Annotated in this window: 61 protein-coding genes and 1 tRNA gene (1 of these 62 only partly in view); 56 read left to right on the forward strand and 6 right to left on the reverse strand. The window is 62.8% G+C overall.

Annotated features, from left to right (window positions below):
- A partial coding sequence (locus DID98_RS23670; protein ID WP_124571529.1) for a condensation domain-containing protein occupies window positions 1-7,617 on the reverse strand: 7,617 nt, incomplete at its 3' end.
- 666 nt (window positions 7,618-8,283) lie between these two features.
- On the opposite strand from DID98_RS23670, the gene cysC reads away from it, so the two are divergent.
- Window positions 8,284-8,940: an adenylyl-sulfate kinase gene (gene cysC / locus DID98_RS23675; protein WP_230949207.1), complete on the forward strand. Its 657-nt coding sequence runs from the start codon at window positions 8,284-8,286 to the stop codon at window positions 8,938-8,940.
- A gap of 36 nt (window positions 8,941-8,976) precedes the next feature.
- On the opposite strand, the gene DID98_RS23680 is transcribed toward cysC, so the two are convergent.
- Window positions 8,977-9,705, reverse strand: a complete 729-nt coding sequence (locus tag DID98_RS23680) for a LuxR family transcriptional regulator (protein ID WP_185640888.1) — start codon at window positions 9,703-9,705, stop codon at window positions 8,977-8,979.
- Window positions 9,706-10,922: 1,217 nt separating this feature from the next.
- Window positions 10,923-11,366 (reverse strand): DNA-binding protein, encoded by a 444-nt coding sequence (locus DID98_RS23685; protein ID WP_057928387.1) that lies wholly within the window; start codon window positions 11,364-11,366, stop codon window positions 10,923-10,925.
- Between the two features lie 263 nt (window positions 11,367-11,629).
- On the opposite strand from DID98_RS23685, the gene DID98_RS23690 reads away from it, so the two are divergent.
- From DID98_RS23690 to DID98_RS23930, 49 genes are all read left to right on the forward strand, one after another.
- A complete protein-coding gene (locus DID98_RS23690; protein WP_208458957.1) occupies window positions 11,630-11,926 on the forward strand; it encodes a helix-turn-helix domain-containing protein in 297 nt (98 codons plus the stop codon).
- 64 nt (window positions 11,927-11,990) lie between these two features.
- Window positions 11,991-12,530 (forward strand): hypothetical protein, encoded by a 540-nt coding sequence (locus DID98_RS23695; protein ID WP_124571531.1) that lies wholly within the window; start codon window positions 11,991-11,993, stop codon window positions 12,528-12,530.
- Window positions 12,527-14,680, forward strand: a complete 2,154-nt coding sequence (locus DID98_RS23700; RefSeq protein ID WP_208458958.1) for a Mu transposase C-terminal domain-containing protein — start codon at window positions 12,527-12,529, stop codon at window positions 14,678-14,680. Before DID98_RS23695 ends, DID98_RS23700 begins: the two co-directional genes overlap by 4 nt.
- The gene (locus DID98_RS23705; RefSeq protein ID WP_260428109.1) at window positions 14,656-15,444 is read left to right on the forward strand and encodes an AAA family ATPase; all 789 of its coding nucleotides are present in this window, start codon (window positions 14,656-14,658) and stop codon (window positions 15,442-15,444) included. The genes DID98_RS23700 and DID98_RS23705 overlap by 25 nt, the downstream gene beginning before the upstream one ends.
- Before the next feature lie 10 nt (window positions 15,445-15,454).
- Window positions 15,455-15,688, forward strand: coding sequence for a hypothetical protein (locus DID98_RS23710; protein ID WP_124571532.1), 234 nt, complete (start codon window positions 15,455-15,457; stop codon window positions 15,686-15,688).
- Window positions 15,681-16,307: a helix-turn-helix domain-containing protein gene (locus DID98_RS23715; RefSeq protein WP_124571533.1), complete on the forward strand. Its 627-nt coding sequence runs from the start codon at window positions 15,681-15,683 to the stop codon at window positions 16,305-16,307. The genes DID98_RS23710 and DID98_RS23715 overlap by 8 nt, the downstream gene beginning before the upstream one ends.
- Window positions 16,294-16,626, forward strand: coding sequence for a LacI family DNA-binding transcriptional regulator (locus DID98_RS23720; protein WP_124571534.1), 333 nt, complete (start codon window positions 16,294-16,296; stop codon window positions 16,624-16,626). Before DID98_RS23715 ends, DID98_RS23720 begins: the two co-directional genes overlap by 14 nt.
- A complete protein-coding gene (locus DID98_RS23725; RefSeq protein ID WP_244143138.1) occupies window positions 16,623-16,937 on the forward strand; it encodes a hypothetical protein in 315 nt (104 codons plus the stop codon). The genes DID98_RS23720 and DID98_RS23725 overlap by 4 nt, the downstream gene beginning before the upstream one ends.
- A gap of 80 nt (window positions 16,938-17,017) precedes the next feature.
- Window positions 17,018-17,446 (forward strand): hypothetical protein, encoded by a 429-nt coding sequence (locus DID98_RS23730; RefSeq protein ID WP_124571535.1) that lies wholly within the window; start codon window positions 17,018-17,020, stop codon window positions 17,444-17,446.
- Window positions 17,443-18,060 carry a hypothetical protein gene (locus DID98_RS23735; RefSeq protein WP_124571536.1) on the forward strand — a complete coding sequence of 206 codons (618 nt, stop codon included), beginning with the start codon at window positions 17,443-17,445 and terminating at the stop codon, window positions 18,058-18,060. The genes DID98_RS23730 and DID98_RS23735 overlap by 4 nt, the downstream gene beginning before the upstream one ends.
- Window positions 18,061-18,101: 41 nt before the next feature.
- The gene (locus DID98_RS23740; RefSeq protein ID WP_124571537.1) at window positions 18,102-18,686 is read left to right on the forward strand and encodes a hypothetical protein; all 585 of its coding nucleotides are present in this window, start codon (window positions 18,102-18,104) and stop codon (window positions 18,684-18,686) included.
- The gene (locus DID98_RS23745) at window positions 18,679-19,296 is read left to right on the forward strand and encodes a DUF3164 family protein (protein WP_124571538.1); all 618 of its coding nucleotides are present in this window, start codon (window positions 18,679-18,681) and stop codon (window positions 19,294-19,296) included. The genes DID98_RS23740 and DID98_RS23745 overlap by 8 nt, the downstream gene beginning before the upstream one ends.
- Window positions 19,297-19,305: 9 nt before the next feature.
- Complete coding sequence (locus DID98_RS23750; RefSeq protein ID WP_124571539.1) at window positions 19,306-19,764, forward strand: hypothetical protein; 459 nt, start codon at window positions 19,306-19,308, stop codon at window positions 19,762-19,764.
- Window positions 19,765-19,842: 78 nt separating this feature from the next.
- Window positions 19,843-20,244 carry a gp16 family protein gene (locus DID98_RS23755; RefSeq protein ID WP_176158688.1) on the forward strand — a complete coding sequence of 134 codons (402 nt, stop codon included), beginning with the start codon at window positions 19,843-19,845 and terminating at the stop codon, window positions 20,242-20,244.
- Entirely contained in the window at window positions 20,241-20,684 is a 444-nt protein-coding gene (locus DID98_RS23760) for a Mor transcription activator family protein (protein ID WP_111311860.1), read from the forward strand. The genes DID98_RS23755 and DID98_RS23760 overlap by 4 nt, the downstream gene beginning before the upstream one ends.
- 111 nt (window positions 20,685-20,795) lie before the next feature.
- Complete coding sequence (locus DID98_RS23765; RefSeq protein WP_124571540.1) at window positions 20,796-21,332, forward strand: glycoside hydrolase family 104 protein; 537 nt, start codon at window positions 20,796-20,798, stop codon at window positions 21,330-21,332.
- A gap of 16 nt (window positions 21,333-21,348) precedes the next feature.
- Window positions 21,349-21,591 carry a hypothetical protein gene (locus DID98_RS23770; protein WP_124571541.1) on the forward strand — a complete coding sequence of 81 codons (243 nt, stop codon included), beginning with the start codon at window positions 21,349-21,351 and terminating at the stop codon, window positions 21,589-21,591.
- Window positions 21,581-22,198, forward strand: coding sequence for a hypothetical protein (locus tag DID98_RS23775; RefSeq protein WP_124571597.1), 618 nt, complete (start codon window positions 21,581-21,583; stop codon window positions 22,196-22,198). Before DID98_RS23770 ends, DID98_RS23775 begins: the two co-directional genes overlap by 11 nt.
- On the forward strand, window positions 22,199-22,432 hold the full coding sequence (locus DID98_RS23780; RefSeq protein WP_124571542.1) for a TraR/DksA C4-type zinc finger protein: 234 nt from the start codon (window positions 22,199-22,201) through the stop codon (window positions 22,430-22,432).
- Window positions 22,423-22,725 carry a hypothetical protein gene (locus DID98_RS23785; RefSeq protein ID WP_176158689.1) on the forward strand — a complete coding sequence of 101 codons (303 nt, stop codon included), beginning with the start codon at window positions 22,423-22,425 and terminating at the stop codon, window positions 22,723-22,725. Before DID98_RS23780 ends, DID98_RS23785 begins: the two co-directional genes overlap by 10 nt.
- A complete protein-coding gene (locus DID98_RS23790; RefSeq protein WP_111311865.1) occupies window positions 22,722-22,928 on the forward strand; it encodes a hypothetical protein in 207 nt (68 codons plus the stop codon). Before DID98_RS23785 ends, DID98_RS23790 begins: the two co-directional genes overlap by 4 nt.
- Window positions 22,929-22,933: 5 nt before the next feature.
- The gene (locus DID98_RS23795) at window positions 22,934-23,431 is read left to right on the forward strand and encodes a DUF1804 family protein (RefSeq protein ID WP_124571543.1); all 498 of its coding nucleotides are present in this window, start codon (window positions 22,934-22,936) and stop codon (window positions 23,429-23,431) included.
- A gap of 9 nt (window positions 23,432-23,440) precedes the next feature.
- Window positions 23,441-23,638 (forward strand): hypothetical protein, encoded by a 198-nt coding sequence (locus DID98_RS23800; protein WP_124571544.1) that lies wholly within the window; start codon window positions 23,441-23,443, stop codon window positions 23,636-23,638.
- 1 nt (window position 23,639) lies between these two features.
- Window positions 23,640-25,415, forward strand: coding sequence for a hypothetical protein (locus tag DID98_RS23805; RefSeq protein ID WP_124571545.1), 1,776 nt, complete (start codon window positions 23,640-23,642; stop codon window positions 25,413-25,415).
- Between the two features lie 8 nt (window positions 25,416-25,423).
- Complete coding sequence (locus DID98_RS23810) at window positions 25,424-27,043, forward strand: DUF935 domain-containing protein (RefSeq protein WP_124571546.1); 1,620 nt, start codon at window positions 25,424-25,426, stop codon at window positions 27,041-27,043.
- The gene (locus tag DID98_RS23815; protein ID WP_124571547.1) at window positions 27,033-28,343 is read left to right on the forward strand and encodes a phage minor head protein; all 1,311 of its coding nucleotides are present in this window, start codon (window positions 27,033-27,035) and stop codon (window positions 28,341-28,343) included. Before DID98_RS23810 ends, DID98_RS23815 begins: the two co-directional genes overlap by 11 nt.
- Before the next feature lie 3 nt (window positions 28,344-28,346).
- Window positions 28,347-28,943 (forward strand): phage virion morphogenesis protein, encoded by a 597-nt coding sequence (locus DID98_RS23820; protein ID WP_260428110.1) that lies wholly within the window; start codon window positions 28,347-28,349, stop codon window positions 28,941-28,943.
- A gap of 199 nt (window positions 28,944-29,142) precedes the next feature.
- Entirely contained in the window at window positions 29,143-30,243 is a 1,101-nt protein-coding gene (locus DID98_RS23825) for a phage protease (RefSeq protein ID WP_124571548.1), read from the forward strand.
- Window positions 30,240-30,644 carry a hypothetical protein gene (locus tag DID98_RS23830; protein ID WP_124571549.1) on the forward strand — a complete coding sequence of 135 codons (405 nt, stop codon included), beginning with the start codon at window positions 30,240-30,242 and terminating at the stop codon, window positions 30,642-30,644. The genes DID98_RS23825 and DID98_RS23830 overlap by 4 nt, the downstream gene beginning before the upstream one ends.
- 11 nt (window positions 30,645-30,655) lie before the next feature.
- Window positions 30,656-31,576 (forward strand): Mu-like prophage major head subunit gpT family protein, encoded by a 921-nt coding sequence (locus tag DID98_RS23835; RefSeq protein WP_124571550.1) that lies wholly within the window; start codon window positions 30,656-30,658, stop codon window positions 31,574-31,576.
- A gap of 115 nt (window positions 31,577-31,691) precedes the next feature.
- Entirely contained in the window at window positions 31,692-32,222 is a 531-nt protein-coding gene (locus tag DID98_RS23840) for a hypothetical protein (RefSeq protein ID WP_124571551.1), read from the forward strand.
- Window positions 32,223-32,225: 3 nt separating this feature from the next.
- Window positions 32,226-32,651, forward strand: coding sequence for a gp436 family protein (locus tag DID98_RS23845; RefSeq protein WP_124571552.1), 426 nt, complete (start codon window positions 32,226-32,228; stop codon window positions 32,649-32,651).
- Complete coding sequence (locus DID98_RS23850; protein ID WP_124571553.1) at window positions 32,651-33,343, forward strand: DUF1834 family protein; 693 nt, start codon at window positions 32,651-32,653, stop codon at window positions 33,341-33,343. The genes DID98_RS23845 and DID98_RS23850 overlap by 1 nt, the downstream gene beginning before the upstream one ends.
- Before the next feature lie 2 nt (window positions 33,344-33,345).
- Window positions 33,346-33,591: a hypothetical protein gene (locus tag DID98_RS23855; protein WP_124571600.1), complete on the forward strand. Its 246-nt coding sequence runs from the start codon at window positions 33,346-33,348 to the stop codon at window positions 33,589-33,591.
- Window positions 33,592-33,593: 2 nt separating this feature from the next.
- Complete coding sequence (locus tag DID98_RS23860) at window positions 33,594-35,015, forward strand: phage tail sheath subtilisin-like domain-containing protein (protein WP_124571554.1); 1,422 nt, start codon at window positions 33,594-33,596, stop codon at window positions 35,013-35,015.
- 32 nt (window positions 35,016-35,047) lie between these two features.
- Window positions 35,048-35,425 carry a phage tail protein gene (locus tag DID98_RS23865; protein WP_124571555.1) on the forward strand — a complete coding sequence of 126 codons (378 nt, stop codon included), beginning with the start codon at window positions 35,048-35,050 and terminating at the stop codon, window positions 35,423-35,425.
- Window positions 35,422-35,817, forward strand: a complete 396-nt coding sequence (locus tag DID98_RS23870; RefSeq protein ID WP_124571556.1) for a hypothetical protein — start codon at window positions 35,422-35,424, stop codon at window positions 35,815-35,817. Before DID98_RS23865 ends, DID98_RS23870 begins: the two co-directional genes overlap by 4 nt.
- Window positions 35,818-35,954: 137 nt before the next feature.
- Entirely contained in the window at window positions 35,955-38,201 is a 2,247-nt protein-coding gene (locus DID98_RS23875; RefSeq protein ID WP_124571557.1) for a phage tail tape measure protein, read from the forward strand.
- Window position 38,202: 1 nt separating this feature from the next.
- Window positions 38,203-39,489 (forward strand): DNA circularization protein, encoded by a 1,287-nt coding sequence (locus DID98_RS23880; protein WP_124571558.1) that lies wholly within the window; start codon window positions 38,203-38,205, stop codon window positions 39,487-39,489.
- On the forward strand, window positions 39,473-40,600 hold the full coding sequence (locus DID98_RS23885; RefSeq protein ID WP_124571559.1) for a phage baseplate assembly protein: 1,128 nt from the start codon (window positions 39,473-39,475) through the stop codon (window positions 40,598-40,600). Before DID98_RS23880 ends, DID98_RS23885 begins: the two co-directional genes overlap by 17 nt.
- Entirely contained in the window at window positions 40,597-41,202 is a 606-nt protein-coding gene (locus tag DID98_RS23890; RefSeq protein WP_124571560.1) for a phage baseplate assembly protein V, read from the forward strand. Before DID98_RS23885 ends, DID98_RS23890 begins: the two co-directional genes overlap by 4 nt.
- A gap of 58 nt (window positions 41,203-41,260) precedes the next feature.
- Window positions 41,261-41,611 carry a phage GP46 family protein gene (locus tag DID98_RS23895; RefSeq protein ID WP_124571561.1) on the forward strand — a complete coding sequence of 117 codons (351 nt, stop codon included), beginning with the start codon at window positions 41,261-41,263 and terminating at the stop codon, window positions 41,609-41,611.
- A complete protein-coding gene (locus tag DID98_RS23900) occupies window positions 41,611-42,672 on the forward strand; it encodes a baseplate J/gp47 family protein (protein WP_124571562.1) in 1,062 nt (353 codons plus the stop codon). Before DID98_RS23895 ends, DID98_RS23900 begins: the two co-directional genes overlap by 1 nt.
- Window positions 42,672-43,268, forward strand: coding sequence for a putative phage tail protein (locus DID98_RS23905; protein ID WP_124571563.1), 597 nt, complete (start codon window positions 42,672-42,674; stop codon window positions 43,266-43,268). Before DID98_RS23900 ends, DID98_RS23905 begins: the two co-directional genes overlap by 1 nt.
- 1 nt (window position 43,269) lies before the next feature.
- Complete coding sequence (locus DID98_RS23910) at window positions 43,270-45,606, forward strand: tail fiber domain-containing protein (RefSeq protein WP_124571564.1); 2,337 nt, start codon at window positions 43,270-43,272, stop codon at window positions 45,604-45,606.
- A 45-nt stretch (window positions 45,607-45,651) separates the two neighbouring features.
- Window positions 45,652-46,617 (forward strand): phage tail protein, encoded by a 966-nt coding sequence (locus DID98_RS23915; RefSeq protein ID WP_124571565.1) that lies wholly within the window; start codon window positions 45,652-45,654, stop codon window positions 46,615-46,617.
- Between the two features lie 6 nt (window positions 46,618-46,623).
- Complete coding sequence (locus DID98_RS23920) at window positions 46,624-47,355, forward strand: DUF4376 domain-containing protein (protein WP_124571566.1); 732 nt, start codon at window positions 46,624-46,626, stop codon at window positions 47,353-47,355.
- Between the two features lie 142 nt (window positions 47,356-47,497).
- Complete coding sequence (locus tag DID98_RS23925; protein ID WP_124571567.1) at window positions 47,498-48,292, forward strand: DNA adenine methylase; 795 nt, start codon at window positions 47,498-47,500, stop codon at window positions 48,290-48,292.
- 69 nt (window positions 48,293-48,361) lie between these two features.
- Entirely contained in the window at window positions 48,362-48,682 is a 321-nt protein-coding gene (locus DID98_RS23930; protein WP_124571568.1) for a phage minor head protein, read from the forward strand.
- A gap of 220 nt (window positions 48,683-48,902) precedes the next feature.
- On the opposite strand, the gene DID98_RS23935 is transcribed toward DID98_RS23930, so the two are convergent.
- Window positions 48,903-48,979, reverse strand: a tRNA-Arg gene (locus DID98_RS23935).
- Between the two features lie 186 nt (window positions 48,980-49,165).
- Window positions 49,166-49,996, reverse strand: coding sequence for an undecaprenyl-diphosphate phosphatase (locus DID98_RS23940; protein ID WP_124487597.1), 831 nt, complete (start codon window positions 49,994-49,996; stop codon window positions 49,166-49,168).
- Window positions 49,997-50,483: 487 nt separating this feature from the next.
- On the opposite strand from DID98_RS23940, the gene DID98_RS23945 reads away from it, so the two are divergent.
- The 5 genes from DID98_RS23945 to DID98_RS23965 all read left to right on the forward strand — a co-directional run bounded on the left by DID98_RS23945 (window position 50,484) and on the right by DID98_RS23965 (window position 56,016).
- Window positions 50,484-51,395: an aldose epimerase gene (locus DID98_RS23945; protein ID WP_124571569.1), complete on the forward strand. Its 912-nt coding sequence runs from the start codon at window positions 50,484-50,486 to the stop codon at window positions 51,393-51,395.
- Window positions 51,396-51,528: 133 nt separating this feature from the next.
- Window positions 51,529-52,221, forward strand: a complete 693-nt coding sequence (locus DID98_RS23950) for a peptidoglycan DD-metalloendopeptidase family protein (protein WP_124487595.1) — start codon at window positions 51,529-51,531, stop codon at window positions 52,219-52,221.
- 384 nt (window positions 52,222-52,605) lie between these two features.
- Window positions 52,606-54,225: an acyl-CoA synthetase gene (locus tag DID98_RS23955; RefSeq protein ID WP_124571570.1), complete on the forward strand. Its 1,620-nt coding sequence runs from the start codon at window positions 52,606-52,608 to the stop codon at window positions 54,223-54,225.
- 83 nt (window positions 54,226-54,308) lie between these two features.
- A complete protein-coding gene (locus DID98_RS23960) occupies window positions 54,309-54,635 on the forward strand; it encodes a DUF2288 domain-containing protein (protein WP_012363583.1) in 327 nt (108 codons plus the stop codon).
- Window positions 54,636-54,645: 10 nt separating this feature from the next.
- Window positions 54,646-56,016, forward strand: a complete 1,371-nt coding sequence (locus DID98_RS23965) for an MATE family efflux transporter (RefSeq protein WP_124571571.1) — start codon at window positions 54,646-54,648, stop codon at window positions 56,014-56,016.
- A 25-nt stretch (window positions 56,017-56,041) separates the two neighbouring features.
- Here the strand turns inward: DID98_RS23965 and DID98_RS23970 are convergent, their stop codons facing one another.
- A complete protein-coding gene (locus tag DID98_RS23970; RefSeq protein WP_124487592.1) occupies window positions 56,042-56,227 on the reverse strand; it encodes a hypothetical protein in 186 nt (61 codons plus the stop codon).
- 135 nt (window positions 56,228-56,362) lie between these two features.
- On the opposite strand from DID98_RS23970, the gene DID98_RS35925 reads away from it, so the two are divergent.
- Window positions 56,363-56,406, forward strand: partial view of a hypothetical protein gene (locus DID98_RS35925; RefSeq protein WP_014897413.1) — the 5' end (the start) only. It continues 127 nt past the right edge of the window; the window shows 44 of its 171 coding nt (coding positions 1-44); the start codon lies at window positions 56,363-56,365; its stop codon lies off the right edge, out of view.

Here is a 56,406-nt window from a genome sequence, read left to right on the forward strand (position 1 = left end):
CTCCGGCCGCTCCGCAGCCTGACGCTCGATCCGACGATGCACGCATTCCACCTCCACCGCTCGTGCCGTATCGTTCCAGGACCGAAGCAATTCCACGTCGTCGTCCGAAATCGTGCGCATCGCACCAAGGGATGCGCCAGGGTCGGCGGCGAATCCGCGAAGCTGGCGCACGAAGGCGCCGGCAAGCCGCGCCACCGTCTCGCTTCGAAAAGCGTCGGCACGATATTCGACGTAACCGGACAGCCGCCCCCCCTCCTGCGTCAGGTTGAAGAACAGGTCAAACTTCGCGGTCTGCAACGGCAGTTCCTGCAACGACACGCTCAAGCCGTCGAACTCGAGCTCGGGTGCCGGTGCATTCTGCAGCGCGAACATCACCTGGAAGATCGGTGAGCTCGTCGTGCCGCCCGCCGCGCCGAAAGCCTCGACGATCTTTTCGAACGGCATCTCCTGATACGAATACGCGTCGACAACCGTCTTTCGCATCCGGTCGACGAACGCGGCGAACGACAATTGCGGATCGACGTGCTCCCGAATCGCGACCGTATTGACGAAGAACCCGATCATCTTCTCGAGATCGCGCGCGTCGCGGCCGGCGACTGGCGTGCCGACACACAGATCGTCCTGTCGCGTGTAGTGCGCGAGCACGGCCAGGAATGCCGACATCAGGATGACGAATGGTGTCGTGCCGAACTGGGCCGCGAGCTCCGTGACACGACGGGTATCACCTGCGTCGATCGAAATCGGTACGCGTGCGCCCGGCCCGAGCATCTGCCCCGTGCGCGGATGATCGTAAGGCAGCGACAGCTGGCCGGCATAGCCGCTCAGCGCTTCGTTCCAATACTGACGCAACGCGGCAAGGCGCTCGCCGTCGAGACGCTGGCGCTGCCAGACCGCATAGTCGGCATACTGGATCGGCAGCGGCTGCAATTGATGTGGTTGGCCGCTCGCGAAGCTCGCATACAACGCCATCAGCTCGGTCTGCAAAACGCCCATCGACCAGCCGTCCGACACGATGTGATGCAGCGTCAACTGCAGTACGTGAGCGTCGGCCGCGAGCCGGTACAGCCTGAAGCGGATCAGCGGACCATCGCGGAGCGTAAACGGCATCGCTGCTTCGTCGGCCAGCTGCTTGTCGAGCGTTGCCTGTCGTTCGTCGACCGAGAGGTGATCGAGGGTTTCGACCGGCAGCGCAACACGTTGAGCCGAAACGATACGCTGCAACGGCACGCCGTCCACGACGTCGAAGACCGTCCGCAACGCCTCGTGACGCTCGATGAGAGTCGACAGCGCGTCGCGCAGTGCCTGGATGTCGAGTGCACCGGAAAACCGCAGCGCGACCGGCACGTTGTATGCGTTGCCCTGCGGATAGAGTTGGTCGAGCAACCACAGCCTCTGTTGCGCGAACGACGCCGGTGCCCGTTCATGGGAGCCGATTCGCCGCGGCTCCAGTGGCGCATCGGCACCGTCAGCTCGCGTCGACATCCCATCTCCCGTCAACCGATCGACGCACGCGGCCAGATCGGCCAGCGTCTTTTCCTCGAACATTGCCCGCAACGGAATATCGATGCCGAACGCCTGGCGCAACCTTGATACCACCTGGGTCGCCATCAGCGAGTGTCCGCCCATTTCGAAGAAGTTGTCGCCGCGGCCGATCAACGTGATCCCCAGCACGTCGCTCCAGATCTTCGCAATGGTTTTTTCGGTGCCCGTCGCGGGCGGTACCCGATCTCGCGTTGCTTGCAAGTCGCGCCCAAGGGCGCGCAACGCACGGCGATCAAGCTTTCCGCTCGGCGTGAGCGGAATCGCGTCGACTGCGACGAACCGCGCCGGGATCATGTAGTCCGGCAGGGAGATTGCGAGGAAATCGCGCATCGATTGCGCTTCGACTGCCGACGCACCCACCGGCTCGGCGACGACGTAGGCTACCAACTCGACCGGCGAACCTTCCCCGGACTCGACGGCGACCACGGCATCGCGTACGTGCGGGAAGCGCTGGATCGCGACTTCGATCTCCGCCGGCTCCACGCGAAAGCCTCGTACCTTCACCTGCGCGTCGAAACGTCCGAGGAACTCGATCTCCCCGGCCTGGTTCCAGCGTACCTTGTCCCCGGTGCGATACAAGCGTTCCGTCGGCCCGCCATCCAGCGGCCGGCACATCGCAAAACGCTCCGCAGTCAGCGCGTCGCGCCCGATGTATTCGAGCGCGAGCCCCGCGCCGCCAACCCGAAGTTCCCCCGGTACGCCGACGGGTACCGGCCGCCCCCGCTCGTCCAGCACGTATGCCGTCGTTCCGTTGATTGGCCGCCCGATCGGAATCGTGCCGCGGCGCGCGATCTCGTGAAGACGATCGGCACGTACTTCGTGCCAGGTCGAGAACGTCGTGTTCTCGGTCGGACCGTACACATTCAGCAGCCGTCGCGGCCCGCCCGCATCGAACGCTTTCGCCACGAGCGCCGGGTTCATCGGCTCGCCGCCGACGAGCAACGACGACACCCCCGCGAAGCCCTTCGGATCGACATGGATCGCCTGATGGAACAGCGGTGTGGTAACGAAGGCAACGCTGACACCGGAATCGTTCAGCTTCCGGAGGAATGCGTACAGATCCAGCACCTCGTAACGATCGAAGACATGCAACGACGCGCCGTTCAGCAGCGCGCCCCACACCTCGAACGTGGCGGCGTCGAACGCAAGATTGGATAGATGTGCGACATGATCTTCGGGCGCAATGCCGACATAGTCGCTGTCGCACACCAGTCGAACAACTCCGCGATGCCGCACAACGATGCCTTTCGGCGTGCCGGTGGTACCGGACGTGTAACAGATATAGGCCGGCGCGTCGGTGCGTTGCGAATGTGTCGAGAACGTCTCCGCACCACGCTCGACATCGTCGCGCCAGAAGCGTGCGCCCCGGTGACGCGCGAAAGCGGTGTTCGACCTCGTCGCGGGTACGATCTGCAGGGCGATGTCGAAACGGTAGCGCTTCAGCTCGTTGTCGATCAGGCCGAGCTTCGCGCTTTCGTTTGCCACCACGTCGAAACCGAGCTCCTCCAGCGCCCCCACGAATACGTCGGGCGACAGGAACAGTTCCCGGTCCCAGTTCAGCTTCGTCCGGAACTGCGTGTCCGGATGGGTCTGCCTGAACTCGATAAGCGATTCAAGCAGGCTGTCCTTGGTGCGCGAATCCATCACGTCGCCGATGAAAATCGTCCCGCCGTCCGCCAGCAGGCGGGCGCACGACGCCAACACCGATCTCAGGTACTGGTGCGACGAGAAGAGTTGCACGACGCTGTTCAGGACGATCACGTCGAAGGGTCCTGCTTCGATCCCGCCCACTTCGTGCGCCGGCATCGCCGCCAGCGTGATGTTGTGAAGGCCGCGCTCTCGTGCGATGCATCGATCCTTCTCGATGATGTCCGGCGACAGGTCGGTGCCGAAATAAAAGGCCACCGACGGCGCAACCGCGAACATGGTCAGCCCGGAGCCGCATCCGATTTCGAGTACGCGACTGGACGACGACAGGTACGGACGCAGTTTCGCGAGTGTGTTTTCGACATACTCGCCCATTTCTTCCCGCGAGAAATACTCGCCGGTATAGCTGTTCATCCACCCGGACGCCTGGATGTCGTCGGATGCTTCCTGCGCCACGTAATCCCACAGATCGCGGTCCGCGGCCGCCTCGTAAGAAACCTCGAACGGCCGCGTGCTGTCGCGATCGAGGCACAGCATCGAGGTGACGCTCTTGCACGACCACATCAACGCTTCGGTACGGTCGAGATGCGCTTCGGTACAGAGCAGCATATGAACCGATGCGTCGCGCGCGATCGCGAGATGCCGCTCGAACGGGTGATGGACATCGAACAGCAGATACGGACATCCGGCCTTCAGCACGGCAAGCATCGCGACCACACTGTCGATCGAACGCTCCATCACGATGCCGATCGGCCGCCCATCGGCCGCGCCGCGTCCGGCCAGGAAGGCCGCCAGTCGCTCCGACCGGTGTTTCAGTTCGGCGTAACGCAATGATTCGCCATGGTGCCTGATGGCAAGCCTGTCCGGATACCGCGAGGACGCGCGGTCGAACAGTTCGGTGATCGTCACGTCCTCGATGCGCCGCGACATGGCCGGATGCCCCAGCCCGATGACTTCCGCCGCTTGCGCCTCATCGAGCAGCGGCACGTCGGCAATCGCTTGATTCCGGTCGATCGAAACCGCATCGAGCACATGCTCGAAGGACGCGATCAACCGCTCGATCGAAGCACGATCGAACAAACCGGTGTTGTACTGGACCGAGCCGATCAGGGTATCGCCGCATTGCGCCATCGATACGTGGAAATCGAAAGCCGACATGCGCTGCCGGATAGGATAGGACTCGAACCTCAGATACTGGCCATGAAACTCCACGCCCGCCTCGCCCAGCACGAGCGCCGCGATGTCCCGGTCGTCATTCAAATGCGACTGCTGGAACACGAACATCACCTGGTAAAGCGGGTGAATGCTCGGGTCACGACGGCCGATCACGTCGGATACGATTTCCGCGAACGGATAATCCGCATGCGCCAGATCGCGCAGAAAGGCGCGCTTCGACCGCGCAAGGTGCTCCGCAAAGCTTGCGTCCGGTTCGATCGTGCTGCGCACGGGAATCGGGTTGACGAAATAGCCGATCAAATTGTGCAGCTCGGTCTTCGGGCGACCGGCATAGGGCACCCCGATCGTCAGATCGGTTTGCCCGGTGTAGCGGTGCAGCAGCAGTTGAAAGGCCGACAGCAACAGCACATGCAACGTCACGCCCTCACTGTCCGCGAGCGCCTTCAGGCGAGCCGACAGCGCCGCCGGGAATCGGAACGGCAGCGCTTCGCCAACGTAGTTCTGGACGCGCGGGCGTGGGCCGTCCGTCGGGAAGTCCAGTTGCGGCGGCAGATCCGAGAAGCGCTCGCGCCAGTACGCGCGGCTTGCCGCCGCACCTTCGCGAAGCGCATGCGCACGCACCGACGCATAGTCGGCATAGCTCGTTTCCAATGCCGGCAAGCGGATCTCGCTCTCGTTCGAAAGCGCGTCGTACAGATGCGACAGTTCCTTCACCAGGACGACCAGCGACCAGAAATCGACTGCGATGTGATGCACGGCGATTTGCAATACGGTGCTGGCGCCGGAAGAGACGTCGCCCGCGGGCAGTGCGCCGGTATAGTTGACGTAAGCAGTCAATCGGAACAACGGACCATCGCGCAGATTGAACGGCCCTGCCGCTTCCGCCGACGCGGCCCCCTCGAGTTCGTCCGCGTGCCAGCCGCTCGCGTCCACCACGCGCATCTCGGCCGGCGCCTCGTCGAGCACCGTCTGGCAGACCTGCTCGTCCTCGACACGGTAGACGGTGCGCAGCGTCGTGTGACGCGCAACGATCCGATCTAGCGCCATCTGCAGACGAGGCATCGACAATGCACCCGACAACAGGAAGGCAAGCGACACGTTATAAGCCGAACTATCGGGCGACAGCGTGTGCAGGAACCACAGGCTCTGCTGCGCGGGCGACAACGGGAACGCTGACGACGACCCGCGCGACGCATGCGGAAGGGGCGATTGGACGTGCGGCCGGCCCTGATGCGAAGCCCGTTCGACCATCCCAAGCAGGTCGCCGACCGTGCAGTCGTCGAGCAGCTCCGACATGCCCGGACTGACGCCATAGCGCTCCTCCAGCCAGCTGGACAACTGCAGCACTTTGAGCGAATCGAAGCCGAGCGACGTGATCGAGCTGTCCGCATGGATCGGCGTACCGTGCAGGTCGCCAATCTCGGTGATCAATGCGATCAGCTCGCTCGAGGCTGCGTCGTGACCCGCCACTTCCGGCTGCGGCGCAGCCGTTCCCTCGGCGCGTGGCACCGCCTCACCCCGAACCCGCTCGACCAACGCGATCAGTTCGTCGGCCTCGTAAAGCTTCCGGCATGCCCAGCGCTGCACTTTCCCGCTGGAGGTAAGCGGCAGCGTCCCTTGACGCACGAAAACCAGGGCGTCCGGTTGCACGCCATGCTCGCGGCCCAGCGCGTCCATCAGCAACGGGCGCAATTGAGCCGGATCGGCCTTGTATCTTCCGTCGAGTTCGACGACGATCACCAGGCGCTCGTCCTCATCCCCTGCAAGAAATGCAGCACTGGGTTGCACGCGCAACGCGTCGGCACTCGATGCAACCGTCGCCTCCAGATCTTCCGGAAAGACGTTTCGTCCACGGATGACGATCAGGTCCTTCTTGCGCCCGGTGATGAAGAGTTCCCCGTTTGCGAAAAAGCCAAGATCGCCCGTCGCCAGGAAATGCTGCCCCGGCCAGGTTGCGAAAGTGCGACGGAACGGCCGCTGAAGATCTTCGCGCCCCTCTCCGTGCCAGTATCCCGACGCGATGCTTGCGCCCGCGACATGGATCTCGCCCACCTCGAACTCGCCGCGTTCGATACCATCGTCGTCGGCGATAACGACCGTTGCGCCCGGCAGCAGCCGGCCCGAGCCAACCAGACGGCGCATCGCGCGCTGAGCCGTGCCTCCCTCCAACTCAGGGGAAACGAGATCGACACGCCCCGTCGTCGAAAGATGCTCGCCGTCCACACACATCACGGCGGGCTCCCGCTCCGCAGGCCCGCCGGTGACGATCAGCGTCGCTTCCGCCAGCCCGTAGCAAGGCAGGAACGACGACGTACGGAAGCCGGCTCGCGCGAATTTCGCGGCAAAACGTTCGAGCGTCCCCGGGCGAACCGTTTCCGCGCCATTGAACGCGACCCGCCACGCACCGAGATCCAGTTCCCTTATCTCGTCGTCCGTTACCCGTTCCGTGCACAATTCGTAAGCGAAGTTCGGGCCGCCGCTATGCGTCGCTCCGAACATGGAAATTGCCCTAAGCCACGTCGCCGGTCGACGCAGAAACGTTTCCGGTGACAGAAGCGTGCATTCGAACCCCGTATATAGCGGCTGCATCAGCCCGCCGACGAGCCCCATGTCGTGATAGGGCGGCAGCCAGATCACGCCGCGGCTGTTCCGGTCGCAGCCGAACGCTTGGGCGATGAGCGCTGAATTGGCGACGAGGTTGGCATGACTGAGCATTACGCCCTTCGGGTTGCCCGTCGAACCAGACGTGTATTGCAAGAGCGCGAGATCGTCGGGCCCGGCCGCAGCGGAAACCGCGCTGTCGTCGTCCGCTCCGCCCACGCCGTCCGCGCCGTCGATGACGATCCACCGAAATGCCTGATCCTCATGCTGGCTCTGGATTTGTGTCCTGATGCGATCGACGTTTGTCTTGTCGCTGACAATCACTGACGCGCCCGCGTCGATGATGATGTCGGACAGCCGTCCGATCCGGCGGCGACTCGTCGCCGCATAAAGCGGCACGGCGACCACGCCCGCGATGAAGCATCCGAACAGCGCAACGAGATACGAAAGACCGGGAGGCAGCATGATCAATACGCGGCCGCCGGGTTCGCACACCGCCCGCAAATGATCGGCCATTTCCCTCGATCGCGCGTACAGTTCCCCATATGTCAGTTGATCGACACCAGAGTCCGTACCACCCCAAAAACGATAAGCAATACTATCCGTCGCCTGGTCAGCGCGAAGCGCCAGGATATCTGCAAAGGTTTTCATTGAAGTACTCGGTCTGGTTTTGATCGCCTAGATGGGCCAGGCCGATTCCCCGACACACGCCCAACACAAAAAGCGAAAATCCTTGATGCGGAGAATTTTCAGCAGCGGCTGACGACAACCGCGCGCCAATACCGCCGACGCTCGATTGGTCTGGTTGCGTATTAGAGCATCGTATTTGTCTGCTTGAACCTATCAAATCTTATAGGTAGCTACCCGGACTCGCTTCTGGCGATAATCGAGCCGCGCATGACAATGTGACGTCGCGCAATGCGGTGACGTTATTGCGGCTGACGCCGCCGCGCCGGTCCCGTCGACGATGAGTTGCGGTTACTGCCCTCGCATATTCCTGTCCATCACGCCTCGCCACGACAGCAATATTGCGATCCGATTCGCTTGTCTTCGACGAAGCACTACGCGACTGCCCCGGTAGCTATGCTGGAGGCACCTTCTTCACGGATAGACGTCGCGAATGATTGCAAGATCTACTCAATACGCGGTGTGTCGATTGCGCACAAATCGTGTGCCGACACTGTAAAAATCGCGCGCCGCAGAGTAGTCCATACCTGCTTCGCCAAAAAGGGAAAATTGTCTTCGAAATGCCATCTGCGATTTTCGTCTTTTTTCTTCGTGATCGATGGCAGAGCATGCATGACAAGGAATTCAATTGTGACTGATCAAGCGACCGACCACGCCCTGGGCCTGCCGACCGCCGATGTGTGCTTACACGAAGCGCCGAACGTCTTCCCGCAGACGTTGCTTGTCGACAAGCAGGCGCGTCGTGCAACCAAGCGCCAGCGATCCTGCGCGATCTGGCTGACAGGACTTTCCGCGTCCGGAAAAACCACCATCGCGACCAGACTCGATCAGCGCTTGCACATGCTCGGATACCACACATACCTTCTTGACGGCGACAATCTGAGACTTGGCCTCAATCGCGATCTTGGGTTTTCGGCGACAGACCGGACAGAGAATGTACGCCGTGCGGCGGAAGTCGCAAAATTGATGGTCGATGCTGGGCTGCTCGTATCTTGCGCCTTCATCTCGCCGTTTCGGGCGGAACGGGAAATGGTTCGCGCTATGTTCGAGGACAATGAATTCTTCGAAATATACGTGAACACGCCAGTCGATATTGCGGAGAAGAGGGATCCCAAGGGACTCTACAAACGCGCGCGCCGCGGCGAACTGAGCGGCTTCACCGGAATTGACTCCCCCTATGAAGCACCGCTCGATCCGGATGTACTGATCGATACGATGTCGCACTCCGTCGATCAAGCGGTGGACATGATCCTGCTCAAGCTACGGAAAGCGGGAGCCATTGACTAGCCGGGACGCCGGCCGAAACTCCACGAGACGATAGGTTCAATTGGGCAAAATCATTCCGAACTTGATGCCGTGAACGACCGCCTGCTGACGCGTGCGAACACACATCTTCTTCATCAAGTTTGCGATATGGAAATTAACGGTCGCTTCGGAGCACGAGAGGATGCGCGAAACCTCCCATGAGGTTTTTCCGATCCCGATCCACTTGAGGCACTCCAGCTCTCTCGCCGTCAAACTTATTGGCGCAGCCGGCTCCATGCCGGCCGGAAGGAATTCCAGCGAAGATTCATAGGCAAAATCGCGCAACAATGAAAGCGCTGCGCGCATGTGAAGGCATTCGTTGTCTACTTTTTCCGAATCCTTTCCGACCAAACTCAGAATGCCAAATCGGCCTTCCGGACCATGAATCGGATACGATATTCCACTGCGCAGGCCGTACCCCCCCGCTTCCTCATAAAACTCCGAATCACGAACACTTCGCGAAGCGCCGACATCTGGCCAGACTATCGGAGATTTATTGACCAGACAATGACGAACGACCGGATCAACAGAATAAAACCCTTCACTTTGATAACGATCCCACCACGAATCCGGGTAATTTGTAAGAATCAACGCTGAAGATAGCGGCTCGGACCCAGCCTTTTTTATCCCGAAAAGCACCATGTCGAATCCGAAGTCTCGAACAATGGAAATAAGGCACCTCTCCCATTCTTCCCGAGTTCGGCATGAGAAAATTTCACTCAAAACTTCAAGATCCAACCCTTCCATGAATAATCTCGCGGCCATTAATTTTAGCGGAACGAATTTATTTTTTGATCGAAAAATAAATTGCCCGCAAGCATATCTCACGGTCATGTCGCAAACAAGGCATAAACCCGTCAATTTTATTATATTTTCAGATCGAGAAATTTAAATCTCGATAGTTTCATGCCTCGACAATAATCGACAGATCGTCATACGCATCAAGACCCTGACACCGCACGCGCTTCGGACGTCGACGCTGGAATTCTGACCCAAGAACTGCTTTGTATCGTCGAGCCACGTCGTGGAACACCGAATCGGTTGTCGCGGTCAACATCAACGGTCGCTCGCGCAAGGTGCGCTACTTGACATATCAGCCAGTGTCGGCATGAGGTGCCGTACTGCTCTGAACGAGCCTCTGACGGATCGCCGCTGACGTGATCAAAAAAACCAACATTCAACCGGATTCACCAACTCGAGTAGCGAATCGCAATCGCTTGCGCACCAGCGTCTGCGCGGTTCGGCGAAGTTTGTCCGTTTACACGAGTAATGACAGAACAGTTCTCAGTAATGCTAACCTTTGATTGTCCTGCATCCCGAGCGCGGCCTTGGATTTCACGCGGCCCCCAACGAGTCCATGAGGTGAAAAAGTCTGGGTATGTGTGCGGATGAACTTCAACGGCGATTAGGTATCGGCAAGCGACATCGTCGTCGACACGCTGTGGGGGGGTGTTCGAATTGACACTGAGACTCAATGAACAAAAAAAGGCCGGAAAGCCAAGCGAATAAAGGCTCTCCGGCCGTTCGCACCAGTGAACTAAGCGAAAAAAATTTCGCAAAAAACGCGCTCAAACCGAGCAGGTTTTGCGCAGTTTTTGTCACTGATGTGCGCAATACGTGAGCTAGTGTCAAGCGAGTATCAGGAGGCCGCATGATTGGCGCATTCGCCGCCGGCCGGTCATGCCAGGGCACAACCTTGATCGGCGAGGACGGCTCTCTCGCGTGCGGCTTGCCCAGCTGGGCCCCCGTGTTGAGGTACTTCGGTAAAAACTGTTCAATCAATTCGGCAAGTGCGCTGTGTTGAACGCTTTTTTCTTCAGATTGGTCTACCTTCATCTTGATCCCGTAGCGATTTACCACGTCGCCAGAACGGCCCCCTCCGGCGATGCGCGGGCAGCCAGAAAGGCCGCCGTTAGATACGCTACATGAAATTGTCAGATACGTTATGCATATTTAGGTAAATTCTAGGCCACCTTTTTAAGCATCTCTTCCAGCTTCTCCGTGGTAACGCCTCCCTCCTCACGGAAATAGCTGAACAACAGCGCCACAAGTGCCGCCTTCTTTTCCGGGTTGTCAGTTAACCCATTGTTTTTTATCCAATTTTCCACTCCAAGCGCGATCTGCTCGACGATTTCAGAATCCGTCATACGATTCTGCGTGAGATAACGCTTCGCCTTCTGGCCTGCCACCTCATTCAACCGAGGGGCATCCACCTCCTGGTCAATCCCGCCAGCTTCGACCCAATACCGCGCCGGCACCTCGTAGGCGCGGTGCATCCCGCCTCGTCCTGACCGCTCTTCATAGCGCCAGCCCTCGCGATCTGCCTTCGCCATGATCGCGGCCTTCGTCCCCGGAAGGCCGGGCAGCCCCATCTTCGCCAGTTCACTGGCTGCGTATAGTCGCTTCACTGAACACTCCCTAGCGCCTAAGTGTATCGCCAGCAAAACACTTCAAATTGGCGATGCACTTTTCTATTTGTCTATATGAATCAAAGCCTTGCAATCACAGCAAGGCACAGATAGGCGACATGGAGCTGCACAGAAGTGTAAACCTGCAAGTGATCTGTTGACTTGCCACTTCAATACACTTAGACTCCGTTAAAACTGACATTCGGGATTACCGGACCGAATAAAAACCGGTCTTAGACCGGCGTTTTTCTTGGAGTCAAACCATGCCAACCGCCAAACCTTCGGGGATGCACCGCGCCGACATCAAGGCACTTATTGAGAAAAAGGGCCAAACGATGTCGGGTGTCGCGCGCGCCTTTGGAATCCCGGAATCGAACGTCCGCAATGCTCTGACGCGCCCCGTCCTTTCGGGGGAAATTGCGATCAGCACCTTCGTGCAGCTGCCTGCCCACGAACTCTGGCCCGATCGCTGGACCCCGGAGGGACGCCGAATCCGGCCCCGCTACCGTGACAAGTATATCGGGGCCACGACACCGGTAAACAGTAACGGGCAAGCGTAGTTCTACGCCCTTCAGTTTAACGCAACTGAACACTTACACCGACCAGGTGAGTGTCTAGATCTGTATGGCTACCACCATGACTAAACGGAAAACGTCTCGAGGCCAGGCTGAAGTGGCCAGCACGCAGATGGCGCTGAATTTCGAGGTATTCGCCGTCGAAACACCTCATGGCACCGTCGCAGTCGCCGGCGAGAACCCTCTCGACGCGGCGATCCGCCGGACCCTCGTCGACGTAATGGACAAGGCGAACACTAAGGGGCTGTCGCGAGACCGTATCGCCGACCACATGGGCGAACTGCTTGCCCGACAAATCACCAAAGCCCAACTGGATCAGTGGGCAGCTCCAAGCCAGTTCGATCGGCGAATCCCGGTCGATGCGCTGTTGGCGCTGATGATGGTTTGCGACGACTACAGTCCGCTCGATTGGATGGCTCATCACGTCGGTCGCCGTGTGCTTACGGCCGATGAAGCACTCTGCGCCGAATTCGGGGCTATGGCAGTTCTCGACCGCCACATCAAGGCGAAACAAAAGGCGATCGAAGGCCAGATGGACGAGAAGCTGGTGGGCCAGCTCATGCACCGAATCAAGCGGATCACAAAATGAGCCTCATCGTAAAAGAGCGATACAGCTCGTCAGAACTTTTGGCGATGCGTCTCGAAGCGCTACCGACATCCAAGGCGGCTCTGTTGGCGCGTGCAGATCGAGAGGCATGGCGCTACTCCGAAGTGAAGGGCATCGGTGGCACCCGACGCGAGTTCGAGCCGCCCTCAAACGTGATGGCCGAGATTCGGCGAAAGGCGGCGGTGAAGTTTGTCGGAGCCGTGGCTGAAGTAACGGCCGTGGTCGATCCGGTGCAGCAATTGCAACTCGTCGAAACCGACGCGCAGCGTCTGCGCGCGGACGCTCGCCAGGGCATCCTGAAGTGGCTGGATCGGATCATGGCGCAGTGCCACGTCTCGCGCGAAGCGGCAATGACGACGTTGCTGACGCAGGCCAAGGCCGGCACGTTGGATGATCACCTCGTCATGATGCTGCGCGCGGCTCGCGACGAGCGCGGGCGCAAGGGTGACGGCTTCCCGAGCATCCGTACGCTGAAGCGGTATCTCGGCCAGGCCAAGAGCGGCACGCTGGCGCCCAAAGTGCCGCAACCGGACATCACGGTGCCGGCATGGGCGAAGGCATTCCTCGGCTTCTATCAGCAGCCGCAGAAGCCGTCCGTCGAGCTTGCCTATCGTGAGTTCGAGACCGCCTACCGCATGCGCGATCGCGATTGGGAGTTTCCGACGATTCACCAGGTCCGCCGTTTCCTCGGCAAGATGGGCCGGGTCGCCGTCGAGGCGGGCCGGATGGGTGCGCGCGAGTTGAAGACCATCCGGCCGTTCATTCGCCGCGCGTTCGACCAGCTGCTGCCGAACGACGTCTGGAGCGCGGACGGCCATACGTTCGACGCCGAGGTCCAGCATCCGCTGCACGGCCGGCCGTTCCGTCCCGAGATCACGACGATCGTCGACATTGCGACGCGTCGCGCAGTCGGCTTCTCGATCGGCCTGGCGGAATCGGCGATAGCGGTCATCGACGCGCTGCGCCATGCCTCGACGCGCAATGGCGTCCTCGCCATCTTCTACGTCGACCGCGGATCGGGCTATGCCAACGCGATGCTGCAGGCCGAGGGCACCGGCATCATGGGCCAGCTCGGCTTCGAAGTCTCGCATTCGCTCCCCTACAACTCCCAGGCGCGCGGCGTGATCGAGCGTCTGCACCAAACCCTGTGGGTGACGGGAGCCAAGACGCTCAACAGTTACATGGGCGCGCCGATGGATCGCGAAGCGAAGCTCGCGCACTTCAAGGTCACGCGCAGCGCGGTCAAGAACGGCGGAGCGATGCCCTTGATGGGATGGGACGCGTTCATGCAGTTCTGCAATGACCAGATCGACGCGTACAACGCTCGGCCCCACCGCTCGTTGCCGATGACGAACGATCCGGCGAATGGTCGCCGTCGTCACATGTCGCCGGATGAAGCGTTCGCCGCATTCCAGGCGAAGGGCTGGCAACCGGTGACGCTCACGGCTGACGAAGCGGACCGCGTATTCCGCCCGCGCGTCGAGCGTACGGTCCAGCGCGGCGAAGTCCGTCTGCTGAACAACCACTACTTCAGCGGTCTGCTCGAAGAGTTTCACGGGGAGACGGTCCACGTCGCCTATGACATCCACGACGCGAAGTTCGTGTGGGTCTACGAAGGCGCGACGGGTCGGTTCATCTGCAAGGCGGAGGCCGGCGCGAACACGGCTCACTACATGCCGATGTCGTATGTCGAGCAGGCCCGCGAGAAGCGCGCGGACGCCCGTGCGCAGCGCCTGCAGGTGAAGCTCAACGAAGTCGAAGCCGAGCGCATGGGGCAGCCGGCGCTGACGCTCGACACCCCCGAGGTCATCACGATCCCCGGCTTCGGCGACATCACGCGCGACGCGCTGAATCGACGCTTCGTCGACGCCGAGCCGGTGATCGAAGTCGCCGCAACGCCCATCCCCGCCAGCGAGCCAGCACCGGCCACGGCTGAAATTTTCGAACTGCCGGAAACGGCTGAACAGCGGTTTGCCCGGTGGCAAGCCTTACATCAACACATCGATACCGGAGGTGTACCCGATCAGGAAGAACTGCGGTGGTACGGCACGTACCCGCTGACCAAAGAGTTCGCGGCGCAAAAGCGCCGCGCGGAACAGGCTGAAGAGTGGCAGCTCGCCAGCCAGCAGTAACAACAACAGGACCAATCATGACACAACACGAAACCACGCTCAAACCGGTAGCCGGCGGCATCGCTCAGATCACCAACCTAAACCTGTGCGATATCGCCATCGAACGCGCGATCGCACGCAGCGCGAATCTGCCCGGACTGGTGTGCTTCTACGGCCCGTCCGGCTACGGTAAGAGCATGGCTGCACTCGCCGTCGCGAACGCCCGCCGCGCGCGCTACGTGCAGGCGAAATCGGTGTGGACGAAGAAGCACTTCTTGAAGGCGATCCTCTTCGAGATGGGAATCAAGCCGGCCGGCACGATCCCGGAAATGGCCGACCAGGTCGCGGAAGAACTCGCGGCGAGCGGCCGGCCGCTGATAATCGACGAAATGGATCACCTGGTCGACCGCAATGCAGTCGAGCTGGTCCGCGATCTGTACGAGTCCAGCCAGGCACCGATCCTGATGATCGGCGAAGAAGCACTGCCGGCAAAGCTGAAGCGCTGGGAGCGCATGCACGGCCGCGTCCTGGCATGGGTTCCGGCGCAGCCTGTCACGACCGCCGACGCGCGCCAGCTCGCCGAACTCTATTGCCGTCACGTGAAGGTCGCAGACGATCTGCTGGCGCGCCTGGTCGAGCTATCGCACGGCTCGGTCCGCCGCGTCTGCGTCAACCTCGAACGTATCCAGGAAGAAGCGCTGATGGCCGGTAAGGATGCGATGGACCTCGCGCAATGGGGCAAGCGCGAGCTGTACACCGGTGAAGCACCGAAGCGTCGTGCGTGAGGTGATCGATATGCATGAACACAACACCGTCACCACACCGCAGATGGCGCACGCGGCCGAGCGCATCCATCTGCTGATCATGATCGTATCCGGGGCCGCCGTGGCCATCCTGCTCGTGGGCTGCATGGTCGCCCGCGACTGGATCGAACTACTCACCTGGACGGCGCTTGCCGCCTGGGCGCTGTTTCACGTCGCAATCCTTGCATTCCTCGCTGGCGTTACGGGAGGGTTTGACCATGCCTAGAAAGCCCGCCCACCTCGAACTAACCGGCGGCAAAGGGCCGCGCCAACGCGTGTGGGAAGCAATCCGAAGCCAGCGCGATGACTTCACGCCGCACACCATCGTCCGCGCTGCTGACGTCGACAAGGCGACCGTTCATACGTACCTGCAGACGCTCGAACTCGGTGGCTTCGTCGAAGCCGTAGGCGAACGCAAGGCAATCAACGAACGGAAGCACTATCGCCTCACCCGAGACGTCGGCGTCGAAGCTCCACGCCTCGACCGCGACGGAAAGCCAGTGACGCAGTCGCGCGGCAACGAAAACATGTGGCGCACGATGCGCGTCATGGGTGACTTCACGCCTCGCGAGCTGGCGATGCGTGCGTCGACGCCCGAGGTGGCAATCAGCGATTCAACGGCGCAGTCCTACGTCAAATGCCTGTCGCACGCCGGCTATCTGACGCTGGTCGATCCTGGGCACTCGTACATCCGAGGCAAGGGTGCAAAGCAGGCGCGGTATCGCCTGATCACGGCGAAGTACACCGGTCCGCGCCCGCCGATGATCCAGCGCACGAAGTCAGTCTACGACCCGAACCTCGGGAAGATCGTGTGGCAAGAGGAGCCGGACCATGACGCATGCTGATCCGGATTGGCTCGCCATGCTTCGTGAGGCCGTGGCCGCGACGTCGCAAACCGACGTGGCCAAGCTGCTCGACGTCTCGCGAACGACCGTTTCGCTTGTGCTGTCGGGCAAATACCCAGGGAAAACCGATCGCGTCGCAGCCCGCGTCTTGAAGACGTTTGGCCAGGTGCAGTGCACGCATACCGGGCAGCTGATCTCGCTGACGGTATGCGTGTCCTTCGCCAATCGCCGCGCACCGATCAACAACCCGATGGAACTGAGCCACTGGCGCACGTGCCGCAACTGCCCGCTGCGCCCCGTTAAAGGAGAGTCGAAGTGAACCCGCAATCCCTCGCCAAAGTATCCGCGCACGGCACGGTCAACATTAACCAGATCATGCAGCTCGCCGCGCTGCGCATCGCCTCGACGATCGAAACCCTGGCTGAGCGCGGGTTCGTGGTCATCGGCATCGAGTTCTCGAATGGCTCGAAGCCGACCATCCAGATTCAGACGTGCGCCGAGTGCGCCCGAATGGTCGAGGCCGGCGAAGCGACCTACTACCGAACCGGCATCGAGGGCAACAGCCGCTATCGCACGGGTCAGTTCAAGGTCGGCGAAATCCGCGTCCTCTGGACCGAACACGGTCACTAGACGGAAACGGTCTGTCGTAGCCCATCGATACACGTCATTAGATAAGTAGTCCTTTTTAAACACGTAACAAAGGAGCCATTATGGCAACGGTAAAGCGGATTCTGCAGGCCATCATCGACAACCCTGGATTTTCCGGTGCGCAGCTCGGCGACATGCTCGATCTCGACGCGAAGGACATCCAGCCGCGTATCCATACGTACATTAGCGACGGCCGCGTGCGTTGCGAAAAGAAGCCCATGGACGGCTCGTCGCCGATCAACCTGTACTACGCGAGTCCCGAGCTGGTGAAGGAGTTCGACGGCACGAATCAGACCGTGACAAAAGCGGTGCGAAAAGTAGCGCATTTGCCCGTCGCGCCCGATGGGTTCGTATGTGGGTTCTCGACAGCGGGACGCCTGACGATCACGAAGGGCCGGAAAACGATCGACCTGACGCGCGAGGAAACCGCTCGTCTCCTGGCGTTCGTCGACTGCATCAACATCGAAGCCATCGCGGGGAGCCAGGCATGACGATCAATATCAGCCAAGGCCCGACCATCGCGAACCCCGACGCGTTCGACAGTGTTGCTGAACTGCGCCAGGAGCTGCACCGGGCGAATTCCGACCTGCTCGCGTACTGGGGGGCGATCGAGGAGCGCGACAGGGTCGGTCGCGACTGCGTTGGATTGATCAATCGCGTGCTGCTCCAGCACATCGTGGGCGACTTTCGCGGTGTCGCGGCGATTCTCGAAGCACAGCTCGAAGCCAGTCCGCGTCTGCGCCAGTCGCTGGAAGAGGTTCGGGAGTCGAGGGAATGCCGGCAGCTGCAGGAGTGGATGGAGACCGCACACGGTGAGTCCGGAAAGGAAGAAGTGCCGCCATACAACGCCGGCGCGCACGATCCGTGGGCCATGAAAACCGTCGACGAACTGCGCACGACCGTCGACGTCATGAATCGGGCCGGCATTCGAGTCTCGACGCAGCTCGCCGCGCTCGAAGACGTACTGAAATCCATGACGGCCGAGGTGTCGAAGATCGTCGTCGCTTACGTCAGGGGCGATCGCGATGCTGTGTCGCATGCGATCGCGTCGTTCTGCGAACGGCACGTCGTGGTGAAAGACGGCGACAAGACCAAGGTGCACTGATGCCGCTCCCGCAAATCTGCTGCCCGAATTGCCGCGCGGTAATGAGCCTCGACGTGGTGTTTGCTGATGACGCACCGCGTGAAGCTCTCAACGCGATTATCGACGCACATCCCGCTGGCGAGTCGTTCGTCAAACCACTGCTGCGTTACATCGGTCTGTTCGCGCCGGCCAAGAGTCAGATGAGTCACACCCGCATCGCGGCTCTGGTCAACGAGCTGGCTCCGATGATCCGTTCGGCGCAGATCGAACGGAACGGCCGCACCTGGGCATGCCCGATCGATTACTGGCGGCAGGGCTTCGAGCAAATGCTGTCGCAGCGTGACCAGGGCCGATTGAAGCTGCCGCTGAAGAGCCACGGGTATCTGTTGGAAGTGCTCGCTGGCTTTGCAGACAAGGCCGAGTCTCGAGACGAATCGCACACGGAGCGACAACGTCAGGGGCACTCCGGACTCGGCACGCCCGAAGCGCGCGCCTCACCTCCGCCGGACATCGCCGACGTTCTCGCCGGGGCACAACAGACCGGCCCGCGTCAGGTTACGGAAGGCGTCGCGCAAAGCCTATCCGAACTGCGGCGCATCACGAAAGAAATGAACTCGTTTTCGAAGGAAGGAAAAATCCATGACTGAACAGCACATCCCGGCCGGCTACGTGAAAGACGCACGCGGCCGTCTCGTTCCGGAATCGCTGGTCGCGCCGATCGACCAGCTGCGCGACCAGACGATCACGTCGCTGGTCGACGAAGCGAAGCGCCTGCAGGCGGCGATGGCCGACTTCAAGGCACGAGCGTTCGGCGACATCGCGGCGTTCATCGAAGCCAGCAACGAACAGTACGGCGTCAAGGTCGGTGGCGCGAAGGGAAACATTTCCCTGATCACGTTCAACGGTCAGTACAAGATTGTTCGGCAGATCGCGGAACACCTGCAGTTCGACGAGCGCCTGCAGGCCGCGAAAGAGCTGATCGACGAATGCCTGCGTGAATGGACCGAAGGCAGCAACGACAAGGTCAAGGTGTTGATCAACGAAGCGTTCCAGGTCGACAAGGAAGGCAATGTGAACACCGGCCGCATTCTCGCGCTGCGCCGCCTGGCGATCGACGACCCGAAGTGGACTAAGGCGATGCGCGCGATCGTCGACAGCATCCGCGTCACGGGCAGCAAGCCCTACATCCGTCTGTATGAGCGTATCGAGGACAGCGAGGATTATCGGGCGATCAGCCTCGACCTCGCCGCGATCTAGGGAGGCCATATGTCGAAACTGTCGAAGGAAGATATTCAGCGTATCGACACGGAGCTGTCGTTTCCGTTTGGCTGCGTTGTGCTTCGCTGTGATGGGAATACCGTCACGATCCAGGTGCAACGGACGAAGCCGCGTCGATACGACCTCATGGTCTACGTCAATGGCTGGTTCAAGGGTGACTACCTGAAGGAAGCCGCGCCCGAGCATCGCTTCTATCGGCCGGCGAAGTTCAGTGCATACAAGCCGTCCGAACGAGCCAAGCTCGAAAAGCAGTTCGGGAAGCGGAACGCTCGGAAGTACTTTCCGAACCTTGACAAGACGTCAACGTACTACATGCCGTCGTGGAACACGCCGAGCACTATGCTTCGTCACTTCGCGCGAGTGTGTCAGTCGGTCACGCTCGTTTCAGTCGGAGTGGCGGTCAACACGTCCGTCGACGTCACCTCACTGGAGGCCACCAATGTCTGACGTGATCATCATCGTGGTCGGCATCGTGTTCCTGGTCTGCCTGTGCCGTCGCGAGCTGCGGCGCTGGTGGAGGTCGTGATGCTGATCGCGAAAACGACGCTGTCGAAGATTCACATCGCGAAGCAGCAACTGGCGATGACCGACGACGAGTACCGTACGGTGCTGCGCAGCGTCGCCGGCGTCAGCTCGGCCAAAGACCTGACGCCGGAAGGCGCACACAAGCTGTTGAAGCACTTCGAGCGCTGCGGATTTCAACCGAAGCGCCCGAACGGTCGACGCCCCAACGTCGGCGGCTCACGCGAGCAGCGCCTGAAGAAGATCGAGGCGCTGCTCACGTCGGCTGGCCGGCCATGGTCGTATCTCGACGGCATGGTCAGCCGCATTTGCAAGGTCGATGCGATCGAGTTCTGCGACGGCGAGATGCTTGGCAAGCTGATCGCCGCACTGCAGATCGACGCAAACCGAAAGGAGCGTGCATGAGTGACGATCTGCGTGATGTGCAGCACCTCTTCCCGCCGCTTGCCAAGACGCTTGTTCGCCTGATCGGGATGGACGCTACCCTGACGCTCGTCGAAAAGATGGGCGGCCGGAAGTTCCCGGTCCCATTTCGCAAGAATCGCCACGGCGAGGCGCGCTTCGAAGAGTTGGCCGAAGTCATCGGCCCAGACGCTGCGACGAACCTGTGCAAAGCATTCGGCGGTGAAGACCTCGAAATCCCTATCTGCTGGAAGGCAAAGCGGGAACTCACGTTCCGCACTCTGCGGCGCGAGTTCGATCACATCACGCGGGAACACAGCAGCAACTACGCCATTGCCAAATTGGCAGTGAAGTTCGGTACGACCGACCGGCAGGTCCGCCGAATTCTCGGCACCGTCGACAACACCTGCGATACCGCAGATAATCAGTTCCCGCTGTTCTAAACACCTCCACCTACGCGTCGCTTCTCCATTCGGGGGGACAGCGACGCGTCCTGTTTTTCTCCATTCCGCTGATTAAAGTCGTCCCGTACACGTAACGTATGGGAACGATAAATGGCACGCATCAGTGCAGAGCTGGCCGGCGGCAAGAACGTCCTCGCTTTCCTCGACATGCTCGCTACGAGCGAGATCGACGCATGGACGCGCCAGAACAGTGACGATGGCTACAACGTATTGGTTGGCTCCCACGGGCCGATCGCGAAGAAGAACAGCGCAGGTGTCCGGTACGTCGTGCCCGCTCGGCTGCTGACGTTCAATTCGTACGCCACCCATCCCAACGTCTACAACGCGGAAACGAACTCCACAGCGGCTGGTCGCTACCAGCTACTGTCCCGCTATTTCGCACCGTATGCAAAGCAGCTCAACCTGCGTGACTTCAGTCCGGCGTCGCAAGACCTGATCGCAATCCAACAGATTCGCGAACGCCGCGCGCTCCCACTGATCGCTTCCGGGCAGATCGCGGCCGCAATCAAAGCGTGCTCGAACATCTGGGCGTCGCTGCCCGGAAACGACTACGGCCAGCACCAGAACGATATCGCGATGCTCGTCGCCGCATACAAGGCAGCGGGCGGCACGGTCGCGATCTCCTAACCCAGGGTCCGAATCGATGCACTTCTGCGATCTCTTCACCGGCCACGACGGCAAGCTGTCGCACGCGAAGCTCTGGCCGAACATCGCGTCCGCCGTCGCAACCGGCATGTTCATCTACCAGGGGTACCGGAACCAGCTCACGTTCGATACCTGGCTCATCTATCTCGGCTGCGTCGGTGGCTATTCCGCAGTCATCCAGGCGATCGGAGCGTGGCGCGGTCGCCCGCCCAAGGAGGCATCCAGTGGAAATGATCAGTAAGTACGCGAAGGTCGTCGCGGCAATCGCCGCCGCAGCGCTGATCGCCTTCGCGTTCGCTGCCACGTACCAGCACGGTTACAACGTCGCCGAAGCAAAAGGCAATCAGGCGCTCTCCGACTACAAGGCGAAGCAAGGCGGCGACGCCGCTGCCGCCGCGAGTCAGGCGTTCGGGAAGTACGCCGACAACGTGCTGCGCGGTCAGCACGCCGAGGTTCAATTCCTCGCCGACCAGGGCGCGACCACGACTCAAATCGGCAATCTGAAGGAGCATATCGATGCCGTCGCTCAACCTCATATTTCCGCGCCGTCACCTTCGGCGTCTCAGCCGTCTGTCGTTACGGTTAATCGGTGCGTGTTCACTCGCGGCTTTGTGCGCCTGTGGAACGCAGCAGCCGGTATCTCCGATTCCGCTGACGGTGCCCTGCAGGCAAGCACCGATTCCGGCGGCGTTGCTGGAATTGCCGGCCCCGATGCCGCCACTGACTCCGGGGTATCACAGCAGGACGTCCTCGACTGGTTCACCGACTACGCTGCCCGCAGCCGAAGCACCGAATCGAAACTGAAAGCCGTGAAGGCAGCCGTTCCCGAACAAGAGGACCAGCAATAGATGGACGACTTTGACCACGCGAGCGAAATCGAAGAGCAGTATCGCGCGCTCGCGATCGCATCCGCAACACGGCACGCGCGTAGTGCCGGCGAGTCCGCGGCGTTCTGCCAGAACGAGGCATGCGGCGAGCCGATTCCTGACGAGCGTCGTCGCGCGGTACCGGTATGTCGCTTCTGCATCGAATGCCAGGAGCGGCGTGAGCAGGTACTGAACCGGAGGCATGCATGCAAGTAACGCTCGACCCGGCGGCAATCCTGATCGGTGTATTCACGTTGCTGATCGGCGTAGTCCAACTGTTCGGCATGTCATGGATTCGCAGCGTGCAAGAAAAGCTGAAGGCGAACGAGACCCGTGACAGCGAGTTCCAGAAGGCGATCGCAGCGGTGCGCGAAATGATGGCACGCGACTACGTTCCCCGTTCCGAGCACCGCGAAGTGCGTGACGAATTCCGAGACGGTCTGCGAGGTATCGACCAGAAGTTGACCGACATCAACAACAAGCTGGACAAAAAACAGGACAAGCAATGAGCGACGTCAATACGGGCGATAGCCCGGAAATGCAGATGCTGCGGAAGATCGACGCCGGGGTCGACGAGCTGAAAGACCAGATGGCCAAGGTCGAAAAGCGCGCAATCAAGTATGGCGCTGCGGCCGGCGCCGGTGCCGGTGCCGTCGCGGGCGGCATTGTCGCGATGGGTATCTCGTTCGCCCGCGCGAAACTCGGTCTGTAACGCGCATGGCCTACTCGAAGGAAGTTCGCGATAAGGTTCGTCGGGCATTCGTGTTCGACCGCCTATCGCTCGAAGTCGCCGCCATGAAGAGCGGCGTCAACTATTCCACCGCACGACGCTGGAAGGATGACGCGCGTGCGGCGGGCGACGACTGGGAGAAGGCCCAGGCGGCACAGCTGCTCGCGGGCGGCGGCATCGAAGGTGCAGCCCGTCAGATGCTGGCCGGAATGGTCACGCAATACCAGGCGACGATGGACGAGCTGGACAGCGCCGAGATGAAGCCGGCCGACAAGGTCGCGATGCTGGCCAGCCTCGCCGACGCGTACAACAAAACGATCAATGCGTCCAAGCGCGTGCTGCCCGAGACGAACGAGCTGGCGATCGCGATGGGCGTCGTGCAGCGCCTGGCCACGTTCATCAAGGATCGCTACCCGGAACACGTCGGTGCGTTCGCCGATGTCCTCGGCCCGTTCGGCGACGAGCTGGCCACCGCCTACAGTTGAGGTGATGACATGATGATCAAACTGACCCGCGACGACGCGGTGAATCCCGCTCATGTCGCCTTCTCGAAAATCGAACACCGTGAACGCGATACGCGCCTCGTTGTCGAGCTGGTCACCGGAAGCCTCGTCTACGTGACGCACAATCTGTATGACGGCGTCGACGTGTACAAGGTCCATCAGGCGCTGCTCGACGCGAAGGCGGACTGACATGGTCCAGAAGTTCACCGAAAAGGATTTCCACAAGGAAATCGCAGAGCTGCAGGCCGAGCTGCGGCGCGACATCGAGGCCCATGCAACGGGCCTCGATCCGTCGCCGGCCGCGCGTCTGGAACGCCGTCGGCGCGTGCTCGTCGACGGCGACTATCAGTTCTTCGCGTATACATACTTCCCGCACCATATTCGCGGCACGCCGTCGATGTTCCAGGCGCACTTCTGCAGCCGATTCCCGAAGCTGCTGCGCCAGGCCGGCGGCTCGCGCGAATGGTGGGTCGCGCCACGGGGCGAGGCGAAGTCGTCCATGTGCACGAAGATCGGCCCCGTCTACATCATCGTGCAAGGTCTCCTGCAGCGCGAGGAAGTCCGGCGAGAAGTCGGCTGGACCGGCGAGCTGCCGTCATTCCTCGACTACGTCATCCTGCTCGGTGCCGAGACGTCGCTCCCGACGAAGCTGCTTGAAGTCGTTAAAACGGAGCTGACCGCCAACGCTTCGCTCCAGCTCGACTTCCCGGAAGTGTGCGGCAAGGGTCCGATGTGGAAGGTCGGCGAGTTCATCACGAAGAACGGCGTCAAGGTCGAGCCGTTCGGTGCCGAGCAGGCGATTCGCGGTACGTTCCACGGCGCGAGCCGCCCCAAGGTTCTGATGGGCGACGATCTGATCACCGACGCCGAGGCCAAGAGTCCGACCGAGCGACAGAACCGATGGACATGGTTGGAAAAAGCGATCGACTACCTCGGCCCACCCGACGGCAGCGTGAAATACATCGGCGTCGGCACGGTGCTGGACAAGGATGATCCGATCTCGCGTGCGAAGCGCACGATCGGGCATATCGTCCATCACTTCCGCGCGATCGCGCAGATGCCGACGAACATGAATCTGTGGGAACAGTGCGAAGCGCTGATGCTGAACGACGACAAGCCCGCGATCGAAGCTGCCGCCGCTCGCGGCGAAGCGATCGCCGACGTCGACCTGCCGTCATACAAGTTCTACGTCGCCAACCAGGCAGCGATGGACGCAGGCGCGGTCACGTCGTGGCCGTCCGTGCGTACGCTGTTCTATCTGATGCGCCAGCGCGCGAAGTCGCCGCGCGCGTTCGCGACCGAGATGCAGGGCGACCCGCGCACCGAGGACGACAAGGTGTTCGGGCACATCACGTTTTGGGTGCAGCGCCTGCAGTCGTGGCTGATGTTCGGCGCATGCGATCCGTCGATGGGCCGAGGCGAAAAGTCCGACCCGTCCGCGATCCTGGTTGGCGGCCTGGACGTGCCGAGCCGAAAGCTCCATGTCGTCTATGCCGAGATCAAACGCCGCGTGCCGTCGAAACTGGAATCCGACCTCATCAAGGTACAGCGCGAATACAACTGCCTGGCGTTCGGCTTCGAGAACAACAACGCGTACGAATGGGCGCGGCAAGACCTGATCAAGGCTGCGCTGCGTGCCGGTGTGCCGCTGCCGCTCGTCGGCGTAACAGCCACCGTCGCGCCCGAGCTGCGCATCGATTCGCTGGAGCCGTATGTCACCGATCGCGTTGCGCCGTCGATTCTGTTTAACAGCGGATTGACGACGCTACTGGCCGAGCTGGACGAATGGCCGGAGCCGCAGGGCAATCACCACTTCGACGGGCTGACCGCGCTGCACATCCTCTGGATGATCGCGCAGTCCCGTGCGCACTTCGCCACCGGTGGCTACATCGCCGTGCCGAAGCGCGGCAGCAGTTCAAATGACGGAGCGTCGCTCGGCGGACGCTTTGGACAAGGGGCATGGTAGAGGGAAACATGGCAAAGATCGTCGACATCAACGGCAACCCGATCGACAGTCGGGTGCTGACTGACCCGCAAACGTCGAAACTCGGCTGGCTGACGCAGAGCTTCGAGATGCACCCGGCGCGAGGGCTGACGCCGGCACGCCTGCACAAATTGCTCGACGCGGCCGAGCGCGGCCAGATCATCGAGCAGTCTGACCTCTTCACCGACATGGAGGAGAAGGACGGGCACATTTTCGCGGAGATGAGCAAGCGCAAGCGCGTGATCCTGACGCTCGACTACGACGTCAAGCCGCCGCGCAACGCGAACGCTGCCGAGAAGGCGCTGACCGAGGAAGTCCGCGAATGGATCGACGACATGCCCGACTTCGAGGACATGATGCTCGACTGCCTCGACGCCATCGGTCACGGTTTCGCGGCGCTGGAAATCGAATGGCAGCAGCTCGGCAAGCTCTGGTATCCCAAGGCGTTCAACCATCGGCCGCAGCGATGGTTCATGAACCCGATCTCCGACCGCAACCAGATTCGCCTTCGGGGCGCTGACGTCGACGGGCTGCCGCTCTGGCCGGCGGGCTGGATCGTGCACCGCCACAAGGCCAAGTCCGGCTATGTCGCGCGCGGCGGTCTGCACCGTGTCCTGGTGTGGCCGTATCTGTTCAAGAACTACAGCGTGCGCGACCTGGCCGAGTTCCTGGAAATCTACGGCCTGCCACTGCGCGTCGGCAAATACCCGTCCGGTGCAACCGACGACGAGAAGAATGCGTTGCTGGCCGCCGTCGCCGGCATCGGCCACAACGCGGCCGGCATCATTCCGGAAGCGATGAAAATTGACTTCCAGCAGGCATCGAACGGTACGCACGTTCCACACATGTCGATGACCGAATGGTGCGAGCGCACCGAATCGAAGGTCATCTTGGGCGGCACCCTGACCAGCCAGGCGGACGGCAAGTCGTCGACGCATGCGCTCGGCAACGTCCACAACGAAGTGCGCCACGACCTGATGACGTCTGACGCACGGCAGCTGGCCAGCACGATCACGCGCGACCTCATCTATACGATGATCATCCTCAACCGTGGCCAGATCGATCGGCTGCGGTGCCCGCAGTTCGCATTCGAGACCCGCGAGCCGGCTGATCTGGACATGTTCGCGAACGCGCTGCCGAAGCTGGTCGGCATGGGGATGAAGGTCAAACGCACCTGGGCGCATGAGAAGTTGTCGATCCCGGAGCCGGAAGACGGCGACGAGCTGCTGTCGATCCCCAAACCGGAGATGATCGTGCCGCCGGAGCTGCGTCAGACACCGGACGGTCGAGCGCCTGCCGATGTCAAAACGGCCGCGAATTCGCGCATCCGCTATGTCGCGGTGATGACGAACGAGCGCGGCGAGGTCGTCTATCCGGATCAGCATGCGCTCGACCAGGCGGCCGCATCCCTGCCGTCGGACCCGATCGACGCGGCGATGCAGAAGCTGCTCGCACCGGTCATCACGGCGATCCGGAACGGTCAATCCCCGGACGACGCGATCGAGCGCCTGCTCGCAGCCGAGCCGGACATGGACGAAACCGAGATCGCTGAACTGCTCGCGCGTGCGATGTTCGTTGCCGACATCTGGGGGCGGGTCAATGGCGGTTGATCTCGCCCATGCGATCGGCCTGCCGCCCGAAAAGGCGATCGCCTACTTCGAATCAAAGGGCTACAAGATTGGGTTCCGATGGCAGGACGTCGCGGCCGAGACGCACGCGCGGGCGTTCACGGTCGCGGGCGTGATGAAGGTGGACGTGCTCCAGGACATCCGCCAGGCGCTCGCGACGTCGCTGGAGAAAGGCACGACACTGGCCGAGTTCAAACGGCAGCTCACGCCGGTTCTCGAACGTAAGGGCTGGATCGGCAAGGGCATGATCGTCGACCAGGACACGGGTGAGATCGAGGGCAAGCGGCTGACGCCCCGCCGACTGGACACGATCTTCCAGACGAACATGCAGTCGGCCTATATGGCCGGCCGGTATGCGTCCCAGCTCGAGGCGGTCGACACCCATCCATATTGGGAATACGTCGCGGTGCTCGACAGCCGTACGAGACCGTCGCACCGCGCGCTTTCGGGTGCGATCTACCGTTACGACGATCCGTTCTGGCAGACGTTCTATCCGCCGAACGGGTATCGATGCCGATGTCGCGTCCGGACGCGCACCCAGGGCTATGTCGACCGCAACGACGTGCCGGTGCGATCCAGCGCCGGCCGTCTGGAGGAAGTCGACCAGCTCGTCGGGCGGGACGGTCAGACGCAGCCCGCGATCGCATACAAAGACCCGGCGACCGGAAACAAGGTGTTGCCGGACCCGGGCTTCGGCTCGAACCCCGGTGCGGAATGGGCGAAGCCATTCACGCCCCCACCGATGAATACCTTGCCGCAGACGCTGCCGGCCGGCGCGGACCTGCCGCCGCTGCCGCCGGCCACGCGCGTGCGGCCGGATGCTGTCCTGCCGGCCGGCCTGCAACCGGAGCAATACGCCCAGGCGTTCATGCGCGAGTTCGGTGCGACACTCGGCAAGCCGGCCACCTATCGCGACGTCACGGGCGAGCTGCTGCAGGTTAACGAATGGATGTTCAAGGATGGGGCCGGACGCTGGGCGGCCAACCTTGCTGACCGTGGCCGCGATATGGCACTGATCGCGCAGGCGATCAAGGAACCAGATGAGGTTTGGCTCGGCTGGGCACAAATCGAGGGCGCATGGTCCCTGCGTCGCCGTTACATCCAGACGCTGCAGAACGAGGCCGGTGATTGGGGCGTGACGGTTTTCGACCAGGGGCGGGACGGCTGGACCGGCAGCGTGACGTTCCCGACCGACGTCGGCGCATCGGACGAACACCGTCGCGCCTACCTAGACACCGTTCGCGGGACGTTCCTGCACTATCGCCGGCACAAGGGAGACTAGTACATGGCAAACGGCATGATCGACGTCGAGATCGACGATTCCCGATTCGAGGCCGTCCTGGCTCGGGTTCGGGCACTGATGAAAGACGCCTCGCCGGTGACCGGCCTGATACTTGAATCGATGTGGGGCGCGGTCGAGGAAAACTTCGCGCAGCAAGGTCGGCCGAAATGGCTCGGCCTCAAGCCATCGACGCTCAAACGCCGTCGCGGCGAGGCAGCCTCCGAGAAGATTCTGACCAGGTCAGGGAAACTGGCCGGCAGCTTCTCGAAGACGCACGATGCAACGATGGCCCGCGTCGGCACCAATGTTGTATACGCGGCGATCCACCAGTTCGGCGGCACGATCCAGCGCCATCCCATGTCCGGCTACGTTAGGCTGCGCAAGGATTGCAACGGCATGCTGCTTCGCCAGGCGGACCATCCGCATCTGGCCGTGTTCGCGAAGACCGGCCACAAGCGCGTCAAGATCGTCAAATGGACACGCACCCAGGGCTGGACAGTCAAGATTCCGGCTCGCCCGTTCCTCATGCTGACCGAGTCCGACAACGTTGAAATCGAGATCGAAGTGTCGGCCTACCTGCGCCGATTGGTCGAGCAGTAATCCGCAGCCGATTGGAGCCGTTTAGGCCCCTCGGTGACCCCGATGTACCGGGTCCGGGTAATGGGGGCCGTTAAACCCCCGTTAAAACCGCTCGCAGGGGCATCCGATCCCCTGCATTCCCCTCAGCCTTGCGAGATTGGTCCGTCCTAGGGACGGCGATCCACTTATCCCAGGCTGTTTCGCCCGCCACCATGGCGGCATGGACAAGCTCTTCTTCGCCTCCCTCTCGCTGGAGATCACTCCCGGTTCCGGCACGCTGCAATTGCTGCCGGCCGGCGACTTCCGTGCGAATGACGGCCGCCCCACCGAATGTGCCGCCTGGCGCGTGACGCGGGACGGCGCGAAGCGTCTGGTCGCGGCAATGGCCGCCCGCAAGACGCCGATGGTGCTCGACTACGAACACCAAACGCTGTCGGCTGCGACGAGCGGAACGCCCGCGCCGGCCGCCGCCTGGATCAAGGCGGTCGAATGGCGCGACGGCCAAGGGCTGTACGCCACCGACGTGGAATGGACCGCTCGCGCCTCGGCATTCGTCGACGCGAAGGAATACCGCTTCATCTCGCCGGTATTCACCTACGACGCCGACGGCAACGTCCTGCAGCTCATCAACGCGGCGCTGACCAACAACCCCGCCCTCGACGGCATGGACGAAGTGATGCTCGCTGCGGCGTCGCGCCTGGTGTCCCCTGAATTTTCACCCGCTGCCGGCCGGGATGTGCCGGCCGACCCACCCCAGGAGCAATCCATGAAAGAGCTGTTGGCCGCACTGCGGCTGATCTTCAATCTGCCGGCGACGGCCACCGAGCAGGAAGCCACGGCGGCGGCCACGGCGTTCGCGAAGGTGCTCGGCGCGACCGATGCCGCGCCCGTCGACGCACGTGCAGTGCTGACTTCGCAGGGCGATCGCATCGCCGCACTCAGCAGCGCCACGCCCGATCCGGCGAAGTACGTGCCGGTCGAGACGATGAACGCGCTGCGCGACCAGGTCGCGATGCTGACCAACCAGTCGCAGCAAGGCCAGGTCGACGGCCTGATCACGGCGGCGCTGTCCGACGGTCGTCTGCTGCCGGCCCAGGAATCGTGGGCGCGCGACCTGGGCAAATCGAATTTCGTCCAGCTCAAGCAATACCTGGACACGGCCACGCCGATCGCGGCGCTGCGCGGCACGCAGACCGGCGGTCGCGACGCGAGCGCCGGCAAGGAAACCGACACCACGACGGAAGCCGGCGAATTGGCTGTTTGCCGTCAGCTCGGCCTGCCGCCGGAAGTCTATGCCAAGGCAAAGGGAGGTGCGAAGTGAGCGCGACGACCCAGGATCGCAACACCCCGTATATCGACGGCGAGATCGTCGGCGTGCCTGTGAAGGCCAACACCGTGATCCGGGCCGGCGTCATTGTCTGCGCCAGCGCCGCCGGCCTCGCAGTCGAAGGCTCGACGGCCGCCGATTTGACGTACCTTGGCCGCGCGGACCAGTACGTCGACAACTCGACCGGTGCCGATGGCGCGAAGACCGTCCAGGTCCGTCGCCTGAAGGCGTTCAAGTGGGAAAACCTCGGCACCGATGCCGTCACGCAGGCCCAGCTCGGCAAGGTGTGTTACGTCGCCGACAACCAGACCGTGGCCGCAACGGATGGCGCAGGCACGCGCTCGAAGGCCGGCATCGTCGTCGGCATCGACGCCGATGGCGTCTGGGTTCAATAACAGGAGCAACCATGCTGGTCAACGCACAATCGATCAACCAGATTTTCATCGGCCTGCAGGCCGTGTTCAACAACGCGTTCGAGGCCGCGCCGTCGACGTGGCAGCAAATCGCGATGCTCGTCCCGTCGAGCGGCCGCGAAGAGCTGTATGCGTGGCTCGATCGCTTCCCGAAGATGGCGAAGTGGATCGGCGACAAGAACGTCAAGGCGCTGAAGGCCCACGGCTACACCGTCGTCAATGACGACTTCGAGGCAACGGTTGAGGTCGATCGCAACGACATCGAAGACGATCGCCTCGGCATCTACGCGCCCCAGGCGCAGAACGCCGGCTACTCGGCCAAGCAGCTGCCCGACGAAATCATCTACGACCTGGTCAATCACGCGTTCGAGAAGAACTGCTATGACGGCCAGTACTTCTTCGACACCGATCACCCCGTCGGGCGCGGTGTGACGTCGAACAAGTTCTCGCTGCCGCTGACGATCGCCGGCCAGGCCGCCGCGATCGCGACCTACGGCGCAGTGCGCACCGCAATGCGCAAGGTGCAGGACGACGAAGGCCGCCCGCTGAACATCACGCCGAACATCCTGCTCGTTCCGCCGGCACTGGAAGACGTGGCGAACGCGCTGATGACGAATGACCGCCTGAACGACGGCATGCCGAACCCGTACAAGGGGACGGCGAAGGTCGTGTGTGACGCGCGGCTGCTGTCGGATACGGCGTGGTATCTGCTCGACACGACGAAGCCGGTCAAGCCGTTCGTCTACCAGGAGCGCAAGGCGCCGGTGTTCGTGCAGCAGATCGACCCGGAAGCGCCGGACGTGTTCATGCGCAAGAAGTTCAAGTTCGGCGCGGAAGCGCGCGCGGCCGGCGGCTTCGGCTTCTGGCAGCTCGCGGCCGGTTCGACCGGCGACGGCCCGGTCCCGCAGCAGTAATACCTCGCCCCTGAGAACTGCCGCGCGACGCCGATAAGCGCGGAGGAAGACTGCCCCGGAGCTGCGGCAAATGGTGGGCTCCGGTTATGCGACACACATATATATAGGACAGGACATGGCAAAGCAGAAACATCCGGCCATCTCGGTCGCCGCCAAGCAGGACACTTTTCGACGCGCTGGACATGTCTTCGGCCGCGAAGCGAAAACCATCGCGCTGGCAGCGCTTCATCCGGACGCATACCACGCGATCACCCAGGACAAGTCTTTGGTGGTGGTCCACACGGCGACGGAACTCGACGAAGCGGAAGCGAAGCGGCTCCCGCATCACGACGCGGACCATGTGACGTTGCACCTGGCCAACGTCGATACGCTGACGCTCCAGGTCAGCGAGGATGACGCGAAGCGCGCGATGGCGCTCGCCGACATCGAGGCCGACCTGCAGAAACGCGAAGCGGCGGTCCGCGACGCCGAAGCCGATCTGCAGAGCCGCGTCGTCGAGGTCGATCAGCGCCACGCCGGTCTGGTCACGCGGGAGAACGAGCTGAACGAGCGCGAGCGCCAGCTCGATGAGCGCCAGGCAGCGATCGACGCGGCGGAGAAGTCGGCTGCAGGGGCGAAGGCAAGCAGCCAGGGCCGGAAGTCGTAAGCCATGGGTTACGCCACTCAGGACGATATGGTGAGCCGATTCGGGAGCATGGAAGTCATCGCGCTCACGGATCGCGAACGCCTGGGCGAGATCGATTCGGCGTTGCTGGCACACGCCCTCGAAGACGCAGCGGCCGAGATGGACACCTATCTCGCCGCGCGGTACAGGCTTCCGATCACCAACGTGCCGCGCTTCCTCGCCGGCCTGTGCTGCGACATCGCCCGCTATCGCCTGGTCGGCGCGGAAGCACGCGACACCGACGAGATTCGCAACCGCTACCGAGACGCCATCAAGTTCCTGACGATGGCGGCCGACGGTACGGTCACGCTCGGTGTCGATCCGGCCGGCTCGACCGTGCAACCGGGCAACACGATCCGCTTCGAGCAAGGCACGCGGATTTTCTCGTCACGCGATCGGGGGGCGTTCTGATGAGCGACACGGCAACCGGCGCGGTTGGCACGTACGTTCCGATCATCACGGCCGTCGAGCTGGCGATCGTCGACCGCCTGAAGCGTGGTCTCGGGCGGATGGTGTCCGAGGTCAAGACCTACGGCGGGGAATTCGACAGCGACGAACTTGATGCGGTCGTGCGGCGCTTCCCTGCCGCCTGGGTGACGTTCGGCGGCGTCCCGCGCACCGATCCGCACAGCACCAGCCGATCGAAGTGGAAGTCGGAAGCGACCTTCGTGGTGATGGTCGGCGCGCGCAGCGTGCGCAGCGAGGAATCCAGTCGACACGGTGGCGTCGCGAAGGCCGAGGTCGGCACCAACCTGCTGATCTCGTGCGTGCGGTATCTGCTCAATCAGCAGGACATTGGCCTGCCGATCCGCAATTTCGCGCCGGGTCCGATCCGAACGCTGTTCAACACGCAGGTGCGCGGCGATGCAATGTCGGTCTATGCGCTGGAATTCCGCACCGCATGGATCGAGGACACGCTGTTCCTCGGGGCGTTTCCGCAGGGCGAGTCGGAAGGCCCGCTCGGCAAGGTGTTCGAGGACTACGGCGGCCAGATCGACCCGCCCACGCCGGACTGGAACACGACGTTGCTGTCGTACTTCCTGGAACCCGGAACTGATCGACCTGCTGACGCGCAAGACCTCATACAGATGAAACGGGAGTGACCATGAAAGTTATCGCGAAAACCGGGCTGCGCGTCCCGAAGGAAGGCGCACCGCGCAAGTACATCACCGACCGCGAAGCCGTCGAAGTGCCCGACTCGGTGTACTACATGCGCCGCGTCATGGATGGCGACCTGCTGCGCCAAGACGACGCACCGGCCGAAACCGAAACCCCGGCCGCAGGTGAGCCGGCAGCCGATCCCGCACCGACCTTGGACGCGGGTGCCAAAAAGACCGCGAAAGGAGTCTGATTGTGGCAAGCGCGAATATCAGTTTTGACACGATTCCGTCGAGCATGCGGAAGCCCGGCAAATACTTCGAGTTCAACACGAAGCTCGCCGTCCGTACGCTGCCGACGAACGAACAAACCGTGCTCATCGTCGGCCAGCGCCTCGCGGCCGGCCAGGTCGAAGCGCTGGTGCCGACGCCGGTTTTCTCCGGCGACCAGGCGGCGCTGTACTTCGGTGCCGGCTCGCTCGCACACCGCGCGGCAGTGGCTGCGATCAAGGCGAACCCGTATGTCACGCTGACCGTGATCGGCGTCGACGATGCGACGGCTGCCGTCGTTGCGACGGCGTCGGTGGCGTTCACCGGCACCGCGGCTGCTGACGGTGCCTATGCGCTGTATATCGGCCTCGATCGCGTCGATGTTGCGGTGGAATCAGGCGCAACGGCCGCGGACGTGGCAGCCAGTTTCGCGGCTGCGATCGCGCAGGCGACGTCTTTGCCTGTCACTGCGGCCGCTGCGGACGGCACGCTCACCCTGACCGCGAAAAACAAGGGTGCGGCCGGCAATTCAATCGTCGTGTCGCAGCTCGGTCAGACGGCCGGCGTGTCCGCTACGATCACGGCATTCTCGGGCGGCCTGAACGATCCGGATCTCGCTCCGGCGCTCGCGGCCGTGTTCGGTGCCAGTTACAACGTGTATTCGGTTGCCTATCCCACGCAGGAAGCACTCACCAAACTGCGCACGCACCTGGACAGCATTTCCAATCCGCTGGAGCAGCGACCGGCGATCGGTGCAGTCGGAACCGGTGGCACGCTTGCAACGACCACGACACTGGCGGGCAATCTCAACGCCGGCCGCATCACGATCGGCTGGTATCCAGGCTCGGTCGCATTGCCGGCAGAAATCGGCGCGTCCTATGCTGCTGTCATCGCGAGCGAGGAAGACCCGGCGCGACCGCTCAATACGCTGGCGCTCAACGGCCTGGACGTCACGCCGGTGACGGCACGCGCGGGTCGACAAGAGCAGGAATCGGCTCTGCACAACGGCGTCACGCCGTTTGAGGTCGGTCCCGGCAACGTGGTGCAGATCGTTCGCGCCATCACGACGTACACGAAGGATGCGCAAGGTATCGACGATCCGGCGCTGCTCGACCTCACCACGATCCGCACGCTCGACTATTTCCGCAAGGCATGTATTCAGCGGATGGCCCTGCGATTTCCGCGCGAGAAGCTGTCGGAGAAGACTCCGCCGAAGGTCCGCAGCGAGCTGCTCGACGTCGCATACAAGTGCGAAGACCTGGAGTTTCTGGAAAACGTCGAGGCAAATAAGGACAAGCTGATCGTCGAGCGTGACCTGCAGAACGTCAACCAGCTTGATGGCGCGATCCCGGCCGACGTGGTGAACGGATTGCACATCTTCGCCGGCCGGATCGACCTGATCCTCTGATCGAACTCGTTCTATAACGATAGGAGCCAGCCATGGCATTGGAAGAATACGTCGGCGCGATCGTGCTCGAAGTCGACGGCAAGGAAGCCGAGGTGGTGTCGGTCAACCCGACATCGCAAACCGGCAAGAAGCCGGTGCGGACCATGAACCGCACCGGCCGCGTGAAGGGATTCGCGCGCGGGGTTGAATCGCACGAACTCAAGGTCACCGTCGTGATCCCTCTCTCCGGTGACGAGATCGACTGGTGGAACATGGAAGGCGGGAAGCTGACCATTTTTCCGGCGTCGCCGGGTGGCAAGCGGGTGAGCTACCAGGACTGCGTCACGCAGGATATGGGCGACCAGTATTCGGTGGATAACGAAGCGCGTCGTGATCTGACGATCTTCGCAACTCGACGGGTGGAAGAATGAAGCTGACGGAAACGGGTTCGCTGGACTACGGGATCGAGTATCCGGTCGACAGCGGCCAGCTGCACTACGACTTCGAGCTGCGGCTCGCCACGGTAGCGGACAACATCGCCGCATACGAGGAACCGACCATCATCAATGGCGGTGTCTGCAACATGCGCGTGAACGCTGCGGTGCTGGCGCGCAGCATCGTATCGCTCGGCACGATCCCGGCAGAAGCCATCACGGCCGAGCTGATCGACACGGCCGTCGACAGCGATTACGACATGCTGTTCGCGGCCCAGGAACAGCTCAAAAAAAAGCGAAAAGCGCTGAAGCCCGGCTACGTCCCCTCCGACTTGCCGCCGTCATCCTCGGCCAGCACGGCGTCCCCGACGAGCGATTCCGGCAACTGACCGACGTCGAGCTGGAGGGATACCTCGACGCGATCGCCACGCTTCGCGGTAAGGGACCGAAGCGTGGCAAAGAGCACACTGAAGCCAGAACCATCAAGAGCTTGCGCCGCAAGCGTCCCAAACTGAAGACCTGACCTATGTCCCGCGATCTCGAAGTTGGCATGACAGTACGGATGCGGGACCAGGTCTCCGCACCGTCTCAGCAGGTAGAGCGAAACGTCCAGCGTGGCGTTAAACAGACTGCGCAGTCGTACACCGATATGTCGCGTGTGGCGGTCGCGTCCAGCCGCATGCTGTACGACGTGCGGATGACGCAGTCTGCGCGTGCCGAACAGACCGTCCAGCGCAACATCCAGCAAACGCAGACGGCCCAGGTGCGCGCCGATCGCAACATGCTGACGTCGTCGCAGCGGCTCGCGGCCGCGCGGCAACAGATCGGCATCCGTTCCGAGCAGACTATTCGCCGCGAGATCGACCAGACGATCGCCGCGTACAACCGTCTCGCACGTGCGGGCTTCGCCTCGACCACCGAACAGGCGCGTGCATTCGCGGCGCTTAGTGGCCGCGTCGCGGACCTCCGTCGCGAACTGAACGGTGTCCAGCAACAGGAAAGCGCGCTCGCCCGCACCGGACGCGGAATCGGCATGGCTTGGAAGGCTGGCGCAGCCATCGCCGGTGCTGCGGCCGGCACAATGGTCGTCGCGCCGGCCGTCAACGAAACGATGGCCTACGATCGCCGTCTGGCGATGATGGCCAACACCGCATTTTCCGATCGCGACATCGCTGGTCGGAGGCGCGGTGCGAAGGAACTGGACACAGCGATCCGGGCGGCAGTTCGCCAGGGCGGCGGATCGCCCGATCAGGCGGCTGACACGCTCGACAACCTGCTCGCCTCCGGCGCGGTTAGCGACAAGACAGCGATCGGCATTCTCCCTACGCTGCAGAAATACGCAACGGCCACGGGTGCCAATCCGAACGAGCTGGGCAACATCGCGATCCGCGCGATGCAGAACTTCGGTATCAAGGAAGCCGAGATTCCCCAAGCGCTTGATATGGCGCTCAAGGGCGGTCAGGCCGGCGGCTTCGAGCTGAGAGATATGTCGAAGTGGCTACCGCAGCAGATGGCGCTCGCCAAGCAGGCCGGCATGTCCGGGCTGCAGGACTTCGGCCGTCTCGTCGTCGCGAACCAAGCCGCCGTCATTACAGCAGGCACGAAAGATGAAGCCGGGAACAACCTGGTCAACCTCCTCGAAAAGCTCAACTCGCAGGACACCCAGCACAAGGCGAAGGGACTCGGCATCGACCTGACGGGTAGCCTCGCGTCGTCGCGCGCCAAGGGCGTCAACGCGATAGACGCCTTCGTCGGCATCGTCGAACGAGTGATGTCGCGCGACAAGCGCTATCAGCGCATCCAGTCGCAGCTCGCGCACGCCCCCGAGGGAGAGCGCAAAGCAATCCTCGAGAGCCAGGCCAATCTGCTCGAAGGAACGGCAGTCGGCAAACTGATCCACGACCGCCAGGCGATCGGCGCGCTCGTTGCCTACATGGGTCAACGCGACTATCGAAAGCAGGTGTCCGAGCAGGTGTTCGATTCGAAGTCGGCCGTGACCGATAACTTCGGGAGCATCCAGGGCACCAACTCTTTCAAGGTCGAGCAGGCGCAGAACGAACTGTTCTTCGGCCGCGTCGATGCAATGTCGTCGTTAAACAATAAGATCGGCGACGCTGCTACGGCGCTGTCCGATTACGCATCGAAGTATCCCGGCCTGACAACCGCTATAGAGGCAACGACGATCGGCTTGCGCACAATGACGGCTGCACTGACGCCACTCGCATTCCTCGCAGTGATTCGCGGCGGCGTTGGCATGGCCGGTGGTGCCGCCGCCGGTGCCGGCGTTGCTGGCACCATAGGTGCAGGCGCGGCCGGCGCAGCGTCGTTCGGAGCGCGTCTGGGCGGGATGGCTCGCACGCTCGGCCCAATCGGTGCCGCGATCGGCATTGGTGCAAGCGGGTTCGAAGCCTATTCAATCTCAAACGACGCGGCGATGACACCTGACCAGAAAAAGGCCGGCTACATCGGCGCGGCTGGCGGCGCAGTCGGCGGTCTCGCCGGCATGGGCGCGGGTCTGATGGCCGGCGCGGCGGCAGGATCGGTCGTGCCAGGATTCGGGAACGTTATCGGTGCCGGTGTCGGCGCTGTCGCCGGCTACTTCGGTCATGACCTGGGCGAACGTCTCGGGAAGATGATCGGCGATGCGATCTACGCGCAGAAGAAAGACGAGAAGCCGCCCGTCATCGAAAACCACATCGCGCTGAACATCGATGGCCACCAACTTTACGACTTCGTCACGGTTGCTGGTCAGAAAGCCGCCTTGAGGAACTGATATGGCATGGAAAGACACCCTCCAGGATGCATCGTTCCGGGGCGTCGTGTTCGACGTGCAACGCACCGATGATCCGATTGAGCGCGCGGTCGCGCGCTACGCGTATCCCTACGTCGACGGTGAAGATATTGTCGATCTGGGACAAAAAGCGCGCGAAACGTCCCTCACGGCGATTTTCTTCGGCGACGACTACGAAGAGCGCCTGAAGACGTTTTTAAATGCGATCTCGCAGCCAGGTACGGGCGAGCTGGTGCATCCGGTGTTCGGCAGCATGCCCGACATGCAGTTCCTCGGTGGCCACGTCTCGCACAACGCCGACGATGTCGACGCGTGCCAGGTCGAGTTACGTTTCGCGAAGGCGAATCCAGGTAATCCGTTCTTCACGGGCGAACTGGCGACGCAACGTGCGGACGCCACGGCCCAGGTTGCACAGACCGCGCAGGACAGCGCCGTGAGTGCATTCGCGACCGCGATGGACGCCCTGAAGTCAGCGAAGGCAGGTCTGCGTCGCCTGAACGGGCTACGCGACCTGATGTCCGACACGCTCGGGCCGATTCGCAACCTCGTGACTGGCTTCCGGTCGACGGTCCTGGACTACGTTGACTTCCCGCGTGCGTTCGCGAGCGACCTGATTGGCCTGGTCAGCGGCGTCACCGACTTCCGCTCGTTCGATGCGGGCCTCGTCATGTCGGATTGGGACGGCTTGTTGTCGCAGATGGACAGCATCGTGAAGCTGCCCGCGTCGTCGGCGGCCGGCGAGTCCGTGACGATTCCAGGCACGCCGGCGTCGACGTCGACCAGCTCGTCCACCGCGACCATCTCGCGATCGCGCGACGCCGATCCGGCCGACGTTGCGATGGTGGCCGCGCTCGTCAGCACGGTCGTCGCCACGACGCTGGCCGGCATCGCGTCGGACGTGCTGGCGAACGAGCTGGACACGCCGACGCTGACACCCGACGACGTCGAGTCGATCGCGAACGACTCGCGCACGCATCTGCAAGCCGCAATCGACGACACGCGGGAATCGATGGCGCTCGTCGACTATCGCCCCGTCGTCGAGCCGATGAAGGATACGGCGCTCGCCGTGCAAGAGCTGGCGGTCGACGTGATCGACCAGTTGCCGCCGATCGTCTCGCGAACGATTGATGCGCCGTCGAACCTGACGCTGCTTGCATTCCGCTGGTACGGCGACTATTCGCGCTCGGCCGAGCTGATGCGACTCAATCCGGGCATCCGCAACCCCAATTTCATCTACCGTGGAGACGTGCTGCGTGGCTACGCTCGATGACACCGTGTCGGTCCTGATCGGTGGGAAGGTCCATAGCAAATGGACGTCGTACTCGATTGACTCCGATCTACTGACACCCGCCGACGCATGGGAGGTTCGCCTCGCCAGCCCCAAAGGGCCGATGCCGGCGTCCGTCGCGGCCGGCGCACCCGTACAGGTCAAAGTTGGCTCAGAGACCATCCTGGTTGGCTACGTCGACGCGGTTCGCCGGCGCACCAGCAAGACGCAAAAGTCACTGTCGATCAACGGTCGCGATCTGGCTGCAATCTTGCGCGACTGCTCTGCGCCCGTATTCACTGCGAAGCAGGTCACGCTGCACGATGTCGTCGCGAGCATCGTCCGGCCGCTCGGCATCACGAAAATCCGAATCGACACCGCGAAGGAAATTCCGGCATGGGACAAGGTGTCGGTCGATCCCGGCGATACGGCGTGGGACGCCCTGGTGCACGCGGCCGAGGGCGAAGGATTGTGGCCATGGTTCGATCCGGACGGAACGCTCGTCATCGGTGGCCCGGACTACAACGCCCCGCCGGTCGCGAAACTCGTCTTGCGCAACGACGGTGTCGGCAACAACGTCGAGTCGTTCGACGAAGACCAGTCGATAGCCGAACGCTATTCGGAAGTCACGGTGCTGGCGCAGTCGCACGGCACGCGAGCCGAGCGAGGAAAAAACGCGCTGAAAGCGACCGTGAAAGACTCACAGGTCACGGTGTATCGGCCGAAGGTCTATGTCGACCACGACGCGCCGAACCTTGACGCCGTCACTGCACGCGCTCGCAAAATCATCTCCGATTCGAGGCTGCATGCACATACGCTGAAAGCCGTGGTCAGGGGACATCGAACGGCAGGCGGCACGTTGTGGAAACCCGGCCAGCGGGTCCACATCGTATGGGAGGAGTACGGCATCGATGCCGTGTACTTTTTGATGGGTCGCCGGTTTGAAGGTGGCCGCGACATTGGTGCACGCACGACACTCACGTTCAAGGAGGACGGTGTCTGGGTGCTCGACGCGCATCCACACACGAAGCGCAAGCACCGTCATAAAGAAGGCGGCCCGCTGTCGATCATTACCACCGACGCAAGCGGAAAAACGACGGAGTCGAAGCAATGATCAACGAAGTCAAAAAGCAGATCGATCGCGCACTGTCCGGCGTCCGTCAGGCATACCGCGCCGTGATCTCGCTCTGCGCGAGCGATACGCCGGTGCAGCTCGCCCAGGTAGACGGCCTCGCTGGAGAAACGACGCCCGACATCGAGCTGTTCCAGCATTACGGAATCACTTCCAACCCTCCGGCCGGCACGATGGCGGTCGTCCTGCCGCTTGGTGGAAAGACCAGCCATGGCGTTATCGTGGCCACTGAGAACGAGACGTATCGAATCCAAGGGCTGCAATCTGGCGAGGTGGCGATCTACACCGACGAAGGAGACTCGATCGTTTTCCGGCGCGGGCGCATCATCGATATCACGACGGAGACGTTGAACATCACGGCTTCGAAAAAGATCACCATGGATACGCCCATCGTCGAAATGACGGAACGGCTCAACGTCCAGGAACAAATCACTGGCCAGGGTGGCATGGCTGTATCCGGCGGCAATGGTGTCGAGGTCGACGGCAGCATGGCGGTGACGCAAGACGTCACGGCCGGCGGTAAGAGCCTCATCCATCACAAGCACCCCGGCGATTCAGGCGGCATAACCGGCGAGCCGATCTAACTGTCCTAGGGACAGCCAGCCACGCGTTTCTAGCGTCCATGCTCGCGACAATCGTCGCATGGACGCGCTTCTCAATCCGACCACCCGAGACTACGACGGCACGCGAACGCAATCGCTCGCGAACGCGGTCTATCTTCGCCTTGAAACGCCGCTCGGCTCGTATTGGGCCGACTCGACACTCGGGTCACGCCTCCATGAACTGCAGCGCGAGAAAGACACGCCTCGCGTGCGCCGGCTCGCTATCCAGTATTGCGAGCAGGCGCTGCAGCCGCTTCTCGACGATCGCAGAGCGACGGCGATCGACGTTTCCACCGAAGACTTCCAGCCTGGTTGGATGGCGCTGCTGATCGCAGTCACCGACGCGACCGGCTCCATCCAGCATTTCAAGCATCCGGTGAAGGTGTCCTGATGGCTGCGACGATCAAGACGCTCGACGAGATTCGAAGCGATCAACTCCGCGAGATTAAAAACCTGTTGCCCGACGCAGATACGGGATCGGACTCCGATCACTATGTGCGTGCGAGCGGCACCGCAAGCGCCGTCGAAGGTCTGTACGCGTACCAGCAATGGCAGACGAAGCAAATCTTTATCGACTCGGCCGATCCGGAGATGCTGCTTCGACATGCCGCCACCTACGGCATGTCGCTGAAGCCCGCGGTTGCTGCGAGTGGAACGATGCGTGTTTCCGGTACGCCTGGCACGGCAGTGTCGGCAGGTTTGCAATTCAACGTGGGCACGGTGCTTTGCGCGTCGACGTCGTCGGGAAAAATCTCGGCAGACGGCACGCTAGTCGTAGCCGTCGCGGCGACCGTCACGGGTTCGGACGCGAACATCATCCAGCCGATCCAGGTGCAGTTGATGACTGTGCCGTCCGGCGTGCAGAGCCAGGCGACGTTGCTCACGATGACCGGCGGCCTGGAAACCGAGACCTACGACCAGTTGCGCGATCGCGTGCTTGATCGACTGCGGAACCCGCCGGGTGCTGGCAAGGCTTCCGACTATCGCCTATGGGCCATGGAGGTTCCGGGCATCACGGCAGCGTATGTGTTTCCGCATCGCGTCGCAGTCGGCCGCGTCGATATCGTCGTCATCAGCGGCAACGGCCCGGCGAGCGCTGACGAGATCGCGGCCGCGCAGTTCAACATCGACATGAAGCGGCCGGCAGCATGCCGTGCCGCACTCGTTTTCTCGCCGGATATCATCCTGGTCGACCACGTCATCAAAGCATCGTTGAGCGGAGTGACGCGTGACGAACTTGTCGACGCAATCACGCCGCAATTTGAAAGCTACTACGCCGCCCTGATTCCAGGAGCGAGCGCGATCAAGTCGCGTCTGGAGTCGATCGTTTCAGAGGCGCAAGGCGTCATCGATCGCGAGATAGTGACGCCGGCATCGAACGTGCCGGCGATCGTCGATGCGACGCGCGTTCAATGGCTGCGCTTCGGCAGCATTGACGTGGAGCCGATGTGATGAAGCACGCCGATCTCCTCGCGCTGCTGCTTCCCCCGGTCAGTTACGACGCGACGCAACCGAACGTCGCTGCCAGTCTCGCGGCAGAAGGAGCGGTGCTCGACGATGCGCAGGCAAGTGGCGTCAAGAGTCTCGACGCGATGACACCGGAAGGCGACGTGACCATGCTGCCGAACTGGGAGCGCGTCCTGAACCTTCCCGAACCTGCGCTCGGTCCCGATCAATCCGACGACGTGCGTCTAGCGATGGTCCTCGAACGTCTTCGCGAAACCGGCGAGATCGATCGCGACTATTTCCTGTTCGTGGCGCTGCGTTTGGGTTTCAGCGCGAGCCTCACCGAGTTCCATCCATACCGCATTGGCACGCCCATCGGCCAACCGCTCTACAGCGACGACTGGATGTTTGTGTGGCAGCTCACCGCGCCTACGCAAACGCCTGGTCTGCCGAACGCGCTTCTTGAATCGGTGCTCCAGCGGATCAAGCCGGCTCATACCGTTCTGCACTTTGTCTATGACGGCGATCCCGCGCTACTGCTCCACGAAGACGGCGAAGGCTTTTTGATGACGGAAGAAAACGACTATTGGGATCTGAGCTGATATGGCGACCACCAAACTTTCGAAGACTAAACGCCGCCTCCAGTTCAAGGCCGACGACATCGTACCCGTCGTCGGTGACGGGACGAATTGGTCGGGCACGCTCGAAGACATGGCCAAGTTCATGGGTCCGTACGTGCCAGTGTCGGAAGACCTCAAGGAAGCCGCGCAGGTCGCGACAGATGCCGCAGATCGGGCGCATCAGTCCGCGCAAGATGCAGCTGCAAGCACGGCCGCGATCGGCGACGCGTCGTCGGAAGATGCCGGCGACTTGTCGGGCGACGAAATTGTGCCTGCGAGCCGTGGCGCGGGGTTGCTTCAAACGCCGCTGAAAAAGGTCGCGAAGTTTGGCCTGGAGAAATTCGAGGGATACTCGCCTGCGGAGAATCCCTCTATCGCGATCATCGTCAAAAAGGCGCTCGACGATACCGTCGATCTCCGCACGAAGTTCGGCCTGACCGGCGATATCGACGACGATCAGACTGGTGCGTTCAATGACCTTATCGAACACATCAACAGCCTTCGAAGCTGGGGCGGATCAGCTCGCATCGTGGGGTGCTACCGCATCAGCGGTGCCATTCAGAAGCTCAACAACGGTGTGCGGCTAAAGGGTGCCGGGTTCTCGCGCAGCCGGCTGTTTTTCGACGGCGTCAACGGATTGGTGTTCGACCTCGCCAACCAGAACGGCACGCCCGGTTACCCGATCCTTGAAGACATCGCGCTCACGACGAATGGGACGTTCGCCAATGGCTTCGCTGCCGTCCGTGTGCTGCCCTGGACGACGATGGCGGGAATCGATCCAGGTATGTCGCGCACGTTCCAGTCGCTCCGCGTGCAAACGTGCTCCGAGTCTGCATGGGGCGGTATCTCGCAGGCAGACTACAACCCGAGCGAATGGGCGTTTCACTACGATCTTGGTACGCTGGATTCGCCGATCAACCTGAACGATTGCCATATTGACGACCCGATCATCTGTGGGTCGTTTATGAACATGGTGAGCACCCAGCAGACGGGCGCTCTCGGTATTCGCGCGAGCAACCTGACGGGACTTCGAGTCATGCGCCCGAAGATGTTTGCTCTCTCGACTGGCACGCAAATTCGCGGCCAGTCTGAAGGGTCAATCATCTACGGTGGTACGCACGTCAATCTCGGCTACGGCGTGATCTATTCGGACGCCCGTACCCCGTCGGACAATCACACCGTCACCGATACCCACTTCAAGGTTCACTTTCGCGGCATTCAAATGCAGGACAGCGTCGATCCGACGCTTGCGCCTCACAACCAGAACAACTTCCACAATGTGTACGTTCTGGAAAAGACCACAACAAGCCCGAAGCCGCAAGGCTTCATCGGCATCGAAGCGCGCAGCCGCAGCAGCAATATCAGCAATTGCCAGGTGTGGACCGGGCAGCTCGCCAACAGTGTCGATCCGGCTGTCACGACGAAGATCGGGTATCTCGTAGGTCGACGCGACAACAAGCTAACGAAGTGTTCGTGCGACGGTATGCACTATGCCCTGAAGATCGTCGGCTATGACAACCCGGCGCACAACACGGGAACCGTGCGCATTTCGAAGTTTGTCGAGCAGCACACTGCAATCTCGTTTTTGGCTCCCGGGTCACTGGCTCCTGTCGGCACGGTTAGCGGTAGCGTGACGAACGGCGACAACAACCTGAGCATGTATCTCGACGCACTGTACCTCTACAAGAATTCCGACGGATCGTTGTGGAAGCGTGACAGGCCCGGCAACTGCGCGATCTTTGGCACCAGCACGTATTCGTTCGACATGAAGACGTCGACGAGCACGGCACTGACGGATTCGCGGTTGGTGTTCCAAGGTGGTGACACGACCAACAACGCAGACAATCAAGGTCAGATCGTCGCCTTGTGTAACAAGCTGTGGTCGTCGGCAACCGAGATCGGCCCGAACACCGACAACGTGGCGACCGCTGGCTGGCCTTCGAGACGCTACAACACCATCTACGCAGGCACCGGCTCGATCAACACGTCGGACGTCGACGAGAAGGAACAGATTCGCGATCCCGACGACGCGGAACGGCGAGTTGCGGTTCGGCTCAAGGGAATGATCCGCGCGTTCAAGTTCAAGGATGCAGTGGCCGCCAAGGGTGACAAAGATGCTCGTTGGCACTTCGGCGTGATCGCGCAGGAAGTCAAGGCCGCGTTCGAAGCGGAAGGATTGGTCGGGGAAGACTACGCGATGTTGTGCTACGACGAATGGCCGGAAGAAACGGACGAGGAAGGTAACGTCGTACAGGCAGCTGGCGGCCGCTACGGTATCCGCTACGAAGAACTGCTCGCCTTCATCATCTCGGCGCTTTAATCATCAGGCGCCGCCCCAGGCGGCGGCTTTTGAACAGGGAACGCAATGCAACGAATCGATCATCCCACTGCCGCACAGCAACAGCCCCCTGCGCAAGCGCCTGGCGAACCGGGATTCTTCCAGGGCGGCGACCCGCTGCGCGGAATCGACGCTACGTGGATGACGCCGGACTGGGCCAACGATGTACAGGAGAATATCTGCCAGGCGATCGAAGCCGCCGGCATTGCTCTGTCCAAGGGCGACGGCACGCAGTTACTGAAGGCCATCATGGCGCTTTCGAATCGTGCTGGATTGCCGCTTGGCGTGCCGGTGCCGTTCATCGGAACGCCGGACAAGATTCCGGCAAACTGCGTGGTGGCCATGGGGCAAACAGTACTTCGCGCGGACTATCCGGCGATGACATCGTTCGCGCTCGATAGCGGTGTCATCGTCGACGATGCCGCATGGCTCGCATCGCCTGTCCATCGCACGAAGTTTTCGCGCGGTGACGGTGCAACGACAATTCGTTTTCCGGACCTTCGCGGTGAGGCGATCTACGGTGCCGATCTCGGTCGAGGCGTGCGCAGCGCAGCTGTCGGCGATTGGCTGTCGGGCGACATGCAGCCTCACATTCACGCGGCATCAACGGGCAACGCAGGCGCACATACGCACACCGGCTCGACAGATTCACAAGGTGCTCACGACCATGGTGGTGCGACGGGTTCCGCTGGTGCTTGGAACCCGGCCCCTGACGGATTCACGCGTCTGCTGAAGCCGCCGTATGTCGGGTCGATCACTGGCAGCGATACGACGAACAGCGGTAGCGAACAAGCCGTAGGCCCTGGAGACTCAGCGGACATCGTCCCGGCTCCGCCACACCAGCACGCGATTGCGGCCGCTGGTCCGCACGTCCACAACTTCACGACCAGCTCCGCGCCCGACCATGTCCACTCGGTCACGGTGTCAAGCGCAGGCGGCACTGAGACCCGTCAGCGTGGCACTGGCTACGTGTTCATCATCCGCGTTATTTGAGGCCGTATGGAAAACAAAGAAGCCGTGCCGATCTATCACTTTGACCCGAACGACCTCGTCTATACGGGCTTCAGCACGGCGCACGTCGGGCCGGCCGGCGACGTCCAAGTGCCGGCGTTTGCCATGCTCGATGCGCCGCCGGAAGCGCCGGCCGGCTATGTCGCGCGCGCGACGTCGATCGTCGGCGGTAGCTGGGAAATCGTCCGGGACTGGCGGTCGACGCCGGTTTATCGGATCGCCGACGGGAGCCGATACGAATTCGGAACCTCGGACGCGCACTCCGCTGCATGGGACGGCATCGGTGACATCCCGGCGTCGTTCACCGAGGTGCAGAAGCCGGCCGGCTTCTACACTTGGAACGGGACGGCTTGGGAGTTCGACGTGGTCGCCGCACGTGCGGCGGCCGTAGCGGACGTCGACGCAAAGCGGGCCGAAGTACTGATGTCGCCGTTTGAGTACGACGGACACCGCTTCAACGCGGACGCTGGATCGGTGGCGCAGATCGCGTCCATGGCGCAGCTCGCGACGGTCGCAAAACTGGCCGAGCAGCCTTATACGGCGATCTGGACGTCGGCCGACGGCGTCGATGTGATACTCGATGCAGATGGGATGGTGGGGCTGGCGATGGCCGCCGCCGCGCGACAGCCGGCCGCCTATCAGATCGCGACGCAGCTCAAGAACCAGATCGCGGCGGCCAGCGACGAAGCGGCGCTGGCCGCGATCGTCTGGCCGCAGTAGGAAAAGGACGCGGCGACGTGCCTGGTGTTGGTAGCACCAGGCACGCCCCGCACCCGCAGCGTGCACTGCGAATCCGGCAAGGCCACGTCACCCCTGCAGAGGCGGACGAAGGCTATCACGGCCGGACTCGATTAGCCAATACATGCAATCAACACCGATCATTCCTTGGCTCGGCGGCAAGCGCCGGCTGGCCGACAAGCTGATTCCTCTGTTCCCGCCGCACGAATGCTATGTCGAGGCGTTCTGCGGCGGCGCTGCGCTCTATTTCCTGCGGCCGGTGCCGGCGGCCGTCGAAGTCATCAATGACGTCAACGGCGAGCTGGTGAACCTGTATCGCGTCGTGCAGCACCACCTGGAGGAGTTCGTCCGCCAGTTCAAATGGGCTATCAGCAGCCGCCAGGTGTTCAAGTGGCAGCAGATGACGCGGCCGGAAACCCTGACGGATATCCAGCGCGCCGCTCGGTTCTTCTACCTGCAGCATCATGCGTTCGGCGGGAAGGTGGCTGGCCAAACGTTCGGTACCGCCACTACTGCACCGTCCGTCAATCTACTACGCATCGAGGAGCAACTCTCGGCCGCCCATCTGCGCCTGGCCGGAACGCACGTCGAAAACCTGCCCTGGCGCGAGTGCGTGCAGCGATACGACCGACCGCACGCGTTCATCTATCTGGACCCGCCATACTGGCAAACCGAGGGCTACGGTGTGCCGTTCGAGTTCGTTGAGTATGAGGCGATGGCGGAGCTGATGCGCCAGGCGAAAGGAAAGGTCATGGTGTCGATCAACGACCATCCGGACATCCGGCGAGCGTTCGACGGGTTCCACATGCTCGAACTGGACATCCGCTACTCGGTCGCCAACCGGCACGGTCGGCCGGATACGAGTGGCGAGCTGGTGATCACGAACTGGAACGCGGCCAACAGCGGCGGGTTGTTCTAGGGACAAAAACAGCGCGAAATTGTGCTGAAAGGTGTGGCACCATCCCGAGAGGCATTAACGGGGGTGCCCATGAAAAAGATGACGCAGCGTCAGCTCGATGCAGAGATGCGGATGTATATGAAGCACCGCTTTGAGGCGTTTATGGAGGGCATCGAGCGGTGGCCGTATTGGCAGTGGGTTTGTATTGACGACGGCCGTTCGTGCGAGCTGTGCCGTAAGAGGAGCGGCAAGGTATTCCACTACTCGGACCCGATCTGGAAACGGCTCCCGCCGATCCATTTTGGATGCCGGTGCCGATTCCGGCAGCGGCGGGAAAAAGACCTCGTCGAGTTGGGGCTGACCGTATCGTCGGGCGCTGACTTTATGAATGACGACGGGACGCCCCGGTAATGCCAAATGGCGCGCGAAATTTTAACGGGTGCTTTGTGCCAATATTCGCGCCAAACGGTGCCAAAGCGCGCGCGACGCTACACACGCCGAACGCAAAAACATCAGATGCGGCAAGTGAAGCTAACGCGGTACGTTGAGCGAACCAGGTTCGAGGGTCGTTCCAGCTGCGCCAACAGGCAAAAGCCCTCTCGCCCAAACCGCGCCAACTCATTGATTTCTTTGGCCCGCCCTACACGATTCGAACGTGTGACCTACGGCTTAGAAGGCCGTTGCTCTATCCAACTGAGCTAAGGGCGGTCGAGGGGAAAAGACACGGCGACAAAACCCGGACCGCATTTCACGCGAAAGGCTTCGAGCACCACCACGACAACCCAAAACTCGAAACCCCGAAACGAAACGGGCCCGGCATGAAGCCGAGCCCGAAATTATACCCGATCATCGCGTCACATCACGCGCGACGCGCGACCGGCGGCACCGCGCCCCTCAAACCGGCTGCGGATGCAGCATGAACCAGCCGAGACAGAACACCCCGGCAATCACGCAATACACGCCGAACGAAGCCAGGCGCCCGCGCCCTTCGAAATAGCGCATCAGGAACCGTACGCTCAGATAAGCCGCGATCGCCGTCAGCACGCCGCCGAGCAGCGCATCGGCGAGCTGGTCGCGCGCATGGAACAGCTTCGGCAGTTCGAGCACGCCCGCGGCAAAAATGATCGGCGTGCCGAGCAGGAACGAAAACTCCGCGGCCTTCTCCGCCGTCAGCCCGGCCACATTGCCGGCGATCATCGTCAGCCCGCTGCGCGAGAAACCCGGGATCAGCGCGCCGATCTGCGCCAGGCCCACGAAGAACGCCTGCTTGAACGTCATCTTTTCGGGCGGTTGATGCGCACGGCTGCGCTGGATCCGGTCGCCGATCCACAGCAGCACGCCGTTGATGATCAGCGCGATCGCGACGATCCGCAGGTCGTGGAACACGCGCTCGATGCGCTTCTCGAGCAGCAGGCCGACGATCCCGGTCGGGATCGTGCCGATGATCAGCGCCCACATCAGGTGCCCGTCGTCGTTCTTGCGGCCGCCGAGCTGCGCGAAGAAGCCGCTGATCAGCGCGATCCAGCGTGCACGGAAATACCACAGCAGCGCGAGCGCGGTGCCGAGGTGCAGCGCGACGAGGAACGGCAGCAACTGCGGCGCATGCTTGTCGATGTGCATGCCGAACAGCGCGGGCACGAGCAGCGTGTGGCCGAGACTGCTGACGGGGAAGAGTTCGGTAACGCCCTGCAGGACGCTCAGGAATACCAGAAACCAGAGACTCACGCGTCGGTCCTTTTGGTGGTGATCAGTCGGGTAGAAGAGCGGACGACGCATCGCGCGTCCGAAAAAAACGCGCCCCGATTATGCCCAGCCCAGATTACTGCGCCAAGGCATTTGACTGGTTATTGCGGCAATGCACACAAACGCTTGCAATTTGTAAGCGCGCAGAAAGCAAAAAGCCCGCCATTTGCATGGCGGGCCTTGCGATTCCGGCAGAAATTGCCGTCAGCGGCCGAGCTGATAGAAAAACAATACCGTGCTGCCGGTGAACATGCCGAACAGTGCGATTCCCATTGCCATTGCCAGATCCATGGCCCCCTCCACGAAGTGTCATGACCCGGCAACATCACCGGTTTAGAGGCATTATCCAGACCGTCGGCAGGTTGAAAAACTCGCAATTTCCCCGAGAAGGGTTTTCCCCGACCGCCTCGCAACCCGATAATGGAGCGCGCCATCGCGCACCCCGCCCACCCGTTCATACCGATTCGCCATGCCGATCTTCCAGCAGCACGACATTCATGAACTCCACGCCGGTCCGTCGCTCGTCCGGGTCGCCCCGCAATTCGGCGGCCGCCTGCTGTCGTGGCACGTCGACGGCGAGCCGGTCATTTTCTGGCCGGACGCGGCCGACTGGAGCAACCTCGCGCGCGTGCGCGGCGGCAATCCGCTGCTGTTTCCGTTCCTCGGCCGCCATCGCGTCGACGGCGAACTGGGCCGCTGGCGCGATGCCGCCGGCGTGGTCCGCGACCTGCCGATGCACGGCTTCGCGCGCGACCTGCCGTTCGCGGCACGGCCGTCGGCCGACGGCGCCGCACTGTCGATGACGCTCGACGCGAACGACGCGCTGCGCGACAGCTATCCGTTCGATTTCCGGTTCGAGACGACCTACCGGCTCGCCGATGCGCACACGCTCGACGTCGCGCTCACCACGACCAATCGCGGCGACACGCCGCTGCCCTACTACGCGGGCCATCATTTCTATTTCGCGCTGCCGCACGGCGAGCGCGCGGCAACCACGCTCGAGCTGCCGCCGACGCGCCGCTGCATGCAGCGCGCCGACGGCTCGATCAGCCCGCTCGAGCCCGGCGCAGCGTCGTACAGCCTCGGCGATCCGGACATCCTCGACCGCTTCCACTGTCTCGACGGCGCGCCGTCCGCGCCGGTACGCATCGTGATGCCGGGCCGCCGCCGCACGATCGAGATCGCGCTCGACGTACCGGGCTCGATCCCGTGGTACGCGGTCACGACCTGGACGGAAAAACCTGACTCGGACTTCTACTGCGTCGAGCCTTGGCTCGGCCTGCCGGACGCGATCCACAACGGCCTCGGGCTGCGCATGCTCGCGCCGGACGCGACGGAAACGGCCACGCTGCGGATTCGCGTGCTGCCGCTCGCCGGCTGACATCGGCCGCGCCGAACCGGTGCGCGCCGGCCGCGCCCACTGCCCGAAACTGCGGTGCGCGGGTCGAACCCGTTAAAATCGGACGTTTTGTATCGCCTGCCGCGTCGCGCGCGGCAGGGTTTTGCGAGGTTCAATGATCGGAACAACAACGAAGCGGCTCTTCGCGGCCGCCTGCGCCGCGCTGCTCGTCGCGTGCGGCTCCGCTCCCGTCGGCCCGGGTTACTACCGCGTCGAGCGCGGCGACACGCTCTACAAGATCGCGCGCGAGAATCGCACGTCGACGGCCAACATCGTGCGCTGGAACCAGATCACGAACCCCGACGCGATCGAAGTCGGCCAGGTGCTGCGGGTCGCGCCGCCGCCCGGCACGACGACGGCGTCGACCACCGGCACCGGCAGCGCGGGCCGCAGCCGCCCCGCGCCTTCCGCGCCGGTCGAATCGGCGGTCAAGCCGGCCACCAGCATCGCACTGATCTGGCCGGCCGCCGGCAACGTGGTGCGCAGCTTCGACGGCTCGAAATCCAAGGGCATCGATATCGCGAACGCTGCGGGCACGCCGGTGCTGGCCGCCGCGCCGGGCACCGTCGTCTATGCGGGCAACGGATTGCGCGGCTACGGCAACCTGATCATCCTCAAGCACAACGCCGATTACCTGACGGCCTACGCGCACAACCGCGCGCTGCTCGTGAAGGAAGGCCAGCCGGTCACGCAGGGGCAGACGATCGCGGAGATGGGCAACAGCGACAGCGATCGCACCGCGCTGCACTTCGAGCTGCGCTACGGTGGCCGCTCGATCGATCCGGCACGCTACCTGCCGGCGCGCTGAGCGCGCCAGCGTCGACGGCAGACGACGGACGACACGCGATGCCGGCACGCATCGCATGTCGTCGCGAGGGAGAACGGGAAGGTTGTGTCAGCGCTTGCGCAGACGGCCGGTGAACCGGCCGGACAGCGGATCGACGCGGCTGGCGAACGCCACCAGCGCCCCGATTCCGAAGAGGCTGAACCCCGCAGCTATCAGAAGCAAATCCATGGTCATATCACTGTTTTGTCGTGATCTTATGCGTCATGACGGAATCGTGCACTGAGCCGCACCCGTTGCACGAGTCCGCACATTCCCTATCTATCAGACGCCATTGTGGTTTCGGTCGCGTGAAATGCCGATGTAATCTATCGACCGATGCCGACGATCGACGCCAAGGAGACTCGCATGCTGCCCGCCGCCGACCGCTACGACGACCTGCTCGCCCGCTTCCGGTGGGACGTTCCGGCCCGTTACAACATCGGCGTGGACGTCTGCGACAAGTGGGCCGACGGCAGCGGACGGCTCGCGCTGATCCACGAAACGGCGCAAGGCGACGTGTCGCGCCTCACGTTCGACGACCTGAAGAATGCTTCTAACCGTTTCGCGAACAGCCTCGCGCGGGCAGGTTTGCAACGCGGCGACCGGATCGCGATCTTCCTCGCACAGGGTCCGGAAACAGCGATCGCGCATCTCGCCGCGTACAAGCTCGGCGCGATCGCGGTGCCGCTGTTCACGCTGTTCGGCGCCGACGCACTCGAATACCGGCTCGCGAACAGCGAAGCCGCCGCGCTCGTCACCGACGCAGCCGGTTACGCGAAGATCGCGCCGCTGCGCGCGCAACTGCCGATGCTGCGCACGTGCTACTGCATCGGCGACGATGCACCCGACGCCCCCGGCGTGCAGCGCTTCGACGCCGCGCTCGCCGCCGAATCGCCGGACTTCGTGCCGGCGGACACCGCGGCCGACGATCCGGCGGTGATCATCTACACGTCCGGGACGACCGGCAAGCCGAAAGGCGCGCTCCATGCGCATCGCGTGCTGCTGGGCCATCTGCCGGGCGTCGAGATGTCGCAGCAATGCTTCCCGCGCGACGCACGCCTGTTTTGGACGCCCGCCGACTGGGCATGGATCGGCGGGCTGCTCGACGTGCTGCTGCCGTCATGGCATCACGGCGTGCCCGTGCTGGCGCGCCGCTTCGAGAAGTTCGACGGCGAAGCCGCGTTCGCGCTGATGGCGCGGCACGGCGTGACCCACGCGTTCCTGCCGCCCACCGCGCTGAAGCTGATGCGCGCGGTGCCGGCGCCGCGCGAGCGCCATGCGCTGTCGCTGAAATCGGTCGCAAGCGGTGGAGAATCCCTCGGCACCGGGCTGACGGCCTGGGGGCGCGACGCGCTCGGCGTGACGATCAACGAGTTCTACGGACAGACCGAATGCAACATGGTGCTGTCGTCGTGCGCGGCGCTGTTCGATGCGCAGCCCGGTGCGATCGGCAAGGCCGTGCCCGGCCACGCGGTCGCGATCGTCGACGAGCACGGTACGCCGCTGCCGCCCGGCGTCGAGGGGCGCATCGCGGTGCGCCGCCCCGACCCGGTGATGTTTATCGAATACTGGCGCAATCCCGCCGCCACGCGCGACAAGTTCGCGGGCGACTACCTGCTCACCGGCGACACCGGCACGATCGACGCCGACGGTTTCGTGCGCTTCGTCGGCCGCGACGACGACGTGATCACGAGCGCCGGCTACCGGATCGGCCCGGGGCCGATCGAGGACTGCCTGCTCACGCATCCGGCGGTACGGATGGCGGCCGTCGTCGGCGTCCCCGACCCGACGCGCACCGAGATCGTCAAGGCGTTCGTCGTGCTGAACCCCGGCCACGTCGGCGACGACGCGCTCGTGCAGGCGCTGCAGGCGCACGTGCGCACGCGCCTGGCCGCGCACGAGTACCCGCGCGCGATCGCGTTCGTCGACGGCCTGCCGATGACGCCGACCGGCAAGATCGTGCGGCGCGCGTTGCGCGACGCCTGAAACGGTCGTGGCCGTACCGGGCGGCCGGCCGCGCGCCCGGATGGTTTATAGTGGCGCCACGCAGTCTTTCCAGCACACAACCGATGTCCTCCCACCAACACGAATCCGCCGCGGGCGCGTCGCACAGCCCGCTTTACGCCAAACTCCTGGGCGAAACCGCCAAGATCGACTGGTGCGATCTCGAGCGCTTCTTCGCACAGGGCAAGCTGCTGTCGGTTGCACGCGATCTCGATCTCGTGAGCGTCGCGGAAGCGATCGCCGGCGACGACGCGCAACAGGTCACGCGCTGGCTGTCGTCCGGCCTCGTCGCACGCATGCCGGCGGAAACCGCCGCCGACTTCGCTGCGCGCAATCCGGAGCTGTGGGCGGTCGTCGTGTCGCCGTGGGTCTGCGTGCAGGAACGCGCCTGACGCGTTCGCCATGTCCGAATCCGCATTACCGCACGGGGCCGGCACCGGGTCGGCCGCCGTCTCGCACCGGCGCGTCCTTGCGCTCGCCTTCCCGATCGTCCTCGCGAACCTGACCCAGCCGATCCTCGGCGCGGTCGACACGGCCGTCGCCGGCCACCTCGACGGCGCCCAGTATCTCGGCGGCGTCGCACTCGGCGGGCTGTTCTTCAATTTCGTGTTCTGGGGCTTCGGCTTCCTGCGCATGGGCACGACCGGCCTCGTCGCGCAGGCGCACGGCGCCGGCGACGCCGCCGGCATCCGGCTGAACGTGCTGCGCGCGCTGATCGTCGCGTTCGCGCTCGGCACCGCCGTGCTCGCGCTGCAGGTGCCGCTGCTGTCGTTCGCGCTGACCGCGCTGGGCGGCAGCGAGGCCGTGCGCACGACGGCGCTGGCCTATGGCCACGCACGGATCTGGAGCGCGCCGTTCGCGCTCGCCAACTACGTCGTGCTCGGCTACCTGCTCGGCGTGCAACGCGTACGGCTCGCGCTCGTCGCGCAGGTCTTCATCAACGCGGTGAATATCGGGGCCGTGCTGCTCTACGTGTACGGCTTCGGCTGGGGCATCGCCGGAATCGGTGCGGCGACCGCGACCGCCGACGCATGCGGCTTCGCGCTCGGCGCCTGGATGCTGTGGCGGCTGCGGCCGCGCGGCCTCGCGCCACTGGCCGCGCGGGCGCTCGCGGACCGTACGGCACTCAAGCGGCTGATCGCGCTCAATCGCGACATCTTCCTGCGCACGCTGTGCCTGCTCGGCGCGTTCGGCTGGTTCGCGCATCTCGGCGCCAGACAGGGCGACGCGACGCTCGCGGCCAACGCACTGCTACTGAATTTCCAGACCTTCATGGCCTACGGACTCGACGGTTTCGCGCATGCGGCCGAGGCGCTCGTCGGCGCCGCCGCCGGCGCGCGCGACCGCGCCGCCTTCCGGCAGGCCGTGCGCGTCACGCTGCTGTGGTCCGCGCTCGGCGCGCTGCTGTTCGCGCTCGTCTACTGGATCGCGGGCGGCTGGATCGTCGCGCGGCTGACCGACCAGGCCGAGATCCGCGCGGTCGCGCTGCGCTACCTGCCCTGGGCGGCGGGCTCGCCGATCGTGTCCGTGTGGGGATTCCTGCTCGACGGCGTGTTCATCGGCGCAACGCAGACACAATCGCTGATGCGTGCGATGGTCGCGTCGTTCGCGATCTTCATCGCCGCGACGCTGGCGGCCGTCGGCCCGTTCGGCAATCACGGGCTGTGGTTCGCGCTGCTGCTGTTCATGGTCGCGCGCGGCGCGACGCTCGCGCGCTACCTGCCGGCGCTGACGCGGCGAATCGGCGCCGACGCGGCCGCGGCCGGCACCTGACGGCCGCGAAGGCCTGCCGCCATCGTCACTGCACGGCTGCGGGTGCCGACGGCGCCGGCTCGCCAAGCATCGACGGCGGCGTCATGTCGGTCGGCACACCGTGGTAATCGGCCGGATCTTGTGGCGGGTGGCCGCGACGGGCCTGGCGGGGATCGCTGGCACAGCCGGCAAGAATGGACGCGGCCAGCACGGCCAGCATGAAACGGGTCATCGGGAAGGCTCCGTAAAACGGCGCGCCCATCGCGCGCCAGGACCGCGCCGAGTCTAGCGGAATTCCGGGTTAGGGATCGTCCCGCGCGTGTCCTAATATGAATCCATGGCGCTGTGCCGTTGAAAGGAGGCAGCCATGTCGTCTGAAGAGATTGCCGGCCTGATCGGCCTGTTCATCGG

This window comes from Burkholderia sp. Bp8984, assembly GCF_003853755.1.
GTDB lineage: Bacteria > Pseudomonadota > Gammaproteobacteria > Burkholderiales > Burkholderiaceae > Burkholderia.

What these genes read in the sequence shown, in the direction of transcription:
- DID98_RS23680 (WP_185640888.1), bottom strand. Translation starts at nt 9,705, where the DNA reads ATGGAAGGGTTGGATCTTGAAGTTTTGAGTGAAATTTTCTCATGCCGA.
- DID98_RS23690 (WP_208458957.1), top strand. Translation starts at nt 11,630, where the DNA reads ATGCCAACCGCCAAACCTTCGGGGATGCACCGCGCCGACATCAAGGCA.
- DID98_RS23695 (WP_124571531.1), top strand. Translation starts at nt 11,991, where the DNA reads ATGGCTACCACCATGACTAAACGGAAAACGTCTCGAGGCCAGGCTGAA.
- DID98_RS23700 (WP_208458958.1), top strand. Translation starts at nt 12,527, where the DNA reads ATGAGCCTCATCGTAAAAGAGCGATACAGCTCGTCAGAACTTTTGGCG.
- DID98_RS23710 (WP_124571532.1), top strand. Translation starts at nt 15,455, where the DNA reads ATGCATGAACACAACACCGTCACCACACCGCAGATGGCGCACGCGGCC.
- DID98_RS23715 (WP_124571533.1), top strand. Translation starts at nt 15,681, where the DNA reads ATGCCTAGAAAGCCCGCCCACCTCGAACTAACCGGCGGCAAAGGGCCG.
- DID98_RS23720 (WP_124571534.1), top strand. Translation starts at nt 16,294, where the DNA reads ATGACGCATGCTGATCCGGATTGGCTCGCCATGCTTCGTGAGGCCGTG.
- DID98_RS23730 (WP_124571535.1), top strand. Translation starts at nt 17,018, where the DNA reads ATGGCAACGGTAAAGCGGATTCTGCAGGCCATCATCGACAACCCTGGA.
- DID98_RS23735 (WP_124571536.1), top strand. Translation starts at nt 17,443, where the DNA reads ATGACGATCAATATCAGCCAAGGCCCGACCATCGCGAACCCCGACGCG.
- DID98_RS23740 (WP_124571537.1), top strand. Translation starts at nt 18,102, where the DNA reads ATGAGCCTCGACGTGGTGTTTGCTGATGACGCACCGCGTGAAGCTCTC.
- DID98_RS23745 (WP_124571538.1), top strand. Translation starts at nt 18,679, where the DNA reads ATGACTGAACAGCACATCCCGGCCGGCTACGTGAAAGACGCACGCGGC.
- DID98_RS23750 (WP_124571539.1), top strand. Translation starts at nt 19,306, where the DNA reads ATGTCGAAACTGTCGAAGGAAGATATTCAGCGTATCGACACGGAGCTG.
- DID98_RS23755 (WP_176158688.1), top strand. Translation starts at nt 19,843, where the DNA reads ATGCTGATCGCGAAAACGACGCTGTCGAAGATTCACATCGCGAAGCAG.
- DID98_RS23760 (WP_111311860.1), top strand. Translation starts at nt 20,241, where the DNA reads ATGAGTGACGATCTGCGTGATGTGCAGCACCTCTTCCCGCCGCTTGCC.
- DID98_RS23765 (WP_124571540.1), top strand. Translation starts at nt 20,796, where the DNA reads ATGGCACGCATCAGTGCAGAGCTGGCCGGCGGCAAGAACGTCCTCGCT.
- DID98_RS23770 (WP_124571541.1), top strand. Translation starts at nt 21,349, where the DNA reads ATGCACTTCTGCGATCTCTTCACCGGCCACGACGGCAAGCTGTCGCAC.
- DID98_RS23775 (WP_124571597.1), top strand. Translation starts at nt 21,581, where the DNA reads ATGATCAGTAAGTACGCGAAGGTCGTCGCGGCAATCGCCGCCGCAGCG.
- DID98_RS23780 (WP_124571542.1), top strand. Translation starts at nt 22,199, where the DNA reads ATGGACGACTTTGACCACGCGAGCGAAATCGAAGAGCAGTATCGCGCG.
- DID98_RS23785 (WP_176158689.1), top strand. Translation starts at nt 22,423, where the DNA reads ATGCAAGTAACGCTCGACCCGGCGGCAATCCTGATCGGTGTATTCACG.
- DID98_RS23790 (WP_111311865.1), top strand. Translation starts at nt 22,722, where the DNA reads ATGAGCGACGTCAATACGGGCGATAGCCCGGAAATGCAGATGCTGCGG.
- DID98_RS23795 (WP_124571543.1), top strand. Translation starts at nt 22,934, where the DNA reads ATGGCCTACTCGAAGGAAGTTCGCGATAAGGTTCGTCGGGCATTCGTG.
- DID98_RS23800 (WP_124571544.1), top strand. Translation starts at nt 23,441, where the DNA reads ATGATGATCAAACTGACCCGCGACGACGCGGTGAATCCCGCTCATGTC.
- DID98_RS23805 (WP_124571545.1), top strand. Translation starts at nt 23,640, where the DNA reads ATGGTCCAGAAGTTCACCGAAAAGGATTTCCACAAGGAAATCGCAGAG.
- DID98_RS23810 (WP_124571546.1), top strand. Translation starts at nt 25,424, where the DNA reads ATGGCAAAGATCGTCGACATCAACGGCAACCCGATCGACAGTCGGGTG.
- DID98_RS23815 (WP_124571547.1), top strand. Translation starts at nt 27,033, where the DNA reads ATGGCGGTTGATCTCGCCCATGCGATCGGCCTGCCGCCCGAAAAGGCG.
- DID98_RS23820 (WP_260428110.1), top strand. Translation starts at nt 28,347, where the DNA reads ATGGCAAACGGCATGATCGACGTCGAGATCGACGATTCCCGATTCGAG.
- DID98_RS23825 (WP_124571548.1), top strand. Translation starts at nt 29,143, where the DNA reads ATGGACAAGCTCTTCTTCGCCTCCCTCTCGCTGGAGATCACTCCCGGT.
- DID98_RS23835 (WP_124571550.1), top strand. Translation starts at nt 30,656, where the DNA reads ATGCTGGTCAACGCACAATCGATCAACCAGATTTTCATCGGCCTGCAG.
- DID98_RS23840 (WP_124571551.1), top strand. Translation starts at nt 31,692, where the DNA reads ATGGCAAAGCAGAAACATCCGGCCATCTCGGTCGCCGCCAAGCAGGAC.
- DID98_RS23845 (WP_124571552.1), top strand. Translation starts at nt 32,226, where the DNA reads ATGGGTTACGCCACTCAGGACGATATGGTGAGCCGATTCGGGAGCATG.
- DID98_RS23850 (WP_124571553.1), top strand. Translation starts at nt 32,651, where the DNA reads ATGAGCGACACGGCAACCGGCGCGGTTGGCACGTACGTTCCGATCATC.
- DID98_RS23855 (WP_124571600.1), top strand. Translation starts at nt 33,346, where the DNA reads ATGAAAGTTATCGCGAAAACCGGGCTGCGCGTCCCGAAGGAAGGCGCA.
- DID98_RS23865 (WP_124571555.1), top strand. Translation starts at nt 35,048, where the DNA reads ATGGCATTGGAAGAATACGTCGGCGCGATCGTGCTCGAAGTCGACGGC.
- DID98_RS23870 (WP_124571556.1), top strand. Translation starts at nt 35,422, where the DNA reads ATGAAGCTGACGGAAACGGGTTCGCTGGACTACGGGATCGAGTATCCG.
- DID98_RS23875 (WP_124571557.1), top strand. Translation starts at nt 35,955, where the DNA reads ATGTCCCGCGATCTCGAAGTTGGCATGACAGTACGGATGCGGGACCAG.
- DID98_RS23880 (WP_124571558.1), top strand. Translation starts at nt 38,203, where the DNA reads ATGGCATGGAAAGACACCCTCCAGGATGCATCGTTCCGGGGCGTCGTG.
- DID98_RS23890 (WP_124571560.1), top strand. Translation starts at nt 40,597, where the DNA reads ATGATCAACGAAGTCAAAAAGCAGATCGATCGCGCACTGTCCGGCGTC.
- DID98_RS23895 (WP_124571561.1), top strand. Translation starts at nt 41,261, where the DNA reads ATGGACGCGCTTCTCAATCCGACCACCCGAGACTACGACGGCACGCGA.
- DID98_RS23900 (WP_124571562.1), top strand. Translation starts at nt 41,611, where the DNA reads ATGGCTGCGACGATCAAGACGCTCGACGAGATTCGAAGCGATCAACTC.
- DID98_RS23905 (WP_124571563.1), top strand. Translation starts at nt 42,672, where the DNA reads ATGAAGCACGCCGATCTCCTCGCGCTGCTGCTTCCCCCGGTCAGTTAC.
- DID98_RS23910 (WP_124571564.1), top strand. Translation starts at nt 43,270, where the DNA reads ATGGCGACCACCAAACTTTCGAAGACTAAACGCCGCCTCCAGTTCAAG.
- DID98_RS23915 (WP_124571565.1), top strand. Translation starts at nt 45,652, where the DNA reads ATGCAACGAATCGATCATCCCACTGCCGCACAGCAACAGCCCCCTGCG.
- DID98_RS23920 (WP_124571566.1), top strand. Translation starts at nt 46,624, where the DNA reads ATGGAAAACAAAGAAGCCGTGCCGATCTATCACTTTGACCCGAACGAC.
- DID98_RS23925 (WP_124571567.1), top strand. Translation starts at nt 47,498, where the DNA reads ATGCAATCAACACCGATCATTCCTTGGCTCGGCGGCAAGCGCCGGCTG.
- DID98_RS23930 (WP_124571568.1), top strand. Translation starts at nt 48,362, where the DNA reads ATGAAAAAGATGACGCAGCGTCAGCTCGATGCAGAGATGCGGATGTAT.
- DID98_RS23945 (WP_124571569.1), top strand. Translation starts at nt 50,484, where the DNA reads ATGCCGATCTTCCAGCAGCACGACATTCATGAACTCCACGCCGGTCCG.
- DID98_RS23950 (WP_124487595.1), top strand. Translation starts at nt 51,529, where the DNA reads ATGATCGGAACAACAACGAAGCGGCTCTTCGCGGCCGCCTGCGCCGCG.
- DID98_RS23955 (WP_124571570.1), top strand. Translation starts at nt 52,606, where the DNA reads ATGCTGCCCGCCGCCGACCGCTACGACGACCTGCTCGCCCGCTTCCGG.
- DID98_RS23960 (WP_012363583.1), top strand. Translation starts at nt 54,309, where the DNA reads ATGTCCTCCCACCAACACGAATCCGCCGCGGGCGCGTCGCACAGCCCG.
- DID98_RS23965 (WP_124571571.1), top strand. Translation starts at nt 54,646, where the DNA reads ATGTCCGAATCCGCATTACCGCACGGGGCCGGCACCGGGTCGGCCGCC.
- DID98_RS23970 (WP_124487592.1), bottom strand. Translation starts at nt 56,227, where the DNA reads ATGACCCGTTTCATGCTGGCCGTGCTGGCCGCGTCCATTCTTGCCGGC.